The 56,516-nt window shown below is 63.1% G+C and carries 54 protein-coding genes and 2 tRNA genes (2 of these 56 only partly in view); 23 read left to right on the top strand and 33 right to left on the bottom strand.

All coding sequences use genetic code 11. The annotated features are described in order from the left end of the window. From NUH86_RS07625 to NUH86_RS07615, 3 genes are all read left to right on the top strand, one after another. On the top strand, positions 1–716 hold the 3' portion of the coding sequence (locus NUH86_RS07625) for an O-antigen ligase family protein (protein ID WP_267251867.1). Its footprint begins 556 nt before the window's first position; the window shows 716 of its 1,272 coding nt (coding positions 557–1,272); the start codon falls outside the window, past its left edge; it ends in the stop codon at positions 714–716. A 172-nt stretch (positions 717–888) separates the two neighbouring features. Continuing rightward, on the top strand, positions 889–2,097 hold the full coding sequence (locus tag NUH86_RS07620) for an O-antigen ligase family protein (protein WP_267251866.1): 1,209 nt from the start codon (positions 889–891) through the stop codon (positions 2,095–2,097). 3 nt (positions 2,098–2,100) lie between these two features. Continuing rightward, positions 2,101–3,075 (top strand): glycosyltransferase, encoded by a 975-nt coding sequence (locus NUH86_RS07615; RefSeq protein WP_267251865.1) that lies wholly within the window; start codon positions 2,101–2,103, stop codon positions 3,073–3,075. Positions 3,076–3,152: 77 nt separating this feature from the next. On the opposite strand, the gene NUH86_RS07610 is transcribed toward NUH86_RS07615, so the two are convergent. The 3 genes from NUH86_RS07610 to NUH86_RS07600 form a co-directional block, all read right to left on the bottom strand. After that, on the bottom strand, positions 3,153–3,908 hold the full coding sequence (locus NUH86_RS07610) for a glycosyltransferase family 25 protein (protein WP_267251864.1): 756 nt from the start codon (positions 3,906–3,908) through the stop codon (positions 3,153–3,155). A 53-nt stretch (positions 3,909–3,961) separates the two neighbouring features. Beyond that, a complete protein-coding gene (locus NUH86_RS07605; protein WP_267251863.1) occupies positions 3,962–5,440 on the bottom strand; it encodes a lipopolysaccharide biosynthesis protein in 1,479 nt (492 codons plus the stop codon). Positions 5,441–5,536: 96 nt separating this feature from the next. Next, entirely contained in the window at positions 5,537–6,439 is a 903-nt protein-coding gene (locus NUH86_RS07600) for a glycosyltransferase family 2 protein (RefSeq protein WP_267251862.1), read from the bottom strand. 215 nt (positions 6,440–6,654) lie between these two features. Between NUH86_RS07600 and NUH86_RS07595 the strand changes: the two genes are divergently transcribed. Then, the gene (locus tag NUH86_RS07595) at positions 6,655–7,734 is read left to right on the top strand and encodes a glycosyltransferase family 2 protein (protein WP_267251861.1); all 1,080 of its coding nucleotides are present in this window, start codon (positions 6,655–6,657) and stop codon (positions 7,732–7,734) included. A gap of 3 nt (positions 7,735–7,737) precedes the next feature. On the opposite strand, the gene NUH86_RS07590 is transcribed toward NUH86_RS07595, so the two are convergent. After that, on the bottom strand, positions 7,738–8,448 hold the full coding sequence (locus tag NUH86_RS07590) for a transglutaminase-like cysteine peptidase (RefSeq protein WP_267251860.1): 711 nt from the start codon (positions 8,446–8,448) through the stop codon (positions 7,738–7,740). A 284-nt stretch (positions 8,449–8,732) separates the two neighbouring features. On the opposite strand from NUH86_RS07590, the gene NUH86_RS07585 reads away from it, so the two are divergent. From NUH86_RS07585 to NUH86_RS07570, 4 genes are all read left to right on the top strand, one after another. Beyond that, the gene (locus NUH86_RS07585) at positions 8,733–9,938 is read left to right on the top strand and encodes a cell wall hydrolase (protein WP_267251859.1); all 1,206 of its coding nucleotides are present in this window, start codon (positions 8,733–8,735) and stop codon (positions 9,936–9,938) included. Between the two features lie 165 nt (positions 9,939–10,103). Next, complete coding sequence (locus NUH86_RS07580) at positions 10,104–10,496, top strand: hypothetical protein (protein WP_267251858.1); 393 nt, start codon at positions 10,104–10,106, stop codon at positions 10,494–10,496. Between the two features lies 1 nt (position 10,497). Next, positions 10,498–11,898: a hypothetical protein gene (locus NUH86_RS07575; RefSeq protein WP_267251857.1), complete on the top strand. Its 1,401-nt coding sequence runs from the start codon at positions 10,498–10,500 to the stop codon at positions 11,896–11,898. 89 nt (positions 11,899–11,987) lie between these two features. Continuing rightward, positions 11,988–13,322: an O-antigen ligase family protein gene (locus NUH86_RS07570; RefSeq protein WP_267251856.1), complete on the top strand. Its 1,335-nt coding sequence runs from the start codon at positions 11,988–11,990 to the stop codon at positions 13,320–13,322. Here the strand turns inward: NUH86_RS07570 and NUH86_RS07565 are convergent. From NUH86_RS07565 to NUH86_RS07530, 8 genes are all read right to left on the bottom strand, one after another. Beyond that, entirely contained in the window at positions 13,268–13,861 is a 594-nt protein-coding gene (locus NUH86_RS07565) for a hypothetical protein (protein ID WP_267251855.1), read from the bottom strand. The two genes, NUH86_RS07570 and NUH86_RS07565, sit on opposite strands and share 55 nt — an antisense overlap. Before the next feature lie 40 nt (positions 13,862–13,901). Next, positions 13,902–16,061: a GumC family protein gene (locus NUH86_RS07560; protein ID WP_267251854.1), complete on the bottom strand. Its 2,160-nt coding sequence runs from the start codon at positions 16,059–16,061 to the stop codon at positions 13,902–13,904. A gap of 18 nt (positions 16,062–16,079) precedes the next feature. After that, positions 16,080–17,366, bottom strand: a complete 1,287-nt coding sequence (locus NUH86_RS07555) for an outer membrane beta-barrel protein (protein WP_267251853.1) — start codon at positions 17,364–17,366, stop codon at positions 16,080–16,082. A 64-nt stretch (positions 17,367–17,430) separates the two neighbouring features. Beyond that, a complete protein-coding gene (locus tag NUH86_RS07550) occupies positions 17,431–17,874 on the bottom strand; it encodes a hypothetical protein (RefSeq protein ID WP_267251852.1) in 444 nt (147 codons plus the stop codon). Between the two features lie 168 nt (positions 17,875–18,042). Further along, positions 18,043–18,606 carry a polysaccharide biosynthesis/export family protein gene (locus NUH86_RS07545; protein ID WP_267251851.1) on the bottom strand — a complete coding sequence of 188 codons (564 nt, stop codon included), beginning with the start codon at positions 18,604–18,606 and terminating at the stop codon, positions 18,043–18,045. A gap of 135 nt (positions 18,607–18,741) precedes the next feature. Continuing rightward, positions 18,742–19,551 carry a glycosyltransferase family 4 protein gene (locus NUH86_RS07540; RefSeq protein WP_267251850.1) on the bottom strand — a complete coding sequence of 270 codons (810 nt, stop codon included), beginning with the start codon at positions 19,549–19,551 and terminating at the stop codon, positions 18,742–18,744. Positions 19,552–19,730: 179 nt separating this feature from the next. Next, a complete protein-coding gene (locus tag NUH86_RS07535) occupies positions 19,731–21,080 on the bottom strand; it encodes an IS1380-like element ISSp1 family transposase (protein WP_013039775.1) in 1,350 nt (449 codons plus the stop codon). Between the two features lie 100 nt (positions 21,081–21,180). Continuing rightward, on the bottom strand, positions 21,181–21,654 hold the full coding sequence (locus tag NUH86_RS07530) for a hypothetical protein (protein WP_267251849.1): 474 nt from the start codon (positions 21,652–21,654) through the stop codon (positions 21,181–21,183). A gap of 271 nt (positions 21,655–21,925) precedes the next feature. On the opposite strand from NUH86_RS07530, the gene NUH86_RS07525 reads away from it, so the two are divergent. Continuing rightward, entirely contained in the window at positions 21,926–22,951 is a 1,026-nt protein-coding gene (locus NUH86_RS07525) for an acyltransferase family protein (protein WP_267251848.1), read from the top strand. After that, positions 22,948–23,487: a serine O-acetyltransferase gene (locus tag NUH86_RS07520; protein WP_267251847.1), complete on the top strand. Its 540-nt coding sequence runs from the start codon at positions 22,948–22,950 to the stop codon at positions 23,485–23,487. The genes NUH86_RS07525 and NUH86_RS07520 overlap by 4 nt, the downstream gene beginning before the upstream one ends. Before the next feature lie 4 nt (positions 23,488–23,491). On the opposite strand, the gene NUH86_RS07515 is transcribed toward NUH86_RS07520, so the two are convergent. The 4 genes from NUH86_RS07515 to NUH86_RS07500 form a co-directional block, all read right to left on the bottom strand. Further along, positions 23,492–24,667 (bottom strand): glycosyltransferase family 2 protein, encoded by a 1,176-nt coding sequence (locus NUH86_RS07515; RefSeq protein WP_267251846.1) that lies wholly within the window; start codon positions 24,665–24,667, stop codon positions 23,492–23,494. Between the two features lie 34 nt (positions 24,668–24,701). Further along, positions 24,702–24,944: a hypothetical protein gene (locus tag NUH86_RS07510; protein ID WP_267251845.1), complete on the bottom strand. Its 243-nt coding sequence runs from the start codon at positions 24,942–24,944 to the stop codon at positions 24,702–24,704. Between the two features lie 127 nt (positions 24,945–25,071). Next, complete coding sequence (locus NUH86_RS07505) at positions 25,072–25,557, bottom strand: PilZ domain-containing protein (RefSeq protein ID WP_267251844.1); 486 nt, start codon at positions 25,555–25,557, stop codon at positions 25,072–25,074. A gap of 179 nt (positions 25,558–25,736) precedes the next feature. Beyond that, a complete protein-coding gene (locus NUH86_RS07500) occupies positions 25,737–26,441 on the bottom strand; it encodes a GIN domain-containing protein (RefSeq protein ID WP_267252058.1) in 705 nt (234 codons plus the stop codon). 122 nt (positions 26,442–26,563) lie between these two features. Here NUH86_RS07500 and NUH86_RS07495 point away from each other — a divergent pair, with 122 nt between their 5' ends. The 3 genes from NUH86_RS07495 to NUH86_RS07485 are packed head-to-tail and all read left to right on the top strand — an operon-like array spanning position 26,564 to position 29,790. Next, the gene (locus NUH86_RS07495; RefSeq protein WP_267251843.1) at positions 26,564–28,159 is read left to right on the top strand and encodes a M28 family metallopeptidase; all 1,596 of its coding nucleotides are present in this window, start codon (positions 26,564–26,566) and stop codon (positions 28,157–28,159) included. A 47-nt stretch (positions 28,160–28,206) separates the two neighbouring features. Then, the gene (gene hemB / locus NUH86_RS07490; protein ID WP_267251842.1) at positions 28,207–29,202 is read left to right on the top strand and encodes a porphobilinogen synthase; all 996 of its coding nucleotides are present in this window, start codon (positions 28,207–28,209) and stop codon (positions 29,200–29,202) included. A gap of 3 nt (positions 29,203–29,205) precedes the next feature. Beyond that, positions 29,206–29,790, top strand: coding sequence for a gamma carbonic anhydrase family protein (locus NUH86_RS07485; protein ID WP_267251841.1), 585 nt, complete (start codon positions 29,206–29,208; stop codon positions 29,788–29,790). A gap of 39 nt (positions 29,791–29,829) precedes the next feature. Here NUH86_RS07485 and NUH86_RS07480 read toward each other — a convergent pair whose 3' ends face one another. The 5 genes from NUH86_RS07480 to zwf form a co-directional block, all read right to left on the bottom strand. Then, positions 29,830–30,342, bottom strand: a complete 513-nt coding sequence (locus NUH86_RS07480) for a hypothetical protein (protein WP_267251840.1) — start codon at positions 30,340–30,342, stop codon at positions 29,830–29,832. Between the two features lie 37 nt (positions 30,343–30,379). Further along, positions 30,380–30,997, bottom strand: a complete 618-nt coding sequence (eda, locus tag NUH86_RS07475; protein WP_267252057.1) for a bifunctional 4-hydroxy-2-oxoglutarate aldolase/2-dehydro-3-deoxy-phosphogluconate aldolase — start codon at positions 30,995–30,997, stop codon at positions 30,380–30,382. Next, positions 30,997–31,962, bottom strand: coding sequence for a glucokinase (gene glk, locus NUH86_RS07470; protein WP_267251839.1), 966 nt, complete (start codon positions 31,960–31,962; stop codon positions 30,997–30,999). The genes eda and glk overlap by 1 nt, the downstream gene beginning before the upstream one ends. Before the next feature lie 70 nt (positions 31,963–32,032). Then, entirely contained in the window at positions 32,033–33,874 is a 1,842-nt protein-coding gene (gene edd, locus NUH86_RS07465) for a phosphogluconate dehydratase (protein ID WP_267251838.1), read from the bottom strand. Beyond that, positions 33,867–35,327: a glucose-6-phosphate dehydrogenase gene (gene zwf, locus NUH86_RS07460; protein WP_267251837.1), complete on the bottom strand. Its 1,461-nt coding sequence runs from the start codon at positions 35,325–35,327 to the stop codon at positions 33,867–33,869. Before zwf ends, edd begins: the two co-directional genes overlap by 8 nt. Before the next feature lie 234 nt (positions 35,328–35,561). On the opposite strand from zwf, the gene NUH86_RS07455 reads away from it, so the two are divergent. Beyond that, positions 35,562–35,646: transfer RNA gene (locus NUH86_RS07455), tRNA-Leu, on the top strand. Between the two features lie 196 nt (positions 35,647–35,842). Here NUH86_RS07455 and NUH86_RS07450 read toward each other — a convergent pair. After that, on the bottom strand, positions 35,843–36,988 hold the full coding sequence (locus NUH86_RS07450; protein ID WP_267251836.1) for an aminotransferase class I/II-fold pyridoxal phosphate-dependent enzyme: 1,146 nt from the start codon (positions 36,986–36,988) through the stop codon (positions 35,843–35,845). Positions 36,989–37,042: 54 nt separating this feature from the next. Between NUH86_RS07450 and NUH86_RS07445 the strand changes: the two genes are divergently transcribed. Then, the gene (locus tag NUH86_RS07445; RefSeq protein WP_267251835.1) at positions 37,043–37,306 is read left to right on the top strand and encodes a hypothetical protein; all 264 of its coding nucleotides are present in this window, start codon (positions 37,043–37,045) and stop codon (positions 37,304–37,306) included. Positions 37,307–37,310: 4 nt separating this feature from the next. On the opposite strand, the gene pgl is transcribed toward NUH86_RS07445, so the two are convergent. From pgl to NUH86_RS07420, 5 genes are all read right to left on the bottom strand, one after another. Next, positions 37,311–38,000 carry a 6-phosphogluconolactonase gene (pgl, locus tag NUH86_RS07440; RefSeq protein ID WP_267251834.1) on the bottom strand — a complete coding sequence of 230 codons (690 nt, stop codon included), beginning with the start codon at positions 37,998–38,000 and terminating at the stop codon, positions 37,311–37,313. 5 nt (positions 38,001–38,005) lie between these two features. Next, positions 38,006–38,479 carry a YbaK/EbsC family protein gene (locus tag NUH86_RS07435; RefSeq protein WP_267251833.1) on the bottom strand — a complete coding sequence of 158 codons (474 nt, stop codon included), beginning with the start codon at positions 38,477–38,479 and terminating at the stop codon, positions 38,006–38,008. Beyond that, positions 38,476–39,495: a UDP-glucose 4-epimerase GalE gene (gene galE, locus NUH86_RS07430; RefSeq protein ID WP_267251832.1), complete on the bottom strand. Its 1,020-nt coding sequence runs from the start codon at positions 39,493–39,495 to the stop codon at positions 38,476–38,478. Before galE ends, NUH86_RS07435 begins: the two co-directional genes overlap by 4 nt. A 140-nt stretch (positions 39,496–39,635) precedes the next feature. Continuing rightward, the gene (locus NUH86_RS07425; protein WP_267251831.1) at positions 39,636–41,813 is read right to left on the bottom strand and encodes a 3-hydroxyacyl-CoA dehydrogenase NAD-binding domain-containing protein; all 2,178 of its coding nucleotides are present in this window, start codon (positions 41,811–41,813) and stop codon (positions 39,636–39,638) included. Positions 41,814–41,919: 106 nt separating this feature from the next. Continuing rightward, complete coding sequence (locus tag NUH86_RS07420) at positions 41,920–43,128, bottom strand: acetyl-CoA C-acetyltransferase (RefSeq protein ID WP_267251830.1); 1,209 nt, start codon at positions 43,126–43,128, stop codon at positions 41,920–41,922. A gap of 182 nt (positions 43,129–43,310) precedes the next feature. On the opposite strand from NUH86_RS07420, the gene NUH86_RS07415 reads away from it, so the two are divergent. Next, a complete protein-coding gene (locus tag NUH86_RS07415) occupies positions 43,311–44,981 on the top strand; it encodes an MFS transporter (protein WP_267252056.1) in 1,671 nt (556 codons plus the stop codon). A gap of 4 nt (positions 44,982–44,985) precedes the next feature. Here NUH86_RS07415 and NUH86_RS07410 read toward each other — a convergent pair whose 3' ends face one another. Beyond that, positions 44,986–45,576, bottom strand: a complete 591-nt coding sequence (locus NUH86_RS07410; protein ID WP_267251829.1) for a nucleotidyltransferase family protein — start codon at positions 45,574–45,576, stop codon at positions 44,986–44,988. A 152-nt stretch (positions 45,577–45,728) separates the two neighbouring features. Between NUH86_RS07410 and folE the strand changes: the two genes are divergently transcribed. The 3 genes from folE (at position 45,729) to NUH86_RS07395 (ending at position 48,043) form a co-directional block, all read left to right on the top strand. After that, positions 45,729–46,337 carry a GTP cyclohydrolase I FolE gene (gene folE / locus NUH86_RS07405; protein ID WP_267251828.1) on the top strand — a complete coding sequence of 203 codons (609 nt, stop codon included), beginning with the start codon at positions 45,729–45,731 and terminating at the stop codon, positions 46,335–46,337. Next, positions 46,334–47,176, top strand: a complete 843-nt coding sequence (locus tag NUH86_RS07400; RefSeq protein WP_267251827.1) for an SDR family oxidoreductase — start codon at positions 46,334–46,336, stop codon at positions 47,174–47,176. Before folE ends, NUH86_RS07400 begins: the two co-directional genes overlap by 4 nt. Positions 47,177–47,266: 90 nt before the next feature. Next, complete coding sequence (locus NUH86_RS07395) at positions 47,267–48,043, top strand: enoyl-CoA hydratase-related protein (RefSeq protein ID WP_267251826.1); 777 nt, start codon at positions 47,267–47,269, stop codon at positions 48,041–48,043. 172 nt (positions 48,044–48,215) lie between these two features. Here NUH86_RS07395 and NUH86_RS07390 read toward each other — a convergent pair whose 3' ends face one another. After that, entirely contained in the window at positions 48,216–49,577 is a 1,362-nt protein-coding gene (locus NUH86_RS07390) for an exopolysaccharide biosynthesis polyprenyl glycosylphosphotransferase (RefSeq protein ID WP_267251825.1), read from the bottom strand. A gap of 550 nt (positions 49,578–50,127) precedes the next feature. Here NUH86_RS07390 and NUH86_RS07385 point away from each other — a divergent pair. The 3 genes from NUH86_RS07385 (at position 50,128) to NUH86_RS07375 (ending at position 51,998) form a co-directional block, all read left to right on the top strand. Continuing rightward, positions 50,128–51,030, top strand: coding sequence for a UTP--glucose-1-phosphate uridylyltransferase (locus tag NUH86_RS07385; RefSeq protein WP_267251824.1), 903 nt, complete (start codon positions 50,128–50,130; stop codon positions 51,028–51,030). A gap of 102 nt (positions 51,031–51,132) precedes the next feature. After that, entirely contained in the window at positions 51,133–51,528 is a 396-nt protein-coding gene (locus NUH86_RS07380; protein WP_267251823.1) for a glucuronosyltransferase, read from the top strand. Continuing rightward, positions 51,474–51,998 (top strand): glycosyltransferase, encoded by a 525-nt coding sequence (locus NUH86_RS07375; protein ID WP_323749007.1) that lies wholly within the window; start codon positions 51,474–51,476, stop codon positions 51,996–51,998. The genes NUH86_RS07380 and NUH86_RS07375 overlap by 55 nt, the downstream gene beginning before the upstream one ends. 117 nt (positions 51,999–52,115) lie before the next feature. On the opposite strand, the gene NUH86_RS07370 is transcribed toward NUH86_RS07375, so the two are convergent. The 3 genes from NUH86_RS07370 to moaA form a co-directional block, all read right to left on the bottom strand. Beyond that, a tRNA-Asn gene (locus NUH86_RS07370) sits at positions 52,116–52,190 on the bottom strand. A gap of 78 nt (positions 52,191–52,268) precedes the next feature. Next, positions 52,269–53,045 (bottom strand): NAD kinase, encoded by a 777-nt coding sequence (locus tag NUH86_RS07365; RefSeq protein ID WP_267251822.1) that lies wholly within the window; start codon positions 53,043–53,045, stop codon positions 52,269–52,271. Further along, complete coding sequence (moaA, locus tag NUH86_RS07360) at positions 53,042–54,067, bottom strand: GTP 3',8-cyclase MoaA (protein ID WP_267251821.1); 1,026 nt, start codon at positions 54,065–54,067, stop codon at positions 53,042–53,044. The genes NUH86_RS07365 and moaA overlap by 4 nt, the downstream gene beginning before the upstream one ends. A 95-nt stretch (positions 54,068–54,162) precedes the next feature. Here moaA and NUH86_RS07355 point away from each other — a divergent pair, with 95 nt between their 5' ends. Further along, positions 54,163–56,199 carry a putative bifunctional diguanylate cyclase/phosphodiesterase gene (locus NUH86_RS07355; RefSeq protein ID WP_416365348.1) on the top strand — a complete coding sequence of 679 codons (2,037 nt, stop codon included), beginning with the start codon at positions 54,163–54,165 and terminating at the stop codon, positions 56,197–56,199. A 42-nt stretch (positions 56,200–56,241) separates the two neighbouring features. On the opposite strand, the gene mfd is transcribed toward NUH86_RS07355, so the two are convergent. After that, positions 56,242–56,516 carry the 3' end of a transcription-repair coupling factor gene (mfd, locus tag NUH86_RS07350; protein WP_267251819.1) on the bottom strand. It continues 3,187 nt past the right edge of the window, so only the last 275 of its 3,462 coding nucleotides appear in the window; the start codon falls outside the window, past its right edge; the stop codon is at positions 56,242–56,244.

Raw genomic sequence — 56,516 nt, 5'->3', positions numbered from 1 at the left:
ACGGATATGTGCGCAACCGCGCGGCGGGCGCGGTGATATGGGGATTGATCGGGTCCGCCTTCGTCGCGCTCCTCTTCACCGGCACGCGGTCGGCCTATGTCACCGTCTTCCTGTTTCTTCTGTGCTATTCGGCCCTGCGAAAGCCGCTCCTGGTTCTTCCCCTGTTGCTTTTGCCGCCGCTGGCTTTGCTCATTCCGGCGGTGTCTGATCGCGTGGCGGATGCGTTGGCTGGGTCCAGTCCGGTCAGCTACGATTATTTCGTAAGCACGATGCGCGGCGACGTGTCGGATTCGGGAGCATTGATTCTCGATTCCGGAACATGGCGTCGATATCTCTGGCAGGCCGCATGGCCCTGGATCGAGCAGCGCCCCCTGTTCGGATATGGTCTGGCGTCATTTCAATCCTATTCGCGCAGCTTTTTTCCGCTCAGTTCGGAGGAAGGCAATCCGGCCCATAACGTCTATATTCAACTGCTGTTCGAGGGCGGCTATATCCTGCTCTGCGCATATATCTTGATGTATGCGCAAATCATCGCGAAACTGGTATCGAATATCAAATATGCCAAATATGATGTGATTTACTGCGCAATCGTCATTTTGTCTTTTCTGATAACGGCCATGTTCGATAACATGATATTCTATCTATCGATTAACGTTCTTTTCTGGTTTATCATTTTTTCTCTTATAGGGTTGGGCCATCGTTCCGAACAGGACTAGCGGCCGGAAGTATAGACCGGTTCGGGCAAAAGCCTGGACGGGCGATGTGTCAGTCTTTGCCAAAAGGAAGAATGTGGCGATTACAGCATATCATAGGGATGGAAAGCCGCCTTTCAGTTCCGTGATGATTCCGCTCATCATCGCGCGTCCATCGTTGGACAGGCTATTCGGAATGGCCCGCTGGCCGTTTCCAGAGACATTTTTCAGTCCGGGATTTCTGGTCAACAGCATCATCGTGTTTTCGGCGGCTGTCTTGATCGGCCACGCGCTGTTGGTAAATCCATCGCGGCAACGGGCCGTGTTGACGGCGTCGGTCGTATGGGGACCGTTCCTGCTGGGAAGCGCCATAGCTGCGGCCCATGCCCCGGTCGCGATCGATGCCATCCAAATCCTGTTCAATTTCCTGACTTACAGCGCCATCGCCTATATCGGATATGTCTATAGTGCTGATCTAAGCCGCAGGTCATTGACCGCCATTGTGGCGTTGTCCGGGGTGATTCCGATATTGTTCGGACTGGGGCAAGTCGCGCTGGGCATGGCGCCCGCCCGGCTTTCATCCACCTTTGCGCACGCCAACATTCTGGCCTTCTTCTGCTTTATATATATTTCTTTTCTTTTTCACGCCCAACTCAGCAACTATTTGCGTTCATTCCCGGAAAAAGCCGCTGTTTGGGTTTTGATTGCGGGGGCCATGGTGGCGTTGTTGCTCACCGGCACTCGCTCCGCCTATCTTTCCACCTATTTATTCCTGTTATGCTACTCCGGCTTGCGCAAGCCTTCCCTTATATTGCCCCTTCTTCTTTTGCCTCCGATGGCGTTGCTCATTCCGGCGGTGGCCGATCGGATCAACGATGCGCTATCGGGCACTTCCCCTGTCACCTACGATTATCTGGTGAGCGCCATGCGCGGCGACGTCGCCGATTCAGGACCGCTGACGCTCGATTCCGGGACTTGGCGCCGATATCTCTGGGAAGCGGCATGGCCGTGGATAGAGCAGCACTGGATAGTCGGCTACGGCCTTGGATCCTTCAAATATTATTCGCTGGATTTCTTCCCGCTCAGCGCGGCGCGCGGAAGTGGCGCTCACAATATCTATATGCAGATATTGTTTGAAGGCGGTATCATCCAGTTGATGTCATATTTATTTTTGATATTTTCGATGATTTTTGTTCAATTATCGAACAAAAATCTGAATAGATTCGATAAGATTTATTGTATCTTGCTAATATTTATGTTTTCCGTAGCGTCATATTCCGACAATATGTTGTACTATTTATCGGCTAATCTCTCCATCTGGTTCATCATATCTGCCATGTCGAATATCAAAAATGACGCGCCGCCCCTTCCGATCAGGCGACCAACATCCATGCACAGGGCTTAATCGATGATCAGGATCGCGACTTCAATCTGGAGCGATGAAGCCGTCTGGCGTTCTACCAAGCTTATCGATCGGCGAAATATCGGGCTTGCGCGATATCTTTGGCGCATATGGAAAGGGGCGGGACAGTGCGATGTCCTGATTCTCAATGGCGCCTTGGGATGGCCCGACCGATATTGTGACTTGCTGGCCGCATTGGTCGTGAAGTTGAGGGTTCGCAGGCCCTGGGTCGTTCTGACCGACTGTACCTGGGAGATGGGAAGCAGGGCGCTGGCCCGGAAAATGCCCATGCTTGCATGGCTGTGGCCCAGATTGTCGCGTTTCATGATTGCCCGGCTCGATCATCGCAAGGCAATCTATTGCGTCCTTTCCTCGGACGAAAAAAAGAATTTCGGGAAGAATTGGCGTGTCGATCCGTCGAGAATCCATTTCACGCCCTTCTGCAACACCTTGTTCGATGTGGGGGATGAACTTCCGTCCGAAGACTATGTCTTTTCCGGCGGAAACTCTCTGCGGGACTATCCATTGCTGATCGAGGCGTTTGAGAAAGTGCCCAACTCCTTGAGAATTGCGTCTTCGTTCAAGGCGATGGACCTGCCCGCCAACGTCGTTTGCCGGCCCTTGCCTCACCAGGCCTATATGGAAGAGCTTCGCCGGTCCGGCATCGTGGTCGTCCCGTTACAACCCAGCCAACGTAGCGCGGGGCAGCAGACATATTTGAATGCCATGGCTTTGGGGAAATTGACGATCATCAACGACGTGATGGGCGTTCGCGATTATGTGGAACATGGTGTCACGGGGCTGATCGTGGATAGCACGCCCCAGGCTATTGCGGACGCCATCATTTGGGCCGGGGATGAAAATAGCCATGCGGCCGTCGATAATATTCGATCCGCCGGTCGAATAGCCGCTCGCGAAAAATTTGGATTGGCGAACTATCTGGCTTCCATAAAGGAGGTTGCGCAGGGGGTCGCCCGCTGATGTTTCCGGCATGAATTTCGCATCGCGTCGCAAGGGGCGCCGGACGGGAAATAGCGACCAGGTCCGGATGCTGAAGGTCAGGCCGTTCCCACCCTTCTGGCATATCGTTTAAGTGTTCGAATGACGGAAACCAGATGCCGGGGCATGAGGCGGCCGATTTTGGAGGCGCCCGAAATATCCGAATGGGAGGGCCGTTGAAAACCCAGTTTCGGCCAAGCCAGATAGGTCTGTAGTTCGGGGTTGAGGCGCCGGAACCGGGAATAGCCGCTGTCAATTCCCTTCGGCGCGTCTTTGCCAGCTTCCAGGTCCAGCAGATATTGGTCCAATGTCGCGACCAATCGCTCCAATATGGCGCGGTTGAAACCGACGAAATGCGCTCCCAAAAGCCATTGATCGCAATGGTCGATGTGGATGAAGGGGGATGCCGAATCGGGTTTGTCGACCAGTTCATGGCCACCATAGAATATCGACCATGGTTTTTGCGCCAGGCTCTCAAGGGCGTTGGCCAGCTTGCCTTCGATGCCGGCGACGAAATCGCAGTCATCCTCGAAGATCAGGATATTGTCCTTACCGTTCAGGGCCTCCCTCAATATCTCCACATGGCTGTGCCAGCAGCCTCGCGCCCCTGTCAGCGGAAAGGGGCCGGGGTCGGAAAATTGGGCCGCCTCGTAAAACCGGACCGGGCCATCGGCGGTGATCTCCAGGCCGATCTTCGCAAATTCCCTGGTTATTTCACGCCGCCGATCCGCTCGCGACGCCAGGTTGATGATGCGGATGGCGCCGAAATGTTTCAGCAATTCCTGTCCCACGGACCGCTGGAGCGTTTCGTTCATAAAATTCTTCTCCAAGTCGTAAATCGCGAGGACTGTATGATAATCATGGGCGATCAGTTGCGATCCTGCCGCAGCCCCAGCCGCCCAGCCGAATGATCCAGCAGCACGCTGCGCGCAATCCTCAACAGTTCCCGCCCAGGTTCGGAGGCGAGTTGCGCCGCCAGCGCCGCCAGATAGGAAATGGCCACCAGGCTCAATATGCGGGCCAGTCCCGCAATCTCGACGGGCAGCAGCCCATCGACGATCCAGCAGGCGGCTGCACACCCGGCGGTGACGATATGCAAGCGTGCGAAGTCGCCGAACTTGACCGGCATATTCCGGGCGGCCAGCCCGAAGAGCAGGGGCGAACGCGCTATCTCTCCAATGAAATAGGCCATGGCCATGCCCACCGCACCCCAGAATATGCCGATGCCGAATCCCAACACCACCGTAGCCGAAGCGAACAATCCCCAATTCATCATCCTGCGCGACTGTCCCGATGACATGAACAGCCATGGAACCGTCTCGTTGATCAGCAGAAACGGCGTTGCGGCGGACAGCCAGCTGAAGATGGGCGCGGACGCATGCCATTTTTCGCCCAGCAGGAAGCCGACCGTTTCATGGGCGCTCATCGAACAGGCGATGATGCCGGGGATCACCAACGCCGCCATGCCCTGGACAAACAGCAGATAGGCCCGGCGATAGCGCTCCGGCTCCTCCCGCGTGCGGGCCAGGACCGGCAGCAGGTTGCGTGACAGCGGGGCGCAGATATTTTGCAGCGGCTGGAACATCAGCCGGTAGGCCCGGTCATAATAGCCGAGCGTCTGGCCGCCCCAGACACGGGCCAACAGGACATTATCGATGTTGCGGGTGACGAAGGTCGCCATGCCGAACACCGACACGCCGCCTCCGAAACGGACCATCGGCGCGATGCTGCGCCATTTGAAGGTGAGCCGTGGCCGCCACCGTTCCGCCGTCATGAATCCGATCACGTTGACGATCGTGGCCGCCAGGACCCCGATCAACAGCGCCCAATAGGTCCGCATCACGAAAACCGCGACGATGGTGACGACAAAGCCCGTCACGCTGCTGGCGATATCCACCAGGCTCTGCGCATGAAACCGCAAATGGCGATTGAGCAATGCGTTATAAAGCGGATTGGGCGCCGTCGCCAATATCAGCAGGCTCGACGCCGCGACCAGAGGCCCGACCGCATCGTTCCGGTAAAATAGCGATGCGAGCGGCGATACGATGACCAAAATGGCCGATATCACCGCGCACATCAGGATATTCATCCAGAAGAGGGACGATATCTGATCGTCCGACACGTCCTTCGCCTGAACGATGGCATGGTCGAAGCCGATATTCTGGAACATCATCGCCAGGCCGACGATGGGCGCCGCCATGGCGTAGATGCCATAATCGGCCGGGGGCAATATGCGGGAGGCGATGATCACCAGCCCCATGCCGGAACCGATGCGGATCAGTTGCGCGACGGCTGTCGACCCTATGCCCCCGGCGACCTTTCGCCCGTAACCCCCTTCATTCAGCAAGGATCGTCTCCCATAAGGCGCAATATATGATGCGCCACGGTCATTCGCGTCTGGAGCCCGGTTGAAGATGTCATGCGGGTTCCAATGGCTGCCCTCCTACCGTTGCTGCTTGCCTCTCGTTTCCATCTTCAGTTTCAGGCCTGTCCATAGAAGATGCAGGGAAGACCGCCTCAAAGTCCGGGGATGGGGATTGATCAGGTTGCGGACGGCGGGCGCAAATGCACCTTTGGAAGTGTTGGCGAAATAGACTTTCGTCTGGGCGAGATGAAAGGATTGGAACCGCCGCATCTGGCGCGCGGAACCTTCGTCCATGCGCGCGATGATGCGCGCATATAATTTTTCATGGCCTTTGACGACGGACTGGACGTTGCGGGATATGCGTTCATTGCCGTCGAAATAATAGCGGGTGAGGGGAAGGGCGCTTATCCTGATGGCGCCATGATCGCGGAGTTTGATCCACAAATCCCAATCCTGGCAACTGGGAAGGGTTTCGTCGAAGCCTCCCGCCGCGTTGAAAGCTTCGCGACGGATCAGCGCCGCGGAGCAGCCGCCAAGGCAATTGGTGAAGATCAGATCGGCAGGATCGACCATTTGCCCGGCGAACTTCGTCGTCGTCCGTCCGTCAGGATTTTCGAACAGCGTGTCGGTGAAGACGGCGCAAACATTGTCATCGATGAGTTCGAACTGTTCGCGAAGCTTTTCCGGATCCCATGCATCGTCCGAATCGAGCAGGGCGATCCATTCCCCCTTCGCCGCGTCGACGCCGATATTGCGCGCGCGGGGCGCGCCGCCCCGATCCTTCAGGGTGATGAGGTGGATCGGCAGCTTCCCATCCATCTGCGCCCGCACGGCCGCGACGGTCGCGCCGTCGTCGTCTGAGCCATCGTCGACGACGATGATCTCCACCGGGCGCAGGCTTTGCGCCTTCACGCTTTCGATCGCCCGCCCGATCACGGCGGCGCGATTGCGCGCCGGAATAACGACCGAGATCGTCGTCATGAACTGGAATCCTGTTTCTTTTGGCCCCGCCGCCGCGTCAGGGTGCAGACCCGACCGCATTGCAGCATCAACTATGCGAAATGATACTGCGAACGTCCATAGTTTCTTTATGACGAATTGCTACCGGGTCTCATCAAGGATATAAAAATTCCGTATTTCTTCACTAATCCTGCCGTATCTTTTGCCGATTTCAAAGGTTCGGCCCGGGGAAAGCAATGGCGCGCGTCGATGTAATAATGCCGGTTCGCGATGGCGAAGCCTATATCGGCGAAGCTGTTCGTTCGGTCATCGCGCAGACCGAGCGGGACTGGCGGCTCATCATCCTCAATCACGCATCCGGGGATGGGACAGCGGGGATCATCGATCGGCTGTGCCGTGAGGACGCCCGAATCCAGACCGTGGCCTTTGGCCCGGAAATGACGGTGTCCGACGTCCGGAATGCAGGTCTCGCCTTGTGCGATGCGCCATTTTCCATGATGCACGATGCGGACGATGCCTCCCTGCCGGGGCGGATGGCGCTGCAACTGGCGCTGCTGGAGGCCCAGCCCGGCCTCGTGCTCGCGGGGGGAAGTTATCATATCATGGACGGGAACGGCGCGCTCCTCTCTTCGCGCACATTGCCCTCCGACCCCAGGCGCCTGTCCACCGCTTACCTGTTCAGCAACCCGGTCGCGCATCCGACGGTCATGCTGCGGACAGGCGCGTTCAGCGATCTTGGCCTGCGCTATGGCCGGTCCGAACTGGCCGTCCGCTATGGGATCGCCCCTATGGAGTTGACGAATTTCGCCGAAGACTATCTCCTGTTCGGGCAACTGGCGGTGCTGGGACTGTGCGGCAACGTCCCTGTTCCAGTCCTCCGCTATCGCAGGCATGCAGGCGCGACGAGCGTCATGAATTTCGACCGGCAGATGGAATTGTCCGCCGATATATCCCGCCATTTGATGGAACTGGTCGCCGCGCATCATGGCGTGAGCTGGCACGATCCAGTGCCGTTCTGCAATCATGGCGGGCGGCTTTACAGCGATGCTTCCCCGCAGGATCTGGCGGCGCGCTGGACGGAAATGGAGGGGGCCATCCTTGCGGCCTTCGGCGATGCGCCGGGCGTCCGTAGGGAATTGGCCTTTCGCCGGGTGCTGGCGACACGCAGGCTGCCCCTGACGCTCGCCCGCTTCGCCCGCTTCCTGACACGGCATAGGCCCGACAGCGATGAGGCTGAGACGATGAGGAATATCGTCAAGGATTTCGTCACCCGCAAACCGGCGATGACGGCGCCGCTGATGCACGCGGCTGCATGATCCTTACACCCGGGCGCTGACCCACGTCATCTGGTCGCCCGTGGACTGGATGCTGATCCAGCTATAGTCGGTCCGGTCGGCGCGGCGGACCCAGGGGGTGCTGCTGTCCAGCACCATGTCGCCTTCGTCGGTGCGCGCCACCAGCACCGTGTGCAGGCCGGTCGCGGCGGAAAATACCACCGCGAAGCTGACATCGGCCGGGTCGAAGCCCCTGACCAGCAATTGATAGCGTTTCTCGATCGCCAGATCCTCACAATCCCCGACCGCCTGCGGGCCGATGCCGCTTCGCGTCCAACGTTCGGCTTCGGCATAGATTTCCATGTCGGGGCGCTGGCGGACCCGGCTGTTGACCAGATTATTGACCTCTTTCAGAAGCGCGGCCTTGCGTCGGCTATCGGTCGATTTCAGCCTTTCGACCGGCGCCGCCGCCTCGCTGCGAGCCTGTTGCGTCGGCCAGAGGGGCTTTGCGCTCAGCCCCGCGGTCGGCATGAGCGCGAAGGCGGTCGGCACGCCGGTTTCGTCCGCCGCATCACCATGGCCTCGCGTTCCGCAGAAGCTCTTGTCGGTGCCGCACATGGCGACGAAGCCGCGGGGCGGTTCCACCGGTGCGCCCCTGGCGATGAAGACCGGGGGACTCGTCCGCGCATGAACGGGCTGCGCGGCAAGGGCAACAAGGCCAATGGTGGAAACAGCGAAGAATAGCTCTGAACGCACGAAACCCCCTTGTCGAAGGAGGTTTATCTAAGATTAAGTCGATTTCTTCCTAATTGAAGGAAATAGTTTATTGTAAATTCACCATAGTATCTGCGTAATTACTTGGTTATCTCGTAGTAAAATAATGAAGTTATCTTTGAATTAACTATGTGTAATAATCGGACGCCTCAGTCTCCACAAAAAGTTCGCATCCGCAGCAAAATCGGTCTAGCGAAGCGCGGCGGCCAATATGTCCGGCAGGGGGATTGGGGCATTCAGGGCCGTTGAAGGGGGTATGCGTCGCGATGCGGTTTGATCTGCCAGCCCTTATCCGCGTGCCTGTCCGCGCGCCGCGTTTGCCGGTTCGTGGGACGAATTGGCTGATGCTGCTGTCCATGATCGCGGCGGTGGCGCTTGCCGGTCTTGTGGTCAGCGACTGGTCGCCATGGGCGATGCCGTCGGCGGTGAAGGTCCAGCCATTATCGTCCGCCCCGCCGGTGCCGGTGGTGGAACCGGTCATGAATTTGGATGTTGCGCCTGACCGGGCACGCCGGATCAACGCGCTGATTCCTCTCGCCACTGTCCCGAATCCGGCGGCAAAACCCTTCCGCTTCGCGGGCACGGCGGAGGATGCGGCCAGCGCGCAGGCCTGCTTGGCCGCGGCGGCCTATTATGAGGCGGGCGATGATCCGCTGGGCCAGGCGGCGGTGATTCAGGTCATTCTCAACCGCATGCGGCACCCCGCCTTCCCCCATTCGATTTGCGGGGTGGTGCTTCAGGGGGCGGAGCGGGCGACCGGATGCCAGTTCAGCTTCACCTGCGACGGATCGCTGAAGCGGCGCTCTCCTTCGCCCGCGGCTTTATCGCTGGCGCGGGCGACGGCCAATCTGGCCATGAACGGCAGCGTTTTTGCGATGGTGGGAAACGCCACCCATTATCATGCCGACTATGTGGTGCCGCAATGGAGCGGTGCGATGGACAAATTAATGGTGTTCCATAGCCATTTGTTTTTCCGCTGGCGCGGACCCGCCGGTGAAGCGCGCAATTTTACCGGGCGATATGCGGGGCGGGAAGCGCCGGCAATGCTGGCCCGCTTCATGGCGGCGACCCCCGGTCAGGCAGGCGGCGTCTCGGTCGCGGCGGAGGGTGCGCCGCTGGCCGCCGCGCCCTCTACCGTCGCGGTGGCCAGCGGCGATGTGATTCGATCCGACGACTGGCGCGGCATCTATTATGCTTATTTCAATCCGGCGGACTATCCGGGCCATTTCGCGGTGAAGGCGGTGGAAATATGCGCCCGACGCAAGACATGCAGCGTCTATGGCTGGGATGCGGTCGCGCAGGTGCCGGTCGCCGTGACCGAGGCGCGTCCCGCTCATATCCTCTTCATTTACAGCAAGGCGCCAGGAAGAGCCGATCTGGTACAATGGGATTGCCAGCGCATAGCACGCGAAAATCCCCGGCAATGCCTGTCCGGAACGGTGGCGTCAGTGGATTTGCCGGAAAAATCCTGATTTTTCTTGGCTGTTATACCCATGAAATAATGCTGTCCTACAGGCTTTACCCTGGAGCATAGGCTGTCTTCTCATCGCCGAGGAGGAGGGTTCATGTCAAAATTTAACCTATTTGGGAAATAAGGGCTGATTGCCGCCCTGCTGCTGTTGCCGTCATGGCCAGCCATGGCGCAGAAGGTGGAGGTGCCGGGCGGCTATGCTCCCTTGTCGGCACCCTGCTCGGTCCAGGCGGACGGCAGTTGCCGTCCGCTTTCGGCGGACGCCCCCTTGCCGGTCGCACCGCCGCAGGAGCGTCTGGTCCTGGTGTCGGGCAATGAAGCCGCGGCGGCCCGCACCGTCCTTGGCGGCCGTTATATCCTCAGCCAGTCGTGCGGCGCCTATGGGTCGCTCATCCTGCGCTATCGGGGCGCGGATGGCGCGACGATGCTGCCGCTGGTGACGAAGGGCGCGTCGGACACGACCACCGGCACGTCCGTCTATCTGGGCAACGCCGCCGTGGTGGATGCCGCCATTTCCGGTACAACGGGCTGCAACGCCATTTTGTCGAAGGTTCCCTGACATGATCAGAAAGATGATGGCGCTGATTGCGCTTTCCGCTCTTCCCTGTTCGGGGATGGCGCAGGATGTCGATGCTGCCCGCCCGGCCGAAATGGCGCAGGCGAACGCCGAATGGACATCCCAGCCCGCCGACGGCGACAAGGCGCCCGGCGTCGGCGGGCGTATCGACCAACGCTATCGCATCGGGCAGGCGAATGCCGTGCTGGCGTCCTTCGATCTCGTCTCGCGCCTGTCCGGCAGCCCGGCGGGCATTGCCGACGTGACGTCGGATGACGCGCTGTACGGCGCTTCGTCGCTGACCTTCACGCCGGGGTCCACCGCGACCACGCAGGTGCGGCCCACCGCCGCGCATGCACCGGTCGACGTGCGCGGACAGATCGTCCGATGGTGGGCGAAGGGGGGCCAGGACGTGAACGCCAGGCTGGGCACTTTCAGCATCCGCCTCTATTCGGCGGGTTCGCCGTTCAGCCCCGGCGCGAACTATCATGTCTATGCCGCCGCCGGGGACGTGAAGACCGCGCTGGGCAATGGCGACACGAGGTGGATGTCGTTCAGCGCTTCGCCCGCCGCCTTCACGGCGGTCGGGACTGGCGCCGACCTTTCGGCAATCGCCTTCGCGGTCATCGACATGGCGGCCGCGTCCACGACAAGCCAGATGATCCTGCGCTTCGGCAATGTGGAGGTCGTCCCCAACGGCATCGCCAAGGCGAAATTCATCGTCGCCTTCGACGACATGTCCCCCCTGACGGTCCAATATGCGTCGCGCGCCATGGCCCGATACGGCTTTCGCGGCGTGCTGTATCCCAGCAGCATGATCGCGCTGGGCCAGCCGGGCAAGCTGACGGTGCCGATGGTGAAGAATCTGCACGACAATCTGGGCTGGCAGATTGCGAGCCAGGCCTATTCCACGGAAAACAACGTCGGTGCGGGCGGCATCGACCTGATGACCAGCGACCAGCGCACGGCGGAAATGGCGAAGCTGCGCAATATGCACAATGCGCTGGGCCTGACGGGCGGCGCCCATGGCAGCTATTTCAGCAATGTCGGCGTGACCGACATGATCGCCTACCCCATGTTCCGTCAGCATTTCCGGTCGATGCGGGCCTATTATTTCGGCCCGGTCCCGCCGGAAACCTTCCCCTGGGGCGATCCCATGCGCATCAAGGCGCAGGGCGCGGGGGAATTTCAATATAATAGCGACGCGGATTTGTTCACCAATCGCTGGAAACCCTATATCGACAGCGCCATCGCCCAGAAGGGGGTCGCGTTCCTGGTGTTCCATGGCGGCCTGAACACGCCCGGCGTGAGCTGGCAGAGCAGTTTCGACGCGATGATGACCTATCTGGATGCGGAACGGGCCAATATCGACGTCGTCACCGTCGACGATCTGGAGATGCCCTGACGCGCGTGAATATCTTTAAATATCTTGGTGTTCGGCTTCGTCCGAATTAAGAGAACCCGCCGCCCGCATAGGCAGGCGGCGGGGGACTCATGACCAACAGATTGCCGCAGGCCGCGCTCATCATGCCGGCGATCCTTTTTTGCGAAATGCTGGCCCTGGGCGCGGATGGCCCCTTTCTGGGCGCGGTGGCGGCGGTGGCGGAAATCGCCGGGGCGATGATCGTCCTCTGGCTGTTGCGTCCGGGCATGGCTTTCTGGCGGGCCTTCTACATGCCGTTGCTGGCGGCGGCGGCGGCCTGGGCCTGGCTGGCGTCGGCGATGATGCCGGGGCCGGACATGTTCGGACGTGTCTGGGGCGCGCCCGACCTGCTGCCTTCCGCGCTGGCCCGCTTCCTTGGCGGATGCGCGGTCCTGCTGGCGTCGGCCGCGGTCGGCTGGCGGCGGCGGGGGTTGCGCCTTTCGATCGATTACTGGCTGTTGCTGGGCCTCATCCAACTGGCCGTCGCGCTGTTCCTGCGCCAATCCGACCCCAACAGCGTCTGGGGCGTCGACAAGGGATTCCTGCGCGATCGCTTCACCGGCACTTTCGTCAACGCCAATGCGGCGGGTTGTCTCTACGCCATGCTCGCCACCCTGGCCCTGGGGCGCGGCATCATGCTGTGGCGAAGCCGCTTCGCCCCGGCATCCCTGATGACGCAGGTGGTCGCGCCGGTCGCGCTGCTGGGTGGATTGGGCGCCTGCGCCATCACCGGATCGCGAACCGCGCTGGTCGCGGGCCTGGCGGTGCTGTTCCTGCTGGCGGTCCAGTTCGGCTGGACCGAATATCGGAACCGGGCGAAGGGGAATGCCGCGACCGTCTTTGCAGCCACTGCGATGGCGATCCTGCTGGTGTTGGCGCTGGTCGGCGAAAGCACGGCCGAACGGTTCAGGCAGGTCGACCAGGATAGCGGTCTGCGGGTGGAAATCTGGTCATTCTATGCGCGTCTGGCCGGGTCCGCACCGTTGGGGCACGGGCCGGGCGGTCTGGAGGACGCGGCCCTGCGCGCTTATGCATCGGTGAACGAAGCCAATATGCTGTGGTTCGTGAATTCCGCGCATGATATTTTCCTGTCGTTGATGATCAACGGCGGCTGGCCCTATCTGCTCCTGATGATCATGCTGACCGGAGCGTTGCTGTTCCCGTTGCGCCATCGGCAGGCCCGTGAACAGGGCGCTACGCTGGCGTCCGCCATCGGCGCGCTGGCCATCATGCTCGTCTGCTCCAGCGTCGACATCGCGCTCGACATGCCGGGCATGGCGGCCTTGGGCGCGATGCTGCTGGGGCTGGTATGGGGGGCGGCGGCAAGCGCCGTGCACGATGACCGCCGGAATCAGTCCGTGCCGGCGCGCAGCCGTGCGTCGACCAGCGGCGCGGCGGGGGTCTGAGCCACCAGCCCGCGCGCATAGCCGTAGGTATGATCGGTGGCGCGGGCGAGCCAGACCGTCTCGTCCACGACCCGCGACCGGATTGCCGGGTCCAGCAGGCGCCAGACCGACGCGGCATAGCGGATGCGCCACGGCGCGCTGCCGCGCAGGAAGGGCGCCGCCGAATAGCTGCGGCGCAGGGCGTCGAGGGTGCACGCCGCCTCCGGCCCGTCGCGCAGCATCGCAAGATAGGTGGCGCTGACCTCCGCCTCGCCCCAGGCGGGGCGCGCTGCGAGGGCATGACCCATGTCCGCCGTCGCCAGCCTTAGCAACGCCGCAGCCTTGCCCGGTTCCGCCGCCGCCGCATGGGCGCGCATGATCCCGCGAAACAGCGCGCTGCGCGGCGGCAGGGCTTCGGAAGGACGGTTGGAATCGATCACGTCCTGATATCCGGACAAGCCGCCCGCCTGCCGGACTGAAGCAGCCTTCGTCCGCATCACGTCATATTCCACCGCCAGCATCCGTCCGGCGAAGACCAGGCAAGCCGCCAACACTGTCATCGCCGCTCCCGTCAGGATCAGGCCGCCGCCCGCTCCGCCCTTATTCGGAGAGGTAGTAATGCGAATATTTCCGCGAATAGTAGAGGGCGCCATAGGCCTCTTCCCCCGCGTCGACCATGGAGAAGATGGCCCCGGCCAGCCGCGCATCGTCATTCATCAGCCAAGACAGCGACGTCTTCACCGCATTGGCCGGCGTATCGCCCCATTTGACGACCAGCACCACCGCGTCGGCCAGCAGCGCCACGGTCCGCGCGTCCGCCAGGCCCAGCAGGGGCGGGGTATCGATGATGATCCGGTCGTAGATGCGCGATTGGGTGTCGATCAGGTCGCGCATCTTCCTGCCGCTGAACAGATCCTCGGCCAAGAACGAAGTCGATGCGACCGGCAATATATCCAGCCCGGCCACCGCGTCCTGGACGATGGCGTCCTCGGCCGGCAGATCGCCGGTCAGTATTTCGACCAGCCCCCGGTCGACTTCGATCCCCGCAGCCTCCCGCAATCCGGCACGGCGCAGGTCGGTATCGATCAGCAAAACCTTCTCGCCCGCCATGGCGCATATGCGGGCAAGGGTCAGCGAACTGCTCGTCTTTCCTTCGTCCGGCAGGCTGGAAACGATGGTGATGACCCGCATATCGGCATTGTCGCGGCCCAGCAGCGACCGGCGCAGCACGCGATAGGATTCCGCATAGGAACTCATCGCCTTGTTGATGAGGGTCGCGGGCGCCGAACAGGGCTGCCCATTCGCATCGCGCAGCTTGCCTGAATCGATGCGCGGGATGCTGGCCAGCACGGGCACCCCCAACCGTTCGAGATCGGCCACGCTATACAGGCCCTTGGCCAATATTTCGCGCATCAGCACGGTCCCGCTGCCCGCCGCGACGGCGCCGAAGAAGGCCAGCACCAGTAACAGCTTGCGATTGGGCGATGTCGGCTTTGCGGGCGGCACCGCCGTTTCGATGACCTGCGCCTGGGTCAGCGCGCTGCGCGCCACCTGGTTCATACCCTGCGCCTGTTCGGCCAGCTTGTTATAGGCTGAGTGCGCGGCGTCGGCCTGGCGCTGGAACGTGTCGGCCATGACGCTGGCGCGCGTATCCGTCGATTGCTGTCCCCGCAGACGGGCCATGTCCCCCCGCAGGCTCGCCGCCCTTGCGCTCGCCGCATTGGCTTCGCTGATCAGGCCGCCGATGATGCGGTCGGCCTCATCCTTGATCTGCGTGTCCAGCGCCCGCACCTGCTCGGTAACCTTGACGGATTCGGGATGCTTGGGGCCATAGCGGGACGTGACCTCGCCCTGCCGCTGGATCACCTGCGCCCGCTGCGAGCGGAGATCGGCGATGACCTGGGAATTGAGCACGGCCGACACGGCATCCAGCCCGCCCGAAGCGACCTGCGCCCTGGCGGCGGCCAATTTGGCGCTGGCCGCTGCCGCTTCCGACTGCGCGGTCGCCAATTGGGAGGCGAGCGGCGCGATCTGCTGGTCGGTGACGCTGGTGTCGCCGCCGCTGACGATGCCGGCGGTGGCGCGATATTGCGCCAGCCGCGCATCGGCCTTCACCGCCTGGTCGTTCAGCGTCGCCAGCCGCTGGTCCAGATAGCTGGTTTCGCGTGACGCGGTGCCCGTGCGCCGCCCGACGCTGTAGGCGATATATTCGCTGGCGAAGGCGTTGGCGATCGCCGCCGCCGTCTTGGGTTCCTTCGCGGTATAGCCGACATTGACGATATAGGTCATCTTGTCGCGCGCGGTGTCCAGATTGCCGAGCAGCCTGTCGGCCAGCGCGGTTTCGAACTCCTCGCGTTCACGTGCCGTCGGCCGGGAGGGAAGGGGATCGAGGCCCTTGCTGAATTCCGGATTCCTGTCCAGCCGGAGTTCGCGGACCACGCCGATCGCGATGTCGCGTGATCGCATGACGTTGACTTCGGTGTCGAAGATATTCTGGTCCGGCCGCTCGTTTCCGCTCATCTGCCCCAGGGCCGCGTTGGCCGAAGGATCGATCTTGACCCGCGCCGTCGCCGAATATTTCCACGGCATCATCAGGATCAGCGCCGTGGCGACTATGAAGGTGACGATGAACACGATCGCGAATGTGCGCCAGCGCCGCCGGAACATGCCGATGACTGCGCTATTGAGCGAGGATATTATCCCCGAAGCGGAAGCGTGGGCGGTGATGTCCGCATTCGGTACGCCGGTCTGATCCAACATTCTGATGGCCCTATGCGGTTAAGGGTGTACCGAAATGCCGGCAAGCATTCGGAATTCCGAGAGTGTGGGGCCATTGCCGGTGGCGAAATCGCTCTTGCGCCGAGCGTAGGACAGGTCCAGCTTCGCGCTGATCAGGCGGTTGGTCAGATAGGTCGCCCCGCCCGACAGGCGCGTGACCCTGGCCTTGCCGTCAAAGCCGAAAAACTTGTCTTCCGACAGAGAGGCGCTGGCGTTCAGCAACAGGTTGCGCAGCAGTTCATGATCGGCCCGGACCGCGCCCATGGTGGTGAAGAAACCACTTCCGCTCGCCGAGGCATCCTGAATTTCCCGCGAACCCGTCAGGGTGATCGTTGTCAGTTCGGACAGGAAATATTCGATCCTGCCGTCGAATGAAAAGCCCTTCACATCCCGGTAGAGGGCGGAATTGAACTGGCGATCGATATAGCCCATGCCGAACGTGCCGCGCACCAGGGCCGCGATATCCAGCGTGACGCCGCCCAACAGCCGATATTCCTTGGAATCGCGGTTGTCGACGCCCGGCGCCAGCACCTCGTCATATTCCGTGTCGGTATAGGTGACCTGGCCGAAAATGCCGGTATCGGGCGTCACGCCATATTCAAGCTGGACCGCGCCGCTGGCGATCCTGCGGTCGCGATTGTCCTGGGACAGGGATGCGCCCGCCAGCGTGTCGACGGACCGGAAATCATAATCCGCATAGGTGCCCGACGCGACGACCCTGAACCGGGCGAAGCGGGCGTCCGTCAGGAAGCGCGCCTGGCTCCGCTGATAGGGGGTGGGGCTGCGGACGTCGGTGATGGCGGCGCCCGAAAATTGCGATTCGAACAGGCGCGCCGTGTCGACGCCCAGATTGAAGGTCAGGCTGCTGCCGGCGTCATAGCGGCCGCGCGCCGCGACCTGCCAGCCATTCTGGTCGCGCGGCTTTTCCGTCGCATAGCGGACCAGATTGCCGCTGCCCTCGACCTGAAGGCTGTTTCGCGACCAGTTGGACCGGGCCAGGACGCGGGGCGCGGCGCTGACGAAGAAATCGCCCAGCCTGTTGTCCTGCGTCTGGTACACATTGTCCGAATAGCCGGGCTGAATATCCAGCGCCGGGAAAATGGTGAAGCCGCCCGCGGGCAGGCCGACGGGGTTGGTTTCCGGGCGCGCCCGTTCCGTCACGCTCACATTCCGGCCCCGGTCATATATGATCGGAACGACGGTATCGATCGTCGACTGCGCCATGGCGATGGCGGGAAGGATGGCCGCGCCGATGGCGACGATGGACGAGCAGAAACGAAAGGTCATGATTGGCCTTTTCCAAGTTCGCGATCATCGATTGACGGGATGATGGCGTTCAGGCTGGATGCGATCAGTTTTGCGGCGTGTAGCTTGCGCCCGTGCCGCCGCCGCCGACGCTGGGTCCGGCCGCCAGCGACGCCGCGCTGCCCGACAGGATACCCCCGGTGCCCGCCAGCCCGCGCCGCAGCGAGGCGATGACCGCGGCAACGGCGGTTTCGACCTTCCGGGGCTTGTTCTTGCGCGCCGCGATGAATTCCAGCGCCGCCAGATTGACGTTCATCGGCTGTTGCTGCTGGTCGATGGTGAAGGTGATGGCGGCCTCCACATCCTGGGCGGTGGCCGTCGCGGGCAGGGCGGCGACGGCGGCGTCGATGCTGCCGATCAGCTTTTCCACGGCGGCGGCGTCCGGTTCGGTGGCGGCGGGGGTCTGCCCGTTCACCGGCATGGTGGCCAGCGAAGCCGGGACGACGGAAAGCAGCGCGGCAATCATCGCGCCTTTTTTCTGGACACTCATGAATATTCCCCCCTTTGAACAGTCAGAGCATTTTCATCACGAGGCCGTTGACGGTCGGCGGCCCGGAAAATGCGGCACACAAAATAAAGGAGTGCTTCCACGCAATGTGGAAACCCTCAACCTCCCCCAAGAAAACAGTTATGAAATCGCCAATTGGAACCTGACGATTCAAAAGAAACGTTCGCCGATCCGGACCGTGTCTCCTGGAAAGATCTGAAGGTCAGGCGTCAGCTTGATTTCGCGTTCGACAACTTCGTCAAAGCGCTTGATGTAGATTTTCCGCTTATTGGCACGATAGGTGAAACCTTCGGCGCGGGCGACCGCGTTGAATATCGTCAGCCCGCTGGAATAGGGATATTCGCCGGGCTTGGACACTTCCCCCAATATGTAGAAGGGGCGATAGCTCAACACATCCAGGCTGACGCGCGGTTCCCGCAGGTAGCCGTCGGCCAGCTTGGCCTCGATATCCTTGGTGATTTCCCTGGGACTGCGGCCGATCGCCTTGACCTCGCCGATCAGCGGCAGCGACAGCCCGCCGCCGTCGCCGACGGTGAACTCGCCCGACAGCGTCTCCTCATTGAAGACGATGATCCTGACCTTGTCGGCGACGCCCAGCTTGTAATCGGTCAGCGTCGATGCCGCCGCCGCGTCATCCGTGGCCGATACCGGCGCCGCGCCGGCAGCTTCCGGAGCAGCCGCCTGCGCAAGACAGGGTAAAGCGAATGCAATCATGCAGGCAATAATAATCTTCGGCATATATCGTCGGATACACAAATCGTTGCTCCGCGACAATTGAAATGCTTACAAAAGGATAAAAACGTTCACAAATCTTTGATCCCTGGACTTGAAAATGGTTAATTTACCTGCTCACGCGCGCTCGATTTCCGCGCGCGCCAACCATTCATGTTGAAAGGAGGCTTCCGCATGGCCGAGTGATTCGGCGAAGTGGACCCGAAGCTTTGCGGCTTCCCGCTGCGCATCATGCTGTTCGCGCACGATCCGCCGTCCTTCCTCGCCCATCGCGGCCAGCGCCGCCGGCTCCGCGGTCGCGCAATCCCGCATCGCCCCGGCGATGGCGTCGACCGAACCGGGCGTGAAGAGCCAGCCGGTCCGGCCGTTGATGACCAGGTCGGCCAGCGCGCCGACATTGGTGGCCAGCACCGGGCGAGCCAGGGCGAAGGCCTCCATCACGACGATCGGCAATCCTTCGGCGAAACTCGCCATCAGCAGCGCGCGGGCGTTCGCTATATGGGTCCGCACCTGATTTTCATCGGCCCAGCCGGTGATCTTCACCGCATCGTTCAGCCCCAGCCGCATCATCGCCGCTTCGATCCGCCCGCGCATCTCGCCGTCGCCGACCAGCGTCAGCGTGGCCGGAATCCCGCCATCGCGAACCCGGGCGAGGGCTTCGAGCATCAGGAGATGCCCCTTCTCGCCGCTCAGACGCCCGACGCTGACGAAGTGCGGGGCCGTGGCGGGCGGCGTCGGTTCGACCTCCAGAAATTCACGGGACAGGCCGCAATGCACGACGCTGATCTTGTTCCAATGGCGCGGATCGCACCAGCGATATAATTGGCTGGCGCAAAAATGCGTGATGGCGATCACGAAGGCGGCCTGTTCGATCTTCGTCCCCAGATGCAGGCCGATGGGTCGGTCGAACTCGTCCGACCCATGCACCGTGCAGCTAGCCTCTCTTATTCACGACGCTCGGTTTCGGGCCCGCTCTGGGCATTTGCTGCGGCTGGCTGTATTGCGCGGACGACCGGCATCGCTGGCGTTTGTTTCACCGCATTCGGATTGATGGGCTTTTCGGGTTGAAGGGCTGGGCTCGGAGTTCTGCGGCGCTGCCGCATGGGCTACGTCGGCGCAGGCTTCAGCCGGAGAACGAGGGCGCGGAACAGGTCGGCATCCGGACAGGCGGAAGCGAAGGCAATGCGGATGCGGCTAGCACTTTCTACGACGCGCGCAGCGACCTTGAGCAGCCGCAGGCGCAAGGTGGTAAACTCCGCGCTTGCCAGAGCAGCGGTCCTGGGCATCGCCTGCTGGATGCGCCATAGCAGCCAGTATGCGGCAGTGTGCAGTATCAGGCGCATCTGATTGGCATTGGCCGAGCGGCACGAGGTTCGGTCGCTGGCGAGCTGGGACTTGTGGCGCTTGATCAGGTTCTCGGCCTGACCACGCGCGCAGTAGAGCGTGTCGTAGATGTGCTCGGCCGATCCTGTTGCCAACGAGGTGACGACATAGCGGATGTCCATGCCCAGCGTGCTGGCCTCGATCCGTGCAACGACGCGACGCTGGCACTTCCAGGTCTTTGCCCCATAGCGGGTCTCGGCATAGTTGCGCAGGACGGGACACTGACGCTGGGCGCGCTTGACCGCGCAGGCATCGGCGACCGCAACAATGGCGGGATCGGCGCGCAGCGCTGAATTGGTGGGCAGGCCGAACACGTAATCGACGCGGGCCGCATCGCAGTAGGCCATGACCTCGGGTCGACCATAGTGCCCGTCGCCGCGGATAGTGATGTGGGTATCGGGCCAATTACGGCGCAGGTGACGCACCAGGCGTCGGATGTGCCCCGCCGCCTCCTTTCCAGAAGGCGTCTTGCCTGTGCGCAGCAGCATGGCCACCGGCCTGCCGGTCGCGGTGTCGTAGATATGGATCGGTAGGAAGCAGCGCTCCCCATGATGCCCGTTCCAGAACGAGAGCTGTTGATAGCCATGCACGACGTCGCACGTGTCGTCGATATCCAGCGTGACCGCTGTCGGAGGGGCGGGATAGCTGGCGCAGTAGATGTCGATCATCGCGGCCATCATGCTGGCCAGTTCGCGCGTAGTCGGTGCATTTTCCCACCGGCTCATCGTCGGTTGGCTGGCCAGCCCCGCGCCCGATTCCGGCAGCTTGCCGAGCGCCAGGCGGAAGCCTGGATCGTCGCGCAGAGCATCGAGATCATCGGCATCCTCATAGCCGCACGCAATCGCGAACACACGGGCACGCAGAATGTCATCCAGGCGATGGATCACCCGCGCTGGATCGCGCGGATCGGCAATACAAGCCGCCAGGCGCTGGCAAATCCCCATCGCGCGCTCGGCCTGTGCAAGCAGTAGAACACCGCCATCCGAGGTAAGCCGGCCACCGTCGAACGCAGCTGTGATTTTCTTGCGGCCGACTGCTGGGAATCCAAATGAGCTTGCGATATCATCGTTCATGGCGGGTGTGGCCCGTGGCATTTTCTGCCCTGCGGCAGGTTCGGCTTAGACACCCAGTTCCTAATTCAGATCAGAGGCTTACGCCACTCCCGCCAACCCTTCAGGACACTTTTGGTGAATAAGGCGGGCTATAGGGTATGCCGGCCAAAGTCGCGGCGACCATCGCGACTTCCGCGGCATTGGTGCCGAAATGGGCATGGAGTTGCCGGACGCCGGTGGCCATGGCCTGCCGCGCCAGCAGGGCCGCTTCCACAAAGCTGATCAGGTGCAGCGGGATCGACCGGTCAGTCTTCGGCATCATCCGCATGGACAGCCACAGCCCCTTCATCCACCGTACCGGATGGGTGACCAGCAGGATCATCGCGGCCGCCAGCATCGGCAATGGGCCGCGCCGCAGAATATAGCGCGTCCGGTCCCGTTCCGATGCGTCGGCGGGATCGGCGATGTCTGCGTCCCATCCCCTCAGCGCCCAGCGTTCGACCGTCACGCCCGCCGCCTCCAGCGCCAGTATTTCCCGCCGGATGAACGTATGGCTCACCTTGGGATATTGGTTGGTGAAATATCCGACGATCATCTTTCTTCCCATTTATACTGCCCATGACCTTTCCCCTCGGGAATCAAGCCTGCTTCGTCATTGAGCTGCAAAGTCACACGGTCCCCTAACGTAAAAATGACATGAATTGAACTATCCATATCCCGTCGATCAGCTATGGGATCGAAATGTACCATAGCGGGGCGTCGAGAATTTCTGTCCTTTATCCAAGCCTTTTTCCGATCCATATGCGCTTCATGCCGACCATGATTCGCAATGCTTCAGCCATGCTGCGATGAACGCCTCGATCGCTATGCCGCAACCCGCGGCCAGACCGGAACCCGAAGCCGATACGCCGCACATCGCCATTCTCGACGGGTGGCGCGGGATTTCGATCCTGCTGGTGCTGGCGACGCACATGCTGTCGCTTGGCCCCAAATCGCTAAGGCTCAACGAAGCCTTCGGCATGGTGGGGATGTCCCTGTTCTTCACCCTGTCGGGCTTTCTGATCACCAAGGCGCTGCTCAAGGATCCGTCGGTCGTTCCCTTCCTGATCAAGCGGGTGTTTCGAATTCTTCCGCTGGCCTGGACGTTCATCCTGCTGGTCGTCGCGACGCAGACGTCGTCCTGGCCGGTCATCGCGGCAAATCTTCTATTCTTCGCCAACAACCATAAACCCTATCTCTTCTACGCCGGGCATTTGTGGAGCCTGTCGCTGGAGATGCAGTTTTACATGTTCGTCGCGTTGCTGGTCGGTATTGGCGGACGCCGGGCGATCATGCTGCTGCCGGCCCTGGCGGTGGCCGTCACGCTGAGCCGCGTCGTTCGCGGCATAACCGCCGGCGTGCACACATTCGACCGGATGGATGAAATACTGGCCGGCGCGATCCTGGCGATCGTGGTCGCCCGGGGATGGCGGCCGCCCGAATCCTGGTGCAGGCCATGGGTCTGGGGGCTGCTGCTGGTCTGCAATCTGATCGGGTCGCAGCCCAATGTGCGGGACCATTTTCCGTTGCTCGCCTATTTGCGGCCCTATCTGGCGGCGGGTGCCGTCGGCCTCAGCATCTTCGCCCGGGACAATGTCGTGACCCGCCACATGTCCAGCGCCCCCCTACGCTATGTCGCGCAGATTTCCTTCGCCCTCTATGTCCTGCACCAACTGACCTATCGCGGCTGGCTGGGCAGCGGCGACACGGTGGAACGTTATCTGAAGCGTCCGCTATCGTTCCTGCTGGCTTTCGCCGCCGCGCATCTCTCGACCTTTTATTTCGAACGGCCGCTCAATCGCTTCGGCCACCGGCTGGCGTCGCGCTTCAAGCGCGAGAGGGCCGATCCTTGAGCGGCGATCGCCCCGGCGTCTGGCGGCTGATCCGGGAGGACAGGTCCACGCAGCGCGAAGGCCTCTGGGCGCAGGGCTTCTGGGCACTGGCGGTCTACCGCCTGTCCCACCGCCGCCTGGCGCGGCGGGCGGGGCTGGTCAGGCGGCTATGGGGCGGATGGGCGAAGCTGGCGGGAAAGGCCGTCGAATGCCTGTGCGGCATATCCCTGCCGGAAGGAACGACGATAGGGCGGCGCCTGCGGATCGAGCATTTCGGCGGCATCATCGTGCATAGCGCCACAGTAATCGGTGACGATTGCCTGTTGCGGCAGAATGTGACGCTCGGCAACCGCAGCGAGGCGCGGCCCATGGACGCGCCCGTGCTGGGCAACCGGGTTCAGGTGGGGGCAGGGGCCGTGATCCTGGGCGGGGTGCATATCGGCGACGACGCCGTTATCGGCGCCAATGCGGTGGTGTTGATCGACGTGCCCGCTGGCGGGGTCGCGGTGGGGAACCCGGCCCAACTGGTTCAGCGGCGCGCGGCGAGCGGGGCATGAAGCCTCAGTCGCCATCCCTCGCGGTGCGGACCCAACCCCGTTTCGGGCCAAGCGCCATCCGGACGTAAAAGCCAAGCTTCTTCAGGACGCTGACCGGCATCAACGCCATTTCCTTCAGCGTCAGCAGGTCACGCGCATGTCGCGCCCAGGCAAACAGGATCGCGCCGCCAAACAGCGCGATCATGACCGACAGCAGCAGCAAGGGCGCCACCTCACCCCCCATCAGCCACCACAGGCCCGACACGGCGCACAATGCCGCCAGCACCATGCAGAGCAGGCTCAGCGGCGGAATGGCGATGTCCAGCCCCAGCAGGATCAGGCCCGGCTTGCGCCGCGTCATCCCCTCTATCAGCAGCGGCAGGGCGAAGCGGCGCATGATGGACAGATATCCGCTTTCCCATCGCGCCCGCTGGATTTCGGCGGCCTTGCTGTCCAATGGCAGCGGGCTGGTTATGCGAGCCTGGGGCGAAAAAACGGGCGGATAGCCGGCCTTGGCAAGGTTGATGCCCAGCAACAGGTCTTCCACGATTTCCCCGGACGCGACATCGATCTGTTCCAACGCGCCCGCCGGAAACGCCATGCCGCTGCCCGTCAGGATGCAGGGCATGCCCAGCGCATGGCAACCCAGCAGGCGGACATGATTTTTGACGCGGATCGCAAACGCGCTGAACCGCATGGCCAGCCGCTCATGCGCCGGGGCGGTGATCAGATAGGATCCCTGCACCGGTCGGCCGGTGCGCGCCACATCGGCGGCCAGCCGCGACAGCGCGCCGCTTGCCACATGGCAGTCCGCATCGACGACGATCATGACCGGATTGGCCCATTGCCGCGCATGCGCGATGCCATGGGCCAGGGCATAACCCTTGCCCCGCAGATCGGCGCTGAACCTTTCGGTCACGTCCGCCCCCATGTCGCGGGCGATGGCGGCGGTGTCGTCGCTGCAATTGTCGGCGACGACCAGCAGCCGGTCGCCCACGCGCAATTGGGGAAGCAATGCGGAAAGCGTCGCCGCGATGATCGTCCTTTCATCATGCGCGGGGATCAGGACGGTGAAGGCGGGGGCGTCCCCCGCCTCGTCATTCCGGCGCGCCAGGGAGGCGCAGGCGATTTCCAGCACGAACAACGCGACCGGCGGCATCGCCAGCACGGCGCAGAGCAGCAATATCGTGGTGATGGTCATGATCCCTGCCCAAGCTGCCGATGAGAATGTCCGCCTATTTCCTGCCGGTATTGGGCCGGGTCAATCCAATCGCTTCCATGATCATGAGAAGACAAAGCCAGGACAAGGTGGCCGCATATAAAGGAAGCCAGAAAATCGCGATGAGTCTGTCCGCTATTCCCACCGTCACGACATGGCGGGAGCGGGTCTGCCGCCGCCACAGGGCAATAAAGCCCACGACCCATAGCACCGCCAAGGCAAGAATAGCGGCATAGGCCCATAGCGGATAGGAAAGCATGTGACGCTACAACTCAAAAATAGAGGATTCGTCAAGCGTTAAGGAAAAACTTCAATATTTTGGACCATTGATCCAAGTCAAACGGCCTTTTTCCGACGATCCAATAGAGACTGTGCGCGATCCAGGATCAATGTGACAGGGCGAGCATTTTAACGGCCCACCCCAAAAATCCAAATAATCCCCAGGAAAGCAGGGACAAACCAACTATAAGGGCAATGCGCTTGGATTTTGAAGGAAGAGACATGGTCTCACCTTCCCGATCGACATGGATGGCGGCGCATCCGAAACTACCAGTGACGACCGTATGCGCCAACTTGATTTTCTCGATCTGCGCGTCGTGAAGCGGCCGGTCGAACCGACAGCCCGCCACCTTGCCGCCCGACCAGATGACGCGCGCGGCGCATCTCCCGATGCCGGGCAGGCCCAGGCTGATCGCTTCGCCCGCCGCCAGCGGCACGGTGGAGGATATGCGGCAACCTTCGCTGGAAAGATCGTCGATGACGACGTCGAACGGCTTCTGTTCCCGCAGGCGCAATGTGGAGGGGCGCAGCAGCTTCTGCCGGTTCGAGACGCGGACGGCAGCGGCGGCATTGGCGGAAAGCAAGTTCGGCATGACATACCTTGAATGGATGCCAAATCGTTACGATAGAGGTGCTAAGAAGCGGTTAAGTGCAACGATATCCTCCAGGCACTAGAGCGGTTTTCGATCTGATTGAATCAGATAGACCGCTCTATTCCTTTGTTTTACCGCGATTTCTTAAACGTCAGATGATGCCATCTGACTGGAAAGCGCTAATAAGCCACACCCCCGCAACTGATCCGCCCCGTCCCGCGATTGTCGACGCTGCACGCCGCTTTCCCGACCACCGTCACATCGCCCGATCCGGAAGCCGTGACCCTGGCCGTCACCTCCGCCGTCAGCGCCACATTCCCCGGTCCGTCATTCGTCAGCACGGCCTGCCGCGCCCGCAATCCCTCGGCCGCCACCGCGCCCGGACCAGTGACCCGCACCGTCGCCACACCGACCCGTCCGGCCAGATTCGCTCGCCCGGCCCCCGCCACGCCCAGATGAAGCTGCTCCAGATCCACCGCCGCCACGCTGACATCGCCATTGCCGCCCAGCACGATCTCCCCGCGCAGCCCCTTCATCCGGCTGATCGAAACCGATCCGCCCCCGGTCAGCACTACCCGGCCCAGATCGCCGGTCGACAGCCGCAGCACCGCCCGCCCGCCGGATTTCTCGCCCGGCTGCGCCCGCTCCATCGTCACCGCCAGCAGGCGTCCCGACAGGTTCAGCTTCAGCCGGTCCAGCACCGCCTGATCCCCCTCCGCCCGTGCGGACGCCCCGGCGCCTGTGGTAATCACGACCTCGACCGGCGCCTCCACCCGGATCGCGTCGAAGCTGGAAAGGGTGAAGCCCCGCGTCGCCGCCCCGGCAGGGGCCGCCAGTCCCGCCATCGTGACGACCGCAAAAGCGAGAAAACGGGGAAGCGGCATCACGATCTCCCAACTCAATATCGCGATCCTGATACGAATAGGCGGTAGCGGTTCCAAGCCCCCTTGTTCGTCGCACCGGATCGGGCAAGATCGTCGGGTTTCCAAAAGAGGGCATGTGGCTGATGCGCAAACTGTTTTCCGGACTCCTCCTGGGATTGATCGGCACGACGGCCTTGGCCGCTCCGGATGACAAAGTGCTGGATAAGCGGGCGGAAGCCTGGTGGAGCCACGTCCGCACCCTTGCCGACGATGCCTATGAAGGACGCGGCACCGGCAAGCCCGGTTATGACAAGGCGGCGGATTATGTGATCGCCCGGCTTCAGGCGCTCGGCCTCCAGCCAGCGGGCACGCACGGCTATAAACAGCCCATCGCCTTCACGGAGCAGGTGATCCTGTCGCAGGACAGCAGCGCCAGCCTGATCGGCGCACAGGGCGAAACGCCGCTTGCCGTGCCCGCCGACATAATTTTCTCGGGCGGCGGCGGTCCCGTTCCGCCCACTGTCAGCGCGCCGCTGGTCTTTGCGGGCTATGGCCTGCACCTCCCCGAAGCGGGGCATGACGATTTCGCCGGACTCGACCTTAAGGGCAAGATCGTGGTGGTCGTTTCCGGCGGGCCTGCGACCATTTCCGGCGCGCTCAAATCCCATGCCCGGTCCGAACGGGCGACCTGGCTCGCTCGGCAGGGCGCATTGGGGCTGATCCAGCTCGTCACGCCCAGGCAGGTGGAAATCCCCTGGGATCGCCGCATGGCGCTCTCCAGCCAGCCCGCGCTGTTCTTCCAGGATACGGCCCTGCGCGACACCGCCACGCCTTTCCTGAGCGCACAGTTCGATCCGGCCAAATCCGCTTTGCTCTTCGCCGGTTCCGGCCATGATTTCGCGCAGGTCGCCGACGCGGCCGATCGATCGGCGCCGGTCCCGTCCTTCGCGCTGGCGCAGCGTCTGGACGCAAAGGTGGCCGCCCGCCGCGCCGACCTGTCATCGCCCAACATCATCGCCGTCATGCCGGGAACCGACTCGCTTCTCAAAAAGCAATATGTCGTCCTGTCCGCCCATCTCGACGGCTATGGCGTCGGCACGCCGATCAAGGGCGACGCGATCTACAACGGCGCCATCGACAACGCTTCCGGCGTCGCCAGCCTGCTCGAAATCGCCCGCACCCTGCGCGAGGGCAGGGGCAAGCCCAAACGCTCGATCCTGTTCGCCTTCGTGACGGCGGAGGAAAAGGGGCTGCTCGGCTCGACCTATTTCGCCAAGCGGCCCACCGTGCCGCACAAGGATCTGGTGGCGAACCTCAATTTCGACATGGCGCTGCCGATCTTTCCCCTGACCAGCGTGACGCCCATCGGCTACGACCAGAGCAGCCTCGGCAAGGACGCGGCGGCGGTGAGCGCGCAGACGAACCTGCCGATCACGCCCGATCCTTTCCCGGACCGGAACGTCTTCATCCGATCCGACCAATATAGTTTCATCCGCACCGGCATCCCCGCGCTGTTCTTCAAATATGGCTTCAAGGCGGACACGCCGGAGGCGACGGTGGAAAAGGCCTGGCGCGCCAATATCTACCATTCGCCGAAGGATGACGCGAACCAGCCGGTGATGCCGGCGGAATCGGTGAAGCTCAACGACTATGTCGCCGCCGTGACCCTGCGCATCGCCAACGCGCCGGATCGTCCGGCCTGGAACGAGGACAGCTTCTTCCGCCGCTTCGCCAAATAGCGTCCCCATGCTTGATCCGGCGGGGGTAGGGGCCTAAACCCCCGGCCATGACCCAAGCTTCCTATCCGGCGCTTCGTCTGCGCCGCACCCGCGCCTCCGCCTGGAGCCGGGCGATGCACGCCGAAAACCGCCTGAACCCCAGCGACTTCATCTGGCCTCTGTTCGTCACCGAGGGCAGCCAGATGGAGGAACCCATCAAGTCGCTCCCCGGCGTTTCCCGCTGGTCGGTGGACCTGATCGTGGAGCGCGCAAGGGAAGCGCATGCGGCGGGCATTCCCTGCCTGGCCCTCTTCCCCAATACCCAGCCCGAACGGCGCAGCGACGACGGCGTGGAGGCTCTCAACCCCGACAATCTCATGTGCCGCGCCATCCGCGCCATCAAGGACGCGGTGCCGGACATCGGCATCCTGACCGACGTGGCGCTCGACCCCTATACGGCCCACGGGCAGGACGGCCTGCTGGACGAGGCGGGTTATGTCGTCAACGACGCCACCATCGACATGCTGATCGGCCAGTCGCTCAACCAGGCGGCGGCGGGCGCGGACATCATCGCCCCCAGCGACATGATGGACGGCCGCGTCGGCGCGATCCGCGAGGCGCTGGAGGAGGAAGGCCACGCCAATGTGCAGATCATGGCCTATGCCGCCAAATATGCGAGCGCCTTTTACGGCCCGTTCCGCGACGCGGTTGGCTCCGGCGGCCTGCTGAAAGGCAACAAGAAAACCTATCAGATGGACCCCGCCAACAGCCAGGAAGCGCTGCGCGAAGTCGCCCTCGACATTGCGGAGGGTGCCGACAGCGTGATGGTGAAGCCGGGTCTGCCCTATCTCGACATCATTGCCCGCGTGAAGGACCGGTTCGAAGTGCCCGTCTTCGCCTATCAGGTGTCGGGCGAATATGCGATGCTGGAGGCCGCCGCCGCCGTGGGCGCGGGGGACCGGGACGCGCTGGTGCTGGAAACGCTGTTGGCGTTCAAGCGGGCGGGCTGTTCCGGCGTCCTCACTTATCATGCGCTCCATGCGGCGCGACTGCTGGGAGCCTGAAACATGACCGATCATCCCGACGTCTCGATCATCCCGCTCAACGGCAAAAGCCCGGTGATCCACCCCAGCGCCTTCATCGCGCCGGGTTGCCGGATCATCGGGGATGTGGAGATCGGTCCCGACGTCAGCATCTGGTATAATTGCGTGATCCGGGCGGACATTAATTTCATCCATATCGGCGCGCGCACCAATATCCAGGACGGCACGGTGGTCCATTGTGACAGCCCCGGCGACAATATCAACGGCCGCCCGTCCGAAGGCTGGCCCACGATTATCGGGGAAGACGTGCTGATCGGCCATATGGCGATGGTTCATGGCTGCGTCCTGAAGGATCGGGCCTTCGTTGGCCTTGGCGCCATAGTCATGAGCGGCTGCACGGTGGAAAGCGATGCCATGCTGGCCGCGGGCGCGCTGCTTTCACCGGGGAAGACGGTGCTGCATCGTCAACTCTGGGCGGGCCGCCCCGCCAAATATATGCGCGACCTGTCCGACGAAGCGCTGATCGACATGCGCGAAGGCGTCGACCATTATGTCCATAATGGGAAGGCGCATAAGGGCGCGGTCAAGGCGGCCTTCGCATCGGATTGAACCAGCCCAAGGTTACATGACCATGGGCAATGTTTCAGATCAAGGCTGAGCCAACCGCCCCTTGAGCACGTCCAGCCGATCATTCTGGCTATCCACGATCGCCAGCGCCGCGCCGCGCGCGGCATCGATCGCATCGATCCCGCCGCCGACCTTGCCCTCCGACACGGCATTGCTGCGCTCGACATAAAGAACGTCCAGGCTCGCCAGCGCAGACACGCTGTCGTTGCGCGCCGTTTCGAGCGTGCTCAGCGCCGTTTGCGCCGCCACCCAGGCCTCGCTGGAAACCGCCGACCCCGCAGCCGCCCGCGTCACCCTGTCCGCCTCCGGCCATGCCTTGTCGAAAGCCGCCCCGCCCGCCTGGGCCTGCGCCGTCAGCCGGTCCACATTCCGGACCAGCTCCGGCTCCGGCGCGACGGGGGAGGGCGCCTGCGACACCTCGGCAATGGGCGCATCCTCTATCGCCCGCTTGGCGAGCGAGGGATAGCCCTGAAAGGTGCTGGCGCAACCGGACAGGAAAAGGGCCAGAGAGGGAAGCAGCCGACGCAGGATCATGAAACGCATCTAGGATGGCGTGGGCGCGGAGGCAAGCTCAGCGCGGCAACGCCGCCGCTTCCCGCGCCAAAGCCTCGATCCTCGCCGGATCGACCGGCCCCTTGGGCACGACCCAACTGCCGCCGACGCATTTGATGAAGGGTTCGGCCAGCCATTTTGGCGCGCTTTCCGCCGTGATCCCGCCGGTCGGGCAGAAACGCGCCATGTGCAGCGGCGCCGCCAGAGCCTTCAGCGCAGGCAGGCCGCCCGAAGTCTCCGCCGGAAAGAATTTGAAATGCGACAGGCCCATGTCCAGCCCGCGCATGATGTCGCCCGCCGTCGCGGTGCCGGGCAGGAAGGGAATCCCCGCCGCAATCGCCGCCCGGCCCAACGGCTCGGTGAGGCCGGGGCTGACGATGAAGCGCGCGCCCGCCTCCATCGCGGCATCCAGTTGCGCGGGATTCAGCACGGTCCCCGCGCCGACCACCGCGCCCTCTACCTGCGCCATCTCCCGGATCACATCCAGAGCGGCGGGCGTCCGCAACGTCACTTCCAGCGCGGGCAGCCCGCCCTTCACCAGCGCCCGCGCTATGGGCAGCGCGTCCTCGACCCGGTCCACCACCAGCACCGGGATCACCGGGGCCAGTTCCATCACCCGTTCAACGCTCAAACCCATCATCTCTTCTCCCGAAAGGCCGCGGCGGCGCCGTACAGCCCGATTTCGTCATGCAGGGCGAGCCGGATCGGCACGGATTTCATCAGGCTTTCGAACCGCCCCTTGGCGGTGAAGCGCTGATGGAAACCGCTATGCGGCAACAAGGCCCGCATCCGCTGCGTCAGCCCGCCCGCCAGCACCACGGCATGCGGCCCCTGCGCCAGCGCCAGGTCGCCCGCGACCGACCCATAGGACATGCAGAAACGATCGAACGCCGCCCGCGCAAACTTGTCTGTGCCGTCGATAGCCGCCTGCCAAAGCTCGGCATCCTCCATCAGCACCACACGGTCATGGCCGATGGTCGCCATCGCCTTGTAGATATTGTTGAGGCCCGGTCCCGACACGATCCTCTCGGTCGACACGCGCAGGAACTTGTCGCGCAAATAGGCGAGTATCTTCTCCTCCAACGGATCGAGCGGCGCGAAATCCAGATGGCCGCCTTCGGTCGCGATAACATGCGGCTCGCCATCGTCGAAGGCGATCATCGCCACGCCCAGGCCCGTGCCCGGCCCCAATATCGTCACCCCGCCATCACGCGGGAAGGGTCTGTCCTCCCCGAACAGCAGCGGCAGATTTTCCTGCGGCAGACGGGCCACGGCATGGGCCACCGCCTCGAAATCATTGACCAGCCGCAAATGCTTGATGCCCAGTTCCTCGTCCAGCGTGTCGGGCCGGATCACCCAGGCGCTGTTGGTCAGCTTGATCACATCCCGCCCGATGGCGGTGGCGAAGGCGATGGAGGCGGACGCCGGCAGATGGCCGCCCTCATCCTTGACGAAGGTCGCCCAGCAGGCCTGAAGGCTGGGATATTCCGCCACCTTATATTTGCGCACCTTGCCCAGCGTCGGCACATTGCGCGCGTTCAGTTTCGCGCGGGCGAAGCGGGCATTGGTGCCGCCGATGTCGGCTGCGATGATCTCGGTCATGAACGACCTTTCTCCATTCATTTCGGTCATCCCAGCGAAGGCTGGGATCTCGTGAGGCCAGGCGTAGCTCTTAAACTTCGGCCTCCATCGCCGCCAGAATGGGCGAGGCGCCGCTCTCCGCCAGATCGCTGTGATGCCGGAACAGCGCGAACAATTCCCGGCCCGTATCATAGGGGGCAGGGGGGGCGGCAGGCACATCCCGCGCCTCCCACTCCGCCGCGTCGACCAGCGCCGTGACTTCCCCCATCTCCGCGCACACTCGGACGAGATCGCCGTCGCGCAGCTTGCCGATGGGACCGCCGCCCAAAGCCTCCGGCGACAGGTGAATGGCCGCCGGCACCTTGCCCGAAGCGCCCGACATGCGCCCGTCGGTCAGCAACGCCACGCGGAACCCGCGATCCTGCAACACGCCCAGCGCCGGGGTCAGCTTGTGCAGTTCCGGCATGCCGTTCGCCTTCGGTCCCTGAAACCGCACCACGACCACCACGTCGCGCTCCAACTCACCCGCCTTGAAGGCGCGCAGCACATCGTCCTGATCGTGAAACACCGCCGCAGGAGCCTCGACGGTCCAGCGGTCTTTGTCGACCGCGCTCACTTTCATGACGCAGCGCCCCAGATTGCCGGACAGCAGCTTCATGCCCCCATCCGGACTGAATGGATGGGACACCGGGCGCAGGATCGTCTCGTCCCGCGATTCCGGCACGTCCTTCCAGACCAGCGCGTCATTTTCCAGCACCGGCTCCTGCCCATAATCGGCCAGGCCCCGGCGGGCGACGGTCGGAATATCCCCGTGCAGCAGGCCATTTTCCAACAACTCGCGGATCACATAGGAAATGCCGCCCGCCGCATGGAAATTGTTCACATCGCCCGATCCATTGGGATAGACCCGCGCCAGCAACGGCACGACGTTGGAAATCTCCGCAAAATCGGTCCAGTCGATGACGATCCCCGCCGCCCGCGCGATGGCTGGCAGATGGATCGCATGATTGGTCGATCCGCCGGTCGCCATCAGGCCGATGATCGCGTTGACGATCGCCTTCTCATCGACGCAATGACCAAGCGGCCGATAGTCATCGTTGGGTTGTCCGTCTTTGGTCCATCCGATGCGCGACAGTTGATGCACCGCCGCCCGCGTCAATTCCTGCCGCAGCTTGGTGCCCGGATGGACGAAGGAGGCGGCGGGCATGTGCAGCCCCATCATCTCCATCATCATCTGATTGCTGTTCGCCGTGCCGTAGAAGGTGCAGGTGCCCGCGCCATGATAGCTGGCGCTTTCGGACTCCAGCAATTCCTCCCGGCCCACCTTGCCCTCGGCGTAAAGCTGGCGGATGCGCACCTTTTCCTTGTTGGCGAGGCCCGAAGGCATCGGCCCGGCGGGGATCAGGATGGTCGGCAGATGCCCGAAACGCAGCGCGCCGATCAGCAAACCCGGCACGATCTTGTCGCAAATGCCCAGCAGCAGCGCGCCCTCGAACATCGCATGGGACAGCGCCACCGCCGTCGACAAGGCTATCGTGTCGCGGGAAAAGAGCGACAGGTCCATGCCCGCCTGACCCTGGGTCACGCCGTCGCACATCGCCGGAACGCCGCCTGCCACCTGCGCGGTGCAGCCCACCTCCCGCGCCGCCAATTTGATTAGCTCCGGATAGCGGCCATAGGGCTGATGCGCCGACAACATGTCGTTATAGGCGGTGACTATGCCGAAATTCATCGCCGCGCCGTTGCGGATGACAGCCTTGTCTTCGCCGCTCGCGGCAAAGCCATGGGCCAGGTTCCCGCAGGAAAGCTGGTCGCGATTGGTCCCCGCATCCCGCCCGCGCTCGATCAGGCTCAGATATTTGAGACGCGAAGCGGCGCTCCGCTTCACGATGCGTTCGGTGACCCTGGCGATCACCGGATGAAGATCAGTCATTCCAGCTTGCTCCGTCACGTTCGATAAGGGCAATGGCTGAGGACGGCCCCCAGTTCCCTGAAGAATAGGGCGAAGGCTTCACGCCCGCCTGCTTCCACCCCTCGATGATCGAATCGATCCAGGTCCATTGCGCCTCCACCTCATCGCGGCGCACGAACAGGGTGGCGTCGCCCGCGAGCAGGTCCAGGATCAGCCGCTCATAGGCGATGCGGCGGCGCTGCCCGGCAAAGGCGGCGGTCAGCGACACGTCCAGCGTCACTTCCTCCAGATGCACGTCGCGCTCCAGCCCCGGCCTTTTCGTCATGATGAGCAGGCGGATGAATTCCTCCGGCTGCAACCGGATGATCAGGGTGTTCGGCTCCAGCCCCGACCCGCCGTTCCGCCCGAAGATCGAATGGCGCACCGGCTTGAACTGGATCAATATTTCCGAATGGCGCGTCGGCATGCGCTTGCCCGTGCGCAGGTAGAAGGGCACGCCCTGCCAGCGCCAATTGTCGATATGGGCCTTCAGCGCGACGAAGGTTTCGGTGTCGGACGGCTTGCCCAGCTCTTCGGCATAGCCGGTGACGATCTGCCCGCCGACAGCGCCCGGCGTATATTGTCCCCGCACGCTATGGGTCTTGGTGGTCTCCGCCGTCATCGGGCGCAGCGAACGCAGCGCCTTCACCTTCTCGTCGCGCACGGCGGTCGGGTCCATCCGGGCGGGCGGCTCCATGGCGATGATCGACAGGATTTGCAGCACATGGTTCTGCACCATGTCGCGCAGCGCGCCGACGCCGTCATAATAGGATACGCGGCCTTCCAGCCCCACCGTCTCGCCCACGGTGATCTGCACATGATCTATGGCGGTGGCGTTCCACAGCGGCTCGAACATTACATTGCCGAAGCGCAGGGCGAGCAGGTTCTGGACGGTTTCCTTGCCCAGATAATGGTCGACGCGGAAAATCTGCTCCTCCGCAAACAGCGCGCCGATGCCGTCATTGACCTCTTTCGAGGACGCCAGATCCTTCCCGATCGGCTTTTCCATGGCGATCCGCGTCTTCGGCGTGATCAGCCCGGCTTCCGCCAGCCCCTGCGCGGTCGGCGCGAACAGGGAAGGGGGGGTCGACAGATAGACGGACACGCCCTTGTCGAGCCGTCCGTCCAGCCGCTCCGCCAGAGCCTTGAACTGCGTGGCATTGCCCGCTTCGACCGGTTGATAGACGATAATGCTGCACAACCGCTCGGCAATAACGGGATCATAGCGGTCGGCGGCCAGGAATTTCCGCAGCGCCTTGTCGATGTCGTCGCGAAACTGATCGTCGGTGAATTCGGACCGCCCCGACGCGATGATCAGGAAATCGTCCGGCAGCAGCCCATCGGCCAGCAGATTGTAGAGCGAAGGAAAGATCATCCTGTGCGCCAGGTCGCCGGTGGCGCCGAACAACAGGAACGTGGCAGACGGTTCGGTCAAAGGACACCCTTTTCCGTTTGGTGTTTTCAGGTCTGCACGAGGCCGCCCTTATACCCTGCGGCGCTCGTTACGCAAGCAGGCTATCGCCGCTGGGTCCATCTCGCAACCGCGAGAAGTCGGAAGCGTTGATTTTTGGCTGGACGCTGGCCGCCGATTTTGCCATTGGCGCTCCACCTTGGCGTTTTCAAGGGGGATGGAATCATCCTCCGGCATGGAAAACGCGGTGAAGCGCATGCGGGCGTGGTGAAACTGGTAGACGCGCCGGACTCAAAATCCGGTTCCGAAAGGAGTGTCGGTTCGATTCCGACCGCCCGCACCATCTTTTGATTCAGCATCAAGCGCCGTGGCTGAAGGGCCGCCATCTCTCCAAATATCGGCATAGCGCCAAAAAAGCCCGGCAGCCATGGCTGCCGGGCAGGTGAGCTTTCACCAGGTAAAAGCTTCGGGTCGCGCCGCGGCGGTTAACCATAAATTGTTAGAAGGCCAGCGAAAATCGGCGATCCATCCAAAATGGATCAATCCCTCGCCGCGCCACCCTGGGCGTTGAACCAGGGGATCATCCGGGCAATGGCGTCCTCCACCCGGTCGGTGGAAACGGCGAAGCTGAAGCGGATATGCCGATGCCCGTCCACCGGATCGAAATCAATCCCCGGCGCCGTCGCCACGCCCGTTTCGCGAAGCAGCCGCTGACAGAAGGACAGGCTGTCATTGGTCAGATGCCCCACATCCGCATAGATGTAGAAGGCCCCGTCCGGCGGCGCGATCTCCTTCAACCCCAGCGCGGGCAGGGCGGCCAGCAGCAATTCCCGATTCCGTCGGTAGGTCGCGACATGCCCCTCCAGCTCATCGACGCAATCGAACGCCTTCAACCCGGCATGCTGCGCCAGGGAAGGCGGCGTCAGGAACAGATTCCCCATCCGCGCCCGCGCCGCGTCGATCAGGTCGGGCGGAAACACCACCCAGCCCAGCCGCCACCCGGCCATGGAAAAATATTTGGAAAAGCTGTTCACGATCACCGTGTCCGGCGCGAATTCCAGCATCGACCGCGCCGGTTCGCCATAACTCAGGCCGTGGTAAATCTCGTCCGACACGATCCTGATGCCGCGCCGCCTGCAAACCTCCGCGATCCGCGCCATTTCCCCGGCCGGAATGATGGTCCCCGTGGGATTGGCCGGGCTGGCGATGATCGCGCCATCGGGCGCCGGTTCCAAAGCCTCCAGCGCCGCCGCGCCGATCTGGTAACGCTCCGCCGGTCCGCAATCGACCTCAACCGGCTCCAGATACAGCGCCTTCAGCGTGTTGCGGTAGGCCACATAGCCGGGTCGCGCCGCCGCCACTCGCGCTCCGGGCGCGAACAGGCTGGTCAGCGCCAGCACCAGCCCCGGCGAAGCCCCGCAGGTCAGCAATATTTGCTCCGCCTCCACCACCACGCCGTAGCGCTCCCGATAATGCAGCGCGATCCGTTCCTTCAGCGCCGGGCTTTCCCAATAGCCCATGGGGTCGCTGTCCAGCACGGCATGCGCCTCGGCGATGGCGGCGGACGGCGCCCCGGTCGAAGGCTGGCCGAATTCCATATGCAGGATGGATCGCCCCTCGGCCTCCAGCCTGTGCGCTTCCCGGCTGATGGCGATGGCGTGAAAAGGATCGATATTGGCAACCATGCGCCGCCTCTTACCCGCCCCGCAACCTTGTCACAATCGCCGCGTTGGGAGGCCATGAATGAAAGCTTGCTCGATGCCCTGCAATATTATGGCGCCGCCGCCGCGACCATCGCCGCCCTCATCGTCTCGCTGAACCTGGGCCGCCGCATCACCGGCTGGGCGTTCGTGCTGTTCGTGACATCCTCCATCGCGCTGATCGGCTGGGGTTTCCTGGCGGATGACAGCGAAGGCATAGGTTTTCAGAATATCGCGTTACTCGGCATCAACATCGTCGGCGTCTGGCGCTATCTCTTCTCGAAGCACAAACCCCGCGATTGAAGGCTCACTCCGAAATCCAGACCTCCACCGACACCGCATGCTGGCAAAGCGCCACCCGGATCGGCAGTTCCTCAATCGGTCCGCCCGCCAGCGCCCGGTCATAGACGGCCTTCTTCGCAGGCCCGCCGATCTGGAGGAATATATGACGGCTCGCCAATATCGCTCCGGCGCTCATCGACATGCGCTGGTGCGGCGCGGCGGGCGGCGTCACCGCCAGGATCAAAGCCCCGGTCGAAAGCCCCTTGGCCAATTCCTTCGCCCCCGGAAACAGCGAGGCGGTATGCCCATCCTCCCCCATGCCCAGCAGCACGATGTCCAGCGGCCAGGGCAGGGCCGCAAAGGCCGCCTCGCATTCGGCCTGCCCGGCATAAGCGTCCGCCGCGTCATTCTTCATCGGCACGAACCGCGCAGCCGCCGCCTTCCCCTGCAACAGCGTCTCGCGGACCAGCCGCTCATTGCTGTCGCCATGGTCAGGCGCGACCCAGCGCTCATCGACCAGCGTCACGATCACCTTGTCCCAGTCCAGCGCTACGCCCGACAGAGCCTCCAGCACGGGCCTTGGCGAACGCCCGCCCGAAAGCGCGATGGTCGCCACGCCCCGCGCCGCGATGGCGTCGCCCAGGATCATGGCGATCCGCCGCGCCATGTCCGCCGCCGCCAGCGCACCATCGATGAAAAGATGTTCGGTAGGCATGTCGTTCAATTCTCTGTCGGAAGGGTGCAGATGTCGATCCATTGCGCGCGCGTCAGTGCGGCCAGCCGATCCGGCGTCAACTCCACCGAAGTCGACCGCGATCCCGCCGCCGGGAACACCGTCTCGAAATCGCGCAAGGAAATATCGCAATAGATGGGCAGGGGAGAGGTCAGCCCAAAGGGACACACGCCCCCTACCGGATGCCCGGTAAGCCCCTCGACCTCTTCCAGTCCCAGCATGCGCGGCTTGGCCCCCAGCGCGGCCTTCGCCTTCCCGTTATGCAACCGCGCATCGCCCCGCGCCACCACCAGCGCGATCTCATCCCCGACCCGCAACGACAGGGTCTTTGCGATCCGCGCCGGAACCACGCCCAGAGCCTCCGCCGCCTCATTGACCGTGGCGGTGCTCACCCCCTGGTCGATGATCGCGACATCCGGCGCATGGGCGGAGAAGAAGGCGCGGACGGATTCCGCGCTCATTCTCCCCCGGTCCCGCTTTGCTGAATCTCCGTCAGCTTGCGTTCCCAGGCCAGGGCATGGGTCACGATCTGGTCGAGATCGGCATATTGGGGCTTCCAGGGGAACTCCCCCATGATCGCCCGATTGTCGGAAATCAGCGCATCCGGATCGCCCGCGCGCCGCCCTTCCAGCCGCCGGTCGATCTTCAGGTTCGTCACCCGGTCGACGGCGTCCAGCACCTCCAGCACCGAAAAACCCCGGCCATAACCGCAATTGAGCAGATAATTCTGTTCAGGTTTGGCCATCAGCGCCTCCAGCGCCAGCACATGCGCCGCCGCCAGATCGGTGACATGGATATAGTCGCGCACCCCGGTCCCGTCCGGCGTGTCGAAATCCGTCCCGAACACGGAAACATGGCTGCGCTTGCCCAGCGCCGCCTCGACCGCCACCTTGATCAGGTGGGTCGCCCCCGCCGTCGATTGTCCCGTCCGCCCCGCTGGATCGGCGCCAGCGACGTTGAAATAACGCAAGGCGCAGAAGTTCATCGCATGCGCCGCGCTGACGTCGCGCAGCATATATTCGGTCATCAGCTTCGACATGCCATAGGGATTGATCGGCCGTTGCGGCGTCGTCTCCCTGACCGGGCTTTCCTCCGGAATGCCATAGGTCGCCGCCGTCGAGGAGAAGATGAAGTGCGGCACCCCCTCCGCCACCACGCTTTCGATCAGGTCGCGGGTCTTGGCGCTGTTGTTATGATAATATTTCAGCGGATTTTCGACCGATTCCGGCACCACGACCGATCCGGCGAAATGCATCACCGCCTTCACGCCATGATCGCGCAAAGTCTGCCGCACCAATGGCTGGTCGGAAATATCGCCCTGAACGAACGCCACGTCGCCGGGCACCGCCCAGCGGAAACCCGTCACCAGATTGTCGATCACCACGACGCCATAACCCGCGTCGCGCAACGCCAATACGGCATGGCTGCCAATATAGCCGGCCCCGCCTGTGACCAGAACCGTCGGCTTGTCGCTCATAAACTGAAGGTCTCCCGATAGATCAGGGCCGCCGCTTCCCCTCAACCGTCATGCTGAAACAAGTTCAGCATGACGGAGAGACGAGCTACAGCCCTTCGCCCATCAGGATTAGATCAGCTTCGCGACAATTCCCACCCCATTCATGCAGCGGCGCGGGACGAAACGGGGTGATAGAAGGTCGCGCCGCTCGCCGCCATGTCCTGCAACTGCACGGTCGGGGCGAAACGGTCGCCATGCGCCGCCGCCAGCCGTTCCAGCGTGGCCACGACAGGACCGATGCCCACAGTGTCCATATGGCTGAACGGCCCGCCGGTATAGGGCGCGAAGCCCCAGCCGAAGATCGCGCCGATATCGCCATCTTCCGGCGTTTCCAGCACGCCTTCCTCGAAACAGCGGGCGCATTCGATCAACTGGCGATAGAGCAGCCGCTCCTTCACTTCCTCGACATCGGGCTGCTCGGCGGCAAGGGGGAACATCTCCGCCAGCCCCGGCCAGAGATGTTTCTTCCCGCCTTCGGGATAGTCGTACCAGCCCTTGGCGCTCTTGCGCCCCAGCCGCCCCAGACCGACCATGCGCTCCATCACCGCGTCGGACGGCTGCGCGACATAGGCATCGCCCAGTTCCTTGCGCGCCGCGACCATGATCTTGTGACCCAGCTCAAGGGAAACCTCGTCGCCCACGGCCAGCGGCCCCACCGGCATGCCCAATTGCCGCCCGGCATTTTCGATCAGCGCCGGGTTGATCCCCTCCGCCACCATTTCCACGCCTTCCTGCACATAGGTGGCGAAGCAGCGCGAGGTGTAGAAGCCGCGCGCGTCATTGACGACGATCGGCGTCTTCCTGATCTGGCTGACGAAATCCAGCGCCTTGGCGATGGCGGCCGGGCCGGTCTCCTTGCCCAGGATGATCTCCACCAGCGGCATCTTCTCCACGGGCGAGAAGAAGTGGACGCCGATGAAATTCTCCGGCTTGCTCCATGCCTTGGCCAGCTTGGTGATCGGCAGGGTGGAGGTGTTGGACCCGAAGATGATGTCCGCGCCCAGCACTTCCTCCACCTTCTTCGTCACCTCCGCCTTGATGGCGACATCCTCGAACACCGCCTCGATCACGAAGTCCGCCCCGGCCAGCGCCGCATAGTCGGTGGTCGGCGTCACGCGGGCCAGCGTCTCCGCCATCCTCTCCGGCGTCATGCCCTTGCCCAAGCGCTTCTTCAGCACCTCCTCGACATGCGCCTTGCCCTTTTCGGCATAGGCCTGGTCGCGGTCGAACAGGACCACTTCCATGCCCGCCTGCGCGGCCACGGTCGCGATCCCCGCGCCCATCATGCCCGCGCCCAGCATGGCCAGCTTCTTCGTCGGCGCCTTGGGCTGGTCCTTGGGCCGCCGCGCGCCGCGTTCGGCCGCCTGCTTGTTGACGAACAGGCTGCGGATCATGTTCCCGGCCTGCGGATCGGCGGCGACCTTGGCGAAATATTTGCTCTCGATCCGGACGGCGCGATCCATGGGCAGGGTGATGCCTTCATAGACCGCCGACAGCAGCGCGACCGGCGCATTCATGTTCCGCTGCGTCTGCTTCAGCGTCATGGGCAGGGCGCCCGCCATGGTCTGCGCGAAGGCGGGGTTGAACCCGCCCGCGCCGCCCGGCACCTTGAAACCCTTGACGTCCCAGGGCTGTACCGATGCGTTGGGGTTCGCCTTCACCCACGCCTTGGCCTTTTCGACCGCCGTGCCCTGCGGCACCACTTCATCGACCACCTTCAACATCGCCGCCTCGGCGGGACGGAACAGCTTGCCCTGCAACATATACATCAGCGATGCCTGCACGCCCATGATGCGCGGCAGGCGCTGCGATCCGCCGCCGCCGGGGAACAGGCCGATCAGGATTTCGGGCAGTCCAAGCTGCGTCTTCGGGCTGTCGCCCACCACGCGGCGATGACAGGCCAGCGCCAGTTCGAACCCGCCGCCAACGCAGGTGCCCTCGATGGCGCAGGCGACCGGCTTGCCGCAGGTCTCCAGCCGCCGGAACAATTGGTTCAGCACGAAAACCTTGTCGAAAATCTCGGCGGGGGAGGGGCGCTTGCCGTTCTCGCTGACAAGCATCGACCCGAAATATTTCAGGTCCATGCCCGCCATGAAGCCGCTGTCCTTGCCCGACGCGATCACCGCGCCCTTGATCGCTTCCTCGGACGCGATGCGCGTGATCGCCGCATCCAGATCGGTCATGAAATCAGGGCCGATGACGTTCATCGACTGGCCGGGAACGTCGATGGTCAGCGTGGCGATGCCGTCGGCGTCTATGTCGAAATTGATGGTCTGCATGATGATGCCGCCTTTTTACTCTCCGTTCGCCCTGAGCTTGTCGAAGGGTTTTTCTTTCTTGAAAAAGCACAAGGCTTCGACAGGCTCAGCCCGAACGGGGGAGGGGTTAGATACGCTCTATGATGATCCCGGTGCCCATGCCCGCGCCGACGCACAGGTTGATGAGCGCGGTGCCCTTGCCGGACCGCTCCAGCTCGTCCAGCGCGGTGCCAAGCACCATCGCCCCGGTCGCGCCCAGCGGATGGCCCATGGCGATGGCGCCGCCATTGACGTTGATCCTGTCATGGTCGATGTCCATCGCCTGCATGTAGCGCAGCACGACGCTGGCGAAGGCCTCGTTCAGTTCCCAGATGTCGATGTCGGACTTGCTCATGCCCGCCCGCTTCAACAGCTTGCCCGCAACGAACTCAGGCCCGGTCAGCATGATCAGCGGCTCCGACCCGATGGAGGCCATGGCCCTGATCCGGGCGCGGGGTTTCAACCCGTATTTCTCGCCCATCTCCCTGTTGCCGACCAGAACCGCCGACGCGCCGTCGACGATGCCGCTGCTGTTCCCGGCATGGTGGACATGGTTCACCTTCTCCACTTCCGGATAACGGAGCAGGGCGACGGCGTCGAAACCGGGCATGTCCTCGCCCAGGGCGGTGAAGCTGGGTTTCAGGCTGGCAAGCGACTGCATCGTCGTATCCGGTCGCATATGTTCGTCATGGTCCAGCACGATCGATCCGATCACGTCCTTCACCGGCACGACGGACCGGGCGAAACGCTTGTCGTCCCAGGCGGCCTTGGCGCGCTTCTGGCTTTCCACGGCATAGGCGTCGACATCGTCCCGGCTGATCCCGAACTTGGTCGCGATCAGGTCCGCGCCGATGCCCTGCGGCGCGAAATAGGTCTTGTAGGCGACCGCCGGGTCCATCGCCCATGCGCCGCCGTCCGAACCCATGGGCACGCGGCTCATCGACTCGACGCCGCCGCCGATGGCGAAGTCCGCTTCGCCCGAATGGACCTTCGCGGCGGCCATGTTGACCGCCTCCAAGCCCGAAGCGCAGAAACGGTTGATCTGCACCCCCGGCACGGTCTGCGCATAGCCCGCGTTCAGCACCGCGACGCGCGCGATGTCCGCGCCCTGTTCGCCCACGGGACTGACGCAGCCCAGAATGACGTCGTCGACATCGGCGGTGTCGATCTCCGTCCGGTCCCGCACCGCTTCCAGCATCTGCGTGGCAAGCTGAATGGGGGTGATTTCGTGCAGCGACCCGTCGGCCTTGCCTCTGCCGCGGGGCGTTCTGACGGCATCGTAGATAAAGGGTTCCATGACTTTCCAATCCTCTCCGCAGGGCGGGATAATGCGCGGCAAATGTATTTACGTTTACGTAAAGTGCAAGCCTCAATCGCCAGCCCGCCCGGCCGTAACGTCATCCTCCGATCGGCCTTGGTCGACCGACTTCAATTCTTTTCGTGATTCGTGGATTTGACCCCATCGCCTTATTCCGCTTCATGGGGCCGGTGTCAGATTCGGACCCCTCGCAGGCGCCGTCGCCCTTATCGATCCCGATCTTCCGCGCGATCTGGTGGGCCAGCCTCGCCTCCAATTTCGGCGGGCTGATCCAGTCGGTCGGCGCGCAGTGGATGATGACCTCGCTCTCCGCCTCGCCCCAGATGATCGCGCTGGTTCCGGCGGCGACCACCCTGCCGATCATGCTGCTGTCGCTCTGGGCCGGGGCGGTGGCGGACAATCGCGACCGGCGGGTGGTGATGCTGCTCTGCCAGTTGTTCATGCTGATCGTCTCCGCCCTGCTGGCGCTGTTCGCCTGGATGGGATGGGTGACGCCCTGGGCCTTGCTGGGCTTCACCTTCCTGGTCGGCTGCGCCACCGCCATCAACGGTCCCGCCTGGCAGGCCGCGGTCGGCGACATGGTGCCGCGCGCGGCCTTGCCCCATGCGGTCTCGCTCAATTCCATGGGCTTCAACATGGCGCGCAGCATCGGCCCGGCGCTGGGCGGCGTCATCGTTGCGGTCGCCGGGGCGGCCGCCGCCTTCCTGGTCAATGCGGTCAGCTATATCGGCCTGGTCGTGGTGCTGCTGCGCTGGCGGCCCGAAAGCGTCCCCCAGCTTCTGCCCCGCGAGCGTATGGGCATCGCGATGCGGGCGGGGGTCCGCTATGTCGCCATGTCGCCGAAGATTCAGGTCGTCCTGTTGCGAAGCGCCGCCTTCGGCATCGGCGCCAGCGCCGTTACCGCGATGATGCCGCTGGTGGCCCGCGACATATTGGGCGGCGGCGCGCTGACCTTCGGGGCGCTCAGCGGCGCGTTCGGCATCGGCGCGGTGGCGGGCGCGCTGTTGACGGGGCAATTGCGCCGCCGCTTTTCCGTCGAGACCATCGTGCGCTGGTCCGCCATGGCGCTTGCGGCCGGCACGGCGTTGATGGCGGTCAGCGGCTGGCTGGCCGTGGCCCTGGGGGGACTGCTGCTTGCCGGCGCCGGCTGGGTCATCGCTCTTTCGACCTTCAACGTTTCGGTCCAGATGTCCGCGCCGCGCTGGGTCGTGGCGCGGGCCGTGGCCCTGTATCAGATGGTCGCCTTCGGCGGCATGGCCCTGGGCGCCTGGCTGTTCGGCACCATGGCGGAGGATCATGGCGTCGTCATCGCCCTCTACAGCGCCGCCGCCCTCCAGTTCGTCTCCGCGATCATCGGCTATGTCCGCCCGCTGTCGCAGGCGGGCGACGAGAATCTCGATCTCCAGAATTTGTGGCGGGAACCCCAGACCGCCGTTCCGATCGAACCCCGCAGCGGCCCGGTGGTCGTTACCATCGAATATCGCATCGCCGCCGGATCGGTCGTCCCCTTCCTGACCGCCATGAGCGAGCGCCGCCGCATCCGCCGCCGCGACGGCGCCCAAGGCTGGTCGCTGCTGCGCGACCTGGGCGATCCGGAATTATGGGTGGAGCGCTATCATGTGTCCACCTGGCTGGACTATGTCCGCCACAACAGCCGCCGCACCGTCGCCGACAAAGCGAACAGCGAAGCCATCAACGCCCTGCATCTCGGCCCTCATCCGCCGGTCGTCCATCGCATGGTGGAGCGGCAGACCGGATCGCTGCCGATCGGTCGTTCGGCCGACCCGCGGGAGATGGGCGATCCCATGACCGATCCCACCCGTTCGAGCTGATCCGCTATTCCGGCCGCCCCTCGGCCAGATCCTCCGGCGTGTCGATGTCGCGCAGGCTGGCGCCCATCGTCTCGATCTGCATGCCATGGCTCAGCAGCGCGCGCGCGCCCTGATCCCCGCGCAGCGCCAGCAGTTCGGGGAAATGCTTGCGCCCGATGAAGGCCGGGGGCGAGGAGGAAAAGCCGTCGGTGCTGGCGACGACGGACCGGATGTCCTCGGCCGCCAGGCAGATGCGGTTATAGTGCGTCTGCGGCACGTCGGGCATGTCGGCCAGGCAGATCAATATGCCCCGGCATTTCCGGATCGGCATGACATGTTCGACCGCCCGTATGATGCTGCCGGATATGCCGTCTTCCGGCCGGTCGTTGACCAGGATGGTGTAGCCGCGCCGCTCCAGGCGGCGGTGCAGGACCGGCGAACGCTCGATGGGCCGCGCCACCGCCACCAGTTCCCCGAAGATCATGGACGCGATGGTTTCCAGCGCGTGGACGGCGACGGGCTTGCCCCGCCAGTCGGCCATCAGCTTGTCCTCTTCCCCGAACCGGGAGGAAGTGCCTGCTGCAAGGAGGACGGCGGCGATCTGTTCAGTCCGCATGGTTCCCTAATATATGATTGTTGCGACCCGGTTCTTCCGGTTTGATCCCCATGTGCCATCGAGACGATGTCGTGTCCAGCAGGGCGAAGGGGCTGGCGTTCCCGCGAATCAGTCGCCATATGCGCCAAAGCAACAGAGGAGTGGTGCCGTCTATGGAATATGATCCCGATGCCGAGGCTGCGGGCGAGTCCGTCAAGATTCCGGTTCCGCAGGACGTCGCCGATGCCATCCGCACGCTGATCCGCTGGTCCGGCGACGATCCGAAGCGGGAAGGGCTGGTGGAAACGCCCGAACGTGTGGCGCGCGCGTGGAAGGAATATTGCCGCGGCTATGGCGACGATCCGGCCTATCACCTCTCGCGCATCTTCCATGAGGTCGGCGGCTATGACGACATCGTGCTGCTGAAGGACATCCCCTTCCAGTCGCATTGCGAACATCATATGGCGCCCATCGTCGGCGTCGCCCATATCGCCTATCTGCCCGGCCCCTATGTCGTCGGCATATCGAAGCTGGCGCGCGTGCTGCACGCCTTCGCCCATCGCCTTCAGGTGCAGGAGCGGCTGACCTCCGAAGTCGCCAATTGCATCTGGGAACATCTGAAGCCCGAAGGCGTGGCGGTGGTGATCGAAGCGACCCATGGCTGCATGACGGGGCGGGGGGTGCGGACTCCCAATGTCGTCATGAAGACCAGCCGCATGCTCGGCGTCTTCCGCGACGATGTGAAGAGCCGCGAAGAAGTGCTGAAGCTGATCGGCGCGTGAGCGAAGAGGAAGCCCCCGCCTATCGGCCCCTGGGGGGCGCGACGAAGCGCGCGGAGCAGGGCGGCGCGCGGCCCCTGGCGCAAAAGCGGCTCGCGCTGGTGACCGGCGGTCATCGGCGGCTGGGCGGCATCATCGCCGCCGCCTTCGCGCGGGCGGGCTATTCGCTGGCGATCCATGGCAGCCACGATACCCGGCTCGATTCCCCTCTGGCGCTGACGCTGGAGGAGAATGCGACCGAATGGGACGGCTTCACTGTCGATTTCACCGATCCGGAAAGCGCGGAGGAACTGGTGGCCCTGGTTGCCGAGCGTTTCGGCCGCCCGCCCGATGTCCTCGTCAACAGCGCCGCGATCTTTGGGCAGGACCGGCTGGACAGCGTCAGCGCCGATGATCTGATGCGGCATTATGCGGTCAATTGCGCTGCCCCCACCTTGCTTACAAAGGCCTTCGCCACCATCCCCGCGGGCACGGGGGACCGGTGCATCGTCAATATCCTCGACCAGCGGATCGACCATCCGCATGGCGATCAACTGGCCTATACGCTGTCGAAAATGGCGCTGGCGGGGCTGACGCGGCTGTCCGCATCGACATTGGCGCCGCAGGTTCGGGTCAATGCCGTCGCGCCCGGCCTCACCATCGCGACGCCCGACTATGATGCGGCTCAGATGGACCGCCTGTCAGCGATGATGCCGCTGGAGCGCCTGCCGCAGGCGGAGCAGATTGCCGAGGCCGTCCTGTATCTGGCGGGCGCGAGCGCCGTGACCGGCCAGACGCTCTATATCGACGGCGGGGCGCATTTGCGCAGCTATGACCGGGATTTCATGCATCTGTGCCGATAGCGGCTGCGAAGATGCGGCTTGGCAGGGCTGGTCAAGGGCCGTCGCGCTGCATAGAGCGGATCGCAAATGGTCGAATGAATGGAGACGGCGATGGCTTATGAAACGATCCTGGTGGAACAGCGCGACGCGGTGACGCTGGTCACGCTCAACCGTCCTCAGGCGCTGAACGCGCTGAACGGCCAGGTGCTCAAGGATTTGAGCGCCGCCTTCGCCGCCTATGACGCCGATCCGTCGCAGCGCTGCCTTGTTCTGACCGGCAGCGAAAAGGCCTTTGCCGCTGGCGCCGACATCAAGGAAATGGTGGAAAAGGACGCGGCGGATTTCTTCCTGGAGGATTTCTTCTCGGGTTGGCAGAGCAAGGTCGTCGCCACCCGCAAGCCCTGGATCGCGGCGGTCGCCGGTTTCGCCCTGGGCGGCGGGTGCGAACTGGCGATGATGGCGGACTTCATCCTGGCGGCCGACACCGCGAAGTTCGGTCAGCCCGAAATCAAGCTGGGCGTGGCGCCGGGCATGGGCGGATCGCAGCGCCTGACCCGCGCCGTCGGCAAGGCGAAGGCGATGGAAATGTGCCTGACCGGCCGGATGATGGGCGCGGAGGAAGCGGAAAGCGGCGGCCTGGTCGCGCGGGTCGTTCCGGCGGCTGATCTGCTGGAGGACGCGCTCAAGACCGCGGCGACCATCGCTGGGATGCCGCCCATGGCCGCCATGGTGAACAAGGAAATGGTCAATCTGGCGTTCGAGACCGGGCTGGCTCAGGGCATATTGACCGAGCGCCGCCTGTTCCAGATCCTGACCGCGACCGAGGACAAGAAGGAAGGCATGGAAGCCTTCGTCGAGAAGCGTCCGGGAGTTTGGAAGGGGCGCTGAGACTTTTCCGGGGACCGGAAAGGGCCAATCCAGGACATTCCTTCTCCCTCAAGGGAGAGGGATTTGGAATGTCCGCTCTCCACCCAAATCAGCCAACCCGGAATTTATCCCACTTCCCCTGTCTTCGACGTTTACCCTTCGGCAGGGTTGCACGCTTTCCCTGGTTCATCTTTCAATAGGCGTTTTTGTGCATGACTACGCCGAATGTCGCCAGCAATATTCGCAGGTCATTCACGATGGACCAGTTGCGGACATATTCCAGATCATAACGCAACCTCTCGATCAGGTCATGCCTGGTATCGGTGGCGCCGCGATAGCCGCGTATCTGGGCGAGACCCGTAATTCCCGGCTTGGCCGAGTGGCGAAGCCAGTATCGGACATCAATGTGCCAGAACAGATCGTCCCCGGCCCTTGAACCCAGCGCATGAGGTCTGGGTCCGACAAGCGACATGTCGCCCCGAAGCACATTGAAGATTTGCGGAAGTTCGTCGATCGACGATGCGCGAATGAACCGCCCGACACGGGTAATCCGATGATCGTCCCGCGACGCGGATGTGGCGCCGGACGCATCGGCCAGTTCGTGGCGCATGCTTCGGAATTTGAAGACATGGAACAGGCGGTTGCCACGTCCCATCCGGATCTGCTTGAACAGGACAGGGCCGGGACTGTCGCATTTGATCGCGATGGCGACCAGGATCAGCAGCGGAGTGACCAGGATCAGGATGGCGACCGCGATCAGAATATCGAAACTCCGCTTGATCGCGCGGCTCCTCAAGTCCATCGGGCCGGTGGAGACCCTGATCGATGCGGCGTCGAACGCCAACCGCGCATGGTCCGATATCACCGGCCGCAATTCGGGAATCAGCAGATAGCCAATGCAGCCGATGGCCTGGAGATAGAGGGACCAATGCTCGCGGTCCTCCACCCGGCAATCGACCAGTATCCGGTCATAATCCCGCACGATCGAACTGAATGTATGCAGGGCGACCGGGTCATGAATGTCCAGCTTCAGCCCCAATTCATGGGTATCGACGACATCATATCCCGATACCGCGCGTGCGGAGACATTATCGAGGATCAGCAGTTTCTTGAGAAACATTTCGGGAATGGCGCGATTGACGAAAAGAGCTATCGGAATGCGGACGAGCATCAGAAGAGCCAGCGAGAGCAGGCATCCCGATGAAAAGATGAATCGCGAATCCGGATCCGTATCCTTCGAAAAGAAGGCAAGCAGCGTGATCGCCACGGCCCATGCCAGCGCCCCGCACGCGCGCCGAGCGGACAATCTGTAGGATTGCATCGCATCCAGCGTGTAGAGTCGCCCGTAAAAGGCGACGACGATGAAGGCGGGCACCAGCACCGTGATCCAGTCGATATTCCGTCCGCTGGACAAATGGCCGACCCGCGCCAGGCTGGAGGTTAAGAAGGAAAAGAGCAGGATAAAGACGTCTGTCATCATTTGCGCGGCATAGACGGTGACGCGAATCTGCCTGCTGCTCAGCTTCCTTCTGGTAACTGCACTACGGAGATTCATGTCAATTTGCACCGTTAACGCCCCCGCGTTCCGACTATAAAGCCGTTTGATTTCTGTATCTTGTCTAAATAACAGAGGCCCCCATGCCTTTTTGAAACCAGAAGTTGGATTCATCTATCTTTAGGCATATACCGTACGTGCTAACATCAAATTATGCTGCTCTGCAATATCTTGATAGCTTAATCCGAACGCATAATAGATGTGTCAATTCAGGACTGTCCATTGCCGTCAAACTAATGACGGATCGCTCATCACTCTTTCCACACCAGTCGAGAGAAGCGCTTCCCTGCAATTTCCGGCTATAATTCACGCGAATTGTACCAAAAACGCTCTTCCCGATCGGGCAAGCCGAAAGATTTTTTTGGGAAGGCGGGGGCAGCCATGTCATGCCAAAGTGAACGGGTGATGGGCGATCCCAATTCGGCACAGAGAGAAATTGTCATTTTTAATCTATGCGGTATTTCTTGTTGCCAGGAATTGCTATTTGATTAAATCAATCGCAACTTTTCGGGCGGGCACGTTGCATCGATTGTCGCCATGCGGGGGGTATATGCGACCGATTAAGAAAGCCGTTTTTCCTGTAGCCGGACTGGGAACGCGATTTCTGCCGGCGACGAAGGTCGTGCCGAAGGAATTGCTCGCGATTATTGATCGTCCCCTGCTCCAATATGCGGTGGATGAAGCGATAGAGGCCGGGATCGAACAGTTCATCTTCGTGACGGGGCGGGGCAAGGGCGCCATCGAGGATTATTTCGACATGGCGTTCGAACTGGAAATGACGCAAATCGGCCGGGGGAAGGATATTTCGGCGCTGCACGGCACCCGCATGCTGCCCGGCCAGGCCGTCTTCCTCCGCCAGCAGGAGCCGCTGGGCCTGGGCCATGCGATCTGGTGCGCGCGGCACATCGTCGGCGATGAACCCTTTGCCGTCCTCCTTCCCGATGAGTTCATGTATGGCAGCCCCGGATGCCTGGCGCAGATGGTGGAGGCTTATGGCAGGCTGGGCGGCAACCTGCTGTGCACGCTTGAAATACCCATCGACCAGACGTCCAGCTATGGCGTGGTCGATCCTGGGGAACGTCGGGGCGCGCTGGTCGAAATAAAGGGCCTGGTGGAAAAGCCCGCGCCGGGCACGGCACCGTCCAATCTGATCCTGCCGGGGCGCTATATTCTCCAGCCGGAAATCATGCAGGTGCTGGGGCGGCAGGAAAAGGGTGCGGGCGGCGAAATCCAGCTCACCGACGCGATGGCCGCGCTGATCGGCCATCAGCCTTTCAACGGCCTCGCCTTTTCCGGACAGCGGTTCGATTGCGGGTCGAAGGCGGGTTTTGTAGAGGCCAACCTGGCCCTGGCGCTGGATCGCGAAGATATAGGCGAACATATACTTTCTTTTGCGGCTGATTTGATTGCCTCTATTCAGGAAAGGCAACGCTCGTCCCGCAATGTAAGCTAAAAAGATATTGATTTTATTATTATTTCTTCAAGATGATCGGGGGGTCATTTCATGGTTCGCGTCTTGGCTGTGTCCTCCGGCGGAGGGCATTGGGAAGAACTCATGCTTCTCAGGGATTCATTCGATAATGCGACGACTCATTTCGCGACGACATTCGCGGATTTGCCATCCCGCGCGGGAATAGTGGAGGCGACGATCCTGCCCGACTGCAACCGGAATTCGAAATGGGCCTCGCTCAGTTGCATATGGAAGGCGTTCAACCTCGTCCGCCTGCAACGGCCGGATGTCGTGATTTCCACGGGGGCGGCGCCGGGATTTTTCTGCATTGTCGCAGGCAAATTATTCGGGGCGAAGACATTGTGGATCGAAAGTTTCGCCAATGCGGAAAGCTTGTCGATGTGCGGGAAACTGGCCGCCAGGATTGCTGACCGCACGATCGTTCAATGGGAACATCTTGCAAGACCAAAAGGGCCGCACTTCGCCGGAGCGCTCCTGTGATCCTGGTCACAGTGGGGACTCAACTGCCTTTTGATCGCCTCATCCAGGCCATGGACGCTTTGGCGCCTTCTCTGGGGGAACCCGTTTTTGCGCAAGTGGGAAGGGGTGAATTCCGGCCCTTGAACATGGAATGGCAGGCGACGTTGGACGCTTCCGAGTTCGACCGGCTGTTGAAGGAGGCCAGCGTCATCGTCTCCCATGCCGGCACCGGGACGATCCTGCTGGCGCAAGGCATGCGAAAGCCGCTGGTCATCATGGCGCGCCGCTCTGCATTGGGAGAGCATCGCAACGATCACCAGGTCGCAACCGCGAAACAGATGGCTGGACGGCCGGGCGTGCATGTGGCGGAAAGCAGCGACGACCTGGCTCTCGCCATATCGATTGCCGCCGGGGAGACAGTGGAAGCCGCCATTCCTTCGCAGCGTGAACGGCTCAAGGCCGCCATTCGCGAATTTGTCGGGTCGCGGTGACGAAATGCTTTCATAGGCGAATGGCTGCGGAATGGGGGATCCGTGTCGTTATCAACGTCTGGAGGAAAGCCTGAAGCGGAAACGGCGGCACATGGCGTTCGCGGTTTCGTGCCGAAATGGCTCCCCGAGTAGGATTCGAACCTACGGCCATTCGATTAACAGTCGAATGCTCTACCGCTGAGCTATCGGGGAGCGACCCGGCTTCCGCTGGGCAGGCCGCGCCTATAGCAGCGGCTTTCCGGCAATGGCAAGCGCCAAATGACGGAATTTTTACGCGATGAACTGCTCCGCCGCGATCCGGTCGTCCAGCGTATGTTCCGGGTCGAACAGCAGCGTCAGCGGCGTCGCCCGGTCGATCATCACTTCCACCTGCGCGATGTCGCGCACTTCGCGCTGGTCGGCCACGGCGCTGACGGGGCGCTTCACCGGATCGAGCACGGTGAACTGGATCGCGGTATTTTCCGGCAGGATCGCGCCGCGCCAGCGGCGGGGGCGGAAAGGGCTGATCGGCGTCAACGCCACCAGCGCCGATCCCAGCGGCAATATGGGGCCATGGGCCGAAAGATTATAGGCCGTCGATCCCGCAGGAGTTGCCACCAGCACTCCATCGCACACCAGTTCGGGCAGGACGGTGCGGTCGTTGACCTTCACCTCCAGCTTGGCGGTCTGCCGCGTCTCGCGCAGCAGCGACACTTCATTGATGGCGGGGATGGAAAAGCGTTCTCCATCCACCGTATCGACGGTCATGCGCAACGGATTGACCTTGAACAGCTTGGCCGCCTCGATCCGCTGCTCCAGCCTTTCCAGCCGCCATTCGTTCATCAGGAAGCCGACCGTGCCCAGGTTCATGCCGAATATCGGCAAAATCCGCCGCCCTTCCAGCATGGCGTGCAGCGTCTGGAGCATGAAGCCGTCGCCGCCCAATGCGATGATCATGTCCGCCTGTTCGACCGGCACGAAGTCATAGGCGGCGCGCAGCCTTTCCTCCGCCGCCTTGGCGGCTGGACTGGGGGAGGCGACCAGGGCGCGCCGAACCTCGCCCGTCATCCGCCGGTTACGCTCATATGCCGCCGTACCGCCGGCTGGGCGCCCGCGCCAATGCGAAAATCATGGGCTGCCGGTTTCAGGCGGAGCGCCCGGTCGATCAACGGTTCCACAGCCGCCAGCCCGCCCTCGCGGAAGGCGGTTTTCAGGTCGACATGATCCTCATGCCCCAGGCACATGAATATCTTGCCCTCGCAAGTCATCCGCATGCGGTTGCAGTCGGCGCAGAAATTATTCGTGAGCGGCGTGATCAACCCCAGCCGCACGCCTAACCCCTCCACGGCATGATAGCGCGCAGGGCCGCCGGTGCGATGCGGGATCGGCGTCAGGGCATGATGCCGCCGGATGGAGTCTGAAACCTCCGTCAGCGGCAGATAATGATCTGTCCGGTCTTCCCCGGTTTCGCCCAGCGGCATCGTCTCGATCAGCGTCAGGTCAAAGCCCTGGGCGTCGCACCAATGCAGCATCGGCAGCATCTCATCGTCATTGACGCCCTTGAGCGCGACCATGTTGATCTTCACCGCCAGCCCGGCGGCGCGCGCTGCCTCCAGCCCTTCGAACACCAGCCGGATGTCGCCGTTGCGCGTCACATGGGCGAAGCGTTCCGGGTCGCGGCTGTCCAGGCTGACATTGATCCGCCGCACGCCCGCATCGGCCAGCGCCTGCGCATGCTGCGCCAGCCTTGTGCCGTTGGTGGTGAGCGTCAGTTCGTCCAGCCCCTCGCCCAGATGCCGCCCGATGCGGTGGACAAGGTCGACAATGTCCCGCCGCACCAGCGGCTCCCCGCCGGTCAGCCTGATCCGGCGCACGCCCCGCGCAATGAAGAGGTCGGCCAGCAGCGCGATCTCCTCCAGAGTCAGGACCTGATCCTTCGGCAGGAAAGTCATCCGCTCCGCCATGCAATAGCGGCAGCGCAGGTCGCAACGATCCGTCACCGAAATCCGCAAATAGCTGATCCGGCGGCCGAGTGCGTCGGTCAACACGCCGCGCCCCGGATCGACCATGCCCTTATCGACCGTCTCCATGGCTCCTTAGCTAGGGGATGGACTTGGCCCGCGCAAGCGTCACCGGTTGCGACAATGTAAACAGGTCGCTAACCGATAAGGGTTAAAGGGGAACGATGGGCCGTCCCGAGGAGCATCATGTGAGCGGTGAAACCGCACTGGACGGACAGCGCAGCCTTTTCATCCTGTCTCCGGGTGACCGCGACGGCTTGTCTTTGCAGGCGCGGACGGCCGGTTGGCGCGTCATGGCCGCGCGCAGGGCCACCGATGCCGCGCAACGTTTTCTCCACAGCGATGCCCAGATCGCGCTGGTCGACATGCGCGGCGTGCGCGACGGCGACGTCGGGCTGATCGCATCGCTTGTCCCGGCGGTCGATGCGGGCGGCGGCGCGCTGGTCGTGCTGGTCGATGCGCAGGGCATCGCCGCCGTGCCCGGCCTGCTGGAGGCGGGGGCCACGCATTTCCTCACCGCTCCCTTCACGCCCGCCGACCTGCGCGCCACGCTCGCCTCGGCCCAGCGGCTGGTCGACCGGCTGGTTGGCGGCGCCACGCACAGCCGGCGCGCCCAGCGCATAAGACGCGGCGATGCGCTGTTTTGGGAAAGGGAGGGGGATTGCATCCGCCTCAGCGAAAATCTCGCCCGCCATCTCGGCCTGGAAGGGCGGACCATCGCTCCGGCGGGTTTCGTCCGCCGCCTGCCGCGCTCGGAGCGCCGCTCAGTGATCGCGGCCTTGCGCGGCATGATGCGGTCGGGCCGCCCGGAAGCCTTCGCCCATGCCGCGCCCGGCCGCCCCGGCGACCGGCTGGTCCATCATCTGCGCGTGATCGACGGCGTGGTCGCGGCGGATGTGGAGTGGCTTTCCGACGCCCATGGCCCTGATGAGACGGGCCGCGACGATTTGACCGGCCTGCGATCCCGCCCTGCGGCGCTCGACTGGCTCGAACGGCGCAAGGGGCTGGCGACCACGGTGCTGCTGCTCTCGATCAGCCAGTTCGACCGGATGAACGCGGCCTATGGCCAGGTGGTGGGTGACGCGCTGCTGGGCCGAATCGCCCGCCGGATCGAGCGCATGACCGTGGACATGGCCGCCGAAGCCATGGTCGCGCGCATCGCCGGGACGGAATTCCTGATCGGCCTGACCGGGGAAGCCGCCACCGCCGAGAAGGCGACCTTCCTCGCCCGCCAGCTTATCGGCGCCATTGGCCGCCCCTTCAGCGCGGGCGATCATCTCATCCGCCTGACCGCCCGCTGCGGCATCGCCCAGTCGCGGGCGGACGACGACGCGACCCGCCTCATCCGCCGCGCGGGCACCGCCCTGGCCGACGCCAGGGTCGGGGGAGGGGAGGGCATTCGCATCTTCTCCTCGGAAAAGCGCAGCCGTCAGGTCGACGCCGATCAGTTGGAAACCGACCTGCGCCTCGCCCTTCATCGCGGCGAGATCGCCATATTGTTCCAGCCGCAATATCCGGTCGACGGCGAACAAATGATCGGGGTAGAGGCGCTGGCCCGCTGGAACCACCCGCAATATGGCGCGCTCGGCGCGGGGATGCTGTTCGCCACGGCGGAGCGGTCCGACTATATGCTCCCGCTGTCGGCGCATATTCAGGCGGAGGCGCTGCGGCAGGCCGCCGCATGGCCCCGCGCGCTGTCCCATCTGCGCCTGTCCATTAACGTCACGGCGGAGGATATCGCCCAGCCCGGCTTCATGCCGCAATTCCTGAATTTGGTGGACACCAGCGGCTTTCCCCGATCGCGCCTGACGGTGGAGATCACCGAAAGCGGCCTGATCGAGGATGTCGACAGTGCGACCGCGCTGCTCACCGCCTTGCGCGCCGAAGGGCTGGCGGTCGCGGTGGACGATTTCGGCACCGGCTATTCCAGCCTGGCTTATCTGAAGAGCCTGCCGCTGGATTATCTCAAGATCGACAGCGGCCTGGCGCAGGACATCGCCGGCACCGCTCGCGACCGCATCATCGTGCGCGGCGTCATTCACATGGCGAAGTCGCTGGGCCTCAACGTGATAGCGGAAGGCGTGGAGACCGAGCAGCAACGCGATCTCCTGGCCCGCGAAGGCTGCGATTATTATCAGGGTTTCCTGCGCTCGGCGGGCGTCTCCTCCGCCGATCTGGTGGCGTTGGCGCTGAAGCCCTGAGCGATGCAGACCGTGCCTTCACAGGCGCGCGCCATGCCAATCCTACCCCGCCGCCTTCGCCAGCCCCTTCGACAATTGCAAGGCGCCGTTCAACCGCGCGCCCGGATCGGCCCAGGCCCTGTTCACCACGATCTTGCTGTCCGGCCGCAACCGCGCCACGCCGTTCAAGCGCTGGATATAGGCAACCAGATTTTCCGGCTTGGGGAAGCGATCCTCAAAGAAGCTGACCAGCGCCCCCTTCGGTCCTACATCGATCTTGGCGATATTGGCGGTGACGCAATTCTGCTTGATCTCGATGACCTTGAACAGGTTCTGCG

The organism is Sphingobium sp. JS3065, assembly GCF_026427355.1.
Classification (GTDB): Bacteria; Pseudomonadota; Alphaproteobacteria; order Sphingomonadales; family Sphingomonadaceae; genus Sphingobium.
Note: the sequence above shows the minus strand (reverse complement) of the source record. Positions and strands in the feature narration are given on the sequence as shown.

Excerpts from the sequence above, each read along its gene's own strand:
- NUH86_RS07535 (WP_013039775.1), bottom strand. The coding sequence starts at position 21,080 with ATGAACGATGATATCGCAAGCTCATTTGGATTCCCAGCAGTCGGCCGC.
- NUH86_RS07570 (WP_267251856.1), top strand. The coding sequence starts at position 11,988 with ATGACCAACAGATTGCCGCAGGCCGCGCTCATCATGCCGGCGATCCTT.
- NUH86_RS07485 (WP_267251841.1), top strand. The coding sequence starts at position 29,206 with ATGACCGATCATCCCGACGTCTCGATCATCCCGCTCAACGGCAAAAGC.
- NUH86_RS07415 (WP_267252056.1), top strand. The coding sequence starts at position 43,311 with ATGGGGCCGGTGTCAGATTCGGACCCCTCGCAGGCGCCGTCGCCCTTA.
- NUH86_RS07510 (WP_267251845.1), bottom strand. The coding sequence starts at position 24,944 with ATGCTTTCCTATCCGCTATGGGCCTATGCCGCTATTCTTGCCTTGGCG.
- NUH86_RS07575 (WP_267251857.1), top strand. The coding sequence starts at position 10,498 with ATGATCAGAAAGATGATGGCGCTGATTGCGCTTTCCGCTCTTCCCTGT.
- hemB (WP_267251842.1), top strand. The coding sequence starts at position 28,207 with ATGACCCAAGCTTCCTATCCGGCGCTTCGTCTGCGCCGCACCCGCGCC.
- eda (WP_267252057.1), bottom strand. The coding sequence starts at position 30,997 with ATGGGTTTGAGCGTTGAACGGGTGATGGAACTGGCCCCGGTGATCCCG.
- NUH86_RS07595 (WP_267251861.1), top strand. The coding sequence starts at position 6,655 with ATGGCGCGCGTCGATGTAATAATGCCGGTTCGCGATGGCGAAGCCTAT.
- NUH86_RS07500 (WP_267252058.1), bottom strand. The coding sequence starts at position 26,441 with ATGCCGCTTCCCCGTTTTCTCGCTTTTGCGGTCGTCACGATGGCGGGA.
- NUH86_RS07525 (WP_267251848.1), top strand. The coding sequence starts at position 21,926 with ATGCCGCAACCCGCGGCCAGACCGGAACCCGAAGCCGATACGCCGCAC.
- NUH86_RS07580 (WP_267251858.1), top strand. The coding sequence starts at position 10,104 with ATGGCGCAGAAGGTGGAGGTGCCGGGCGGCTATGCTCCCTTGTCGGCA.
- NUH86_RS07550 (WP_267251852.1), bottom strand. The coding sequence starts at position 17,874 with ATGAGTGTCCAGAAAAAAGGCGCGATGATTGCCGCGCTGCTTTCCGTC.
- NUH86_RS07480 (WP_267251840.1), bottom strand. The coding sequence starts at position 30,342 with ATGATCCTGCGTCGGCTGCTTCCCTCTCTGGCCCTTTTCCTGTCCGGT.
- NUH86_RS07425 (WP_267251831.1), bottom strand. The coding sequence starts at position 41,813 with ATGCAGACCATCAATTTCGACATAGACGCCGACGGCATCGCCACGCTG.
- NUH86_RS07380 (WP_267251823.1), top strand. The coding sequence starts at position 51,133 with ATGCTTCTCAGGGATTCATTCGATAATGCGACGACTCATTTCGCGACG.
- NUH86_RS07375 (WP_323749007.1), top strand. The coding sequence starts at position 51,474 with ATGGGAACATCTTGCAAGACCAAAAGGGCCGCACTTCGCCGGAGCGCT.
- NUH86_RS07560 (WP_267251854.1), bottom strand. The coding sequence starts at position 16,061 with ATGTTGGATCAGACCGGCGTACCGAATGCGGACATCACCGCCCACGCT.
- NUH86_RS07435 (WP_267251833.1), bottom strand. The coding sequence starts at position 38,479 with ATGAGCGCGGAATCCGTCCGCGCCTTCTTCTCCGCCCATGCGCCGGAT.
- NUH86_RS07390 (WP_267251825.1), bottom strand. The coding sequence starts at position 49,577 with ATGAATCTCCGTAGTGCAGTTACCAGAAGGAAGCTGAGCAGCAGGCAG.
- NUH86_RS07555 (WP_267251853.1), bottom strand. The coding sequence starts at position 17,366 with ATGACCTTTCGTTTCTGCTCGTCCATCGTCGCCATCGGCGCGGCCATC.
- NUH86_RS07565 (WP_267251855.1), bottom strand. The coding sequence starts at position 13,861 with ATGACAGTGTTGGCGGCTTGCCTGGTCTTCGCCGGACGGATGCTGGCG.
- folE (WP_267251828.1), top strand. The coding sequence starts at position 45,729 with ATGGAATATGATCCCGATGCCGAGGCTGCGGGCGAGTCCGTCAAGATT.
- moaA (WP_267251821.1), bottom strand. The coding sequence starts at position 54,067 with ATGGAGACGGTCGATAAGGGCATGGTCGATCCGGGGCGCGGCGTGTTG.
- glk (WP_267251839.1), bottom strand. The coding sequence starts at position 31,962 with ATGACCGAGATCATCGCAGCCGACATCGGCGGCACCAATGCCCGCTTC.
- NUH86_RS07620 (WP_267251866.1), top strand. The coding sequence starts at position 889 with ATGGCCCGCTGGCCGTTTCCAGAGACATTTTTCAGTCCGGGATTTCTG.
- NUH86_RS07495 (WP_267251843.1), top strand. The coding sequence starts at position 26,564 with ATGCGCAAACTGTTTTCCGGACTCCTCCTGGGATTGATCGGCACGACG.
- galE (WP_267251832.1), bottom strand. The coding sequence starts at position 39,495 with ATGAGCGACAAGCCGACGGTTCTGGTCACAGGCGGGGCCGGCTATATT.
- NUH86_RS07530 (WP_267251849.1), bottom strand. The coding sequence starts at position 21,654 with ATGATCGTCGGATATTTCACCAACCAATATCCCAAGGTGAGCCATACG.
- NUH86_RS07515 (WP_267251846.1), bottom strand. The coding sequence starts at position 24,667 with ATGACCATCACCACGATATTGCTGCTCTGCGCCGTGCTGGCGATGCCG.
- NUH86_RS07545 (WP_267251851.1), bottom strand. The coding sequence starts at position 18,606 with ATGATTGCATTCGCTTTACCCTGTCTTGCGCAGGCGGCTGCTCCGGAA.
- NUH86_RS07365 (WP_267251822.1), bottom strand. The coding sequence starts at position 53,045 with ATGACGGGCGAGGTTCGGCGCGCCCTGGTCGCCTCCCCCAGTCCAGCC.
- NUH86_RS07585 (WP_267251859.1), top strand. The coding sequence starts at position 8,733 with ATGCGGTTTGATCTGCCAGCCCTTATCCGCGTGCCTGTCCGCGCGCCG.
- NUH86_RS07355 (WP_416365348.1), top strand. The coding sequence starts at position 54,163 with ATGGGCCGTCCCGAGGAGCATCATGTGAGCGGTGAAACCGCACTGGAC.
- NUH86_RS07450 (WP_267251836.1), bottom strand. The coding sequence starts at position 36,988 with ATGGTTGCCAATATCGATCCTTTTCACGCCATCGCCATCAGCCGGGAA.
- edd (WP_267251838.1), bottom strand. The coding sequence starts at position 33,874 with ATGACTGATCTTCATCCGGTGATCGCCAGGGTCACCGAACGCATCGTG.
- NUH86_RS07600 (WP_267251862.1), bottom strand. The coding sequence starts at position 6,439 with ATGACGACGATCTCGGTCGTTATTCCGGCGCGCAATCGCGCCGCCGTG.
- pgl (WP_267251834.1), bottom strand. The coding sequence starts at position 38,000 with ATGCCTACCGAACATCTTTTCATCGATGGTGCGCTGGCGGCGGCGGAC.
- NUH86_RS07610 (WP_267251864.1), bottom strand. The coding sequence starts at position 3,908 with ATGAACGAAACGCTCCAGCGGTCCGTGGGACAGGAATTGCTGAAACAT.
- NUH86_RS07385 (WP_267251824.1), top strand. The coding sequence starts at position 50,128 with ATGCGACCGATTAAGAAAGCCGTTTTTCCTGTAGCCGGACTGGGAACG.
- NUH86_RS07410 (WP_267251829.1), bottom strand. The coding sequence starts at position 45,576 with ATGCGGACTGAACAGATCGCCGCCGTCCTCCTTGCAGCAGGCACTTCC.
- NUH86_RS07505 (WP_267251844.1), bottom strand. The coding sequence starts at position 25,557 with ATGCCGAACTTGCTTTCCGCCAATGCCGCCGCTGCCGTCCGCGTCTCG.
- NUH86_RS07615 (WP_267251865.1), top strand. The coding sequence starts at position 2,101 with ATGATCAGGATCGCGACTTCAATCTGGAGCGATGAAGCCGTCTGGCGT.
- NUH86_RS07445 (WP_267251835.1), top strand. The coding sequence starts at position 37,043 with ATGAATGAAAGCTTGCTCGATGCCCTGCAATATTATGGCGCCGCCGCC.
- NUH86_RS07420 (WP_267251830.1), bottom strand. The coding sequence starts at position 43,128 with ATGGAACCCTTTATCTACGATGCCGTCAGAACGCCCCGCGGCAGAGGC.
- NUH86_RS07395 (WP_267251826.1), top strand. The coding sequence starts at position 47,267 with ATGGCTTATGAAACGATCCTGGTGGAACAGCGCGACGCGGTGACGCTG.